The sequence below is a fragment of the Micromonospora sp. NPDC005161 genome (genome assembly GCF_053599855.1).
Map to the genome: position 1 here is coordinate 55,687 of NZ_JBSFYQ010000022.1, position 55,089 is coordinate 110,775.

The 55,089-nt window shown below is 72.5% G+C and carries 48 protein-coding genes (1 of these 48 only partly in view); 20 read left to right on the top strand and 28 right to left on the bottom strand.

The window, feature by feature from the left end; translation table 11 throughout:
• The 3 genes in view from ACWD5O_RS21250 to ACWD5O_RS21260 are tightly spaced (at most 1 nt apart) and all read left to right on the top strand, a layout consistent with a single transcriptional unit that may run on beyond the window.
• Nucleotides 1–11 carry the 3' portion of an FtsX-like permease family protein gene (locus tag ACWD5O_RS21250; RefSeq protein ID WP_449935233.1) on the top strand. It extends 2,695 nt beyond the left edge of the window, so the window shows 11 of its 2,706 coding nt (coding positions 2,696–2,706); the start codon falls outside the window, past its left edge; the stop codon is at nt 9–11.
• 1 nt (nt 12) lies between these two features.
• On the top strand, nt 13–1,008 hold the full coding sequence (locus ACWD5O_RS21255) for an ABC transporter ATP-binding protein (protein WP_354963082.1): 996 nt from the start codon (nt 13–15) through the stop codon (nt 1,006–1,008).
• Nucleotides 1,005–1,763 (top strand): ABC transporter ATP-binding protein, encoded by a 759-nt coding sequence (locus ACWD5O_RS21260; protein ID WP_354963081.1) that lies wholly within the window; start codon nt 1,005–1,007, stop codon nt 1,761–1,763. The genes ACWD5O_RS21255 and ACWD5O_RS21260 overlap by 4 nt, the downstream gene beginning before the upstream one ends.
• A 63-nt stretch (nt 1,764–1,826) precedes the next feature.
• On the opposite strand, the gene ACWD5O_RS21265 is transcribed toward ACWD5O_RS21260, so the two are convergent.
• The gene (locus tag ACWD5O_RS21265) at nt 1,827–2,279 is read right to left on the bottom strand and encodes a GNAT family N-acetyltransferase (protein ID WP_354963080.1); all 453 of its coding nucleotides are present in this window, start codon (nt 2,277–2,279) and stop codon (nt 1,827–1,829) included.
• A 73-nt stretch (nt 2,280–2,352) separates the two neighbouring features.
• On the opposite strand from ACWD5O_RS21265, the gene ACWD5O_RS21270 reads away from it, so the two are divergent.
• Nucleotides 2,353–2,865 carry a potassium channel family protein gene (locus ACWD5O_RS21270; RefSeq protein WP_354963079.1) on the top strand — a complete coding sequence of 171 codons (513 nt, stop codon included), beginning with the start codon at nt 2,353–2,355 and terminating at the stop codon, nt 2,863–2,865.
• Here ACWD5O_RS21270 and ACWD5O_RS21275 read toward each other — a convergent pair.
• Nucleotides 2,792–4,363 carry an alpha/beta hydrolase gene (locus ACWD5O_RS21275; protein ID WP_450086324.1) on the bottom strand — a complete coding sequence of 524 codons (1,572 nt, stop codon included), beginning with the start codon at nt 4,361–4,363 and terminating at the stop codon, nt 2,792–2,794. The genes ACWD5O_RS21270 and ACWD5O_RS21275 overlap by 74 nt on opposite strands.
• A gap of 58 nt (nt 4,364–4,421) precedes the next feature.
• Nucleotides 4,422–5,537 (bottom strand): ATP-dependent DNA ligase, encoded by a 1,116-nt coding sequence (locus ACWD5O_RS21280; protein WP_450086286.1) that lies wholly within the window; start codon nt 5,535–5,537, stop codon nt 4,422–4,424.
• A gap of 135 nt (nt 5,538–5,672) precedes the next feature.
• Between ACWD5O_RS21280 and ACWD5O_RS21285 the strand changes: the two genes are divergently transcribed.
• Both ACWD5O_RS21285 and ACWD5O_RS21290 read left to right on the top strand, forming a co-directional pair.
• Nucleotides 5,673–5,885, top strand: coding sequence for a hypothetical protein (locus ACWD5O_RS21285; RefSeq protein WP_151490326.1), 213 nt, complete (start codon nt 5,673–5,675; stop codon nt 5,883–5,885).
• 115 nt (nt 5,886–6,000) lie between these two features.
• Entirely contained in the window at nt 6,001–6,423 is a 423-nt protein-coding gene (locus ACWD5O_RS21290; protein ID WP_354963077.1) for an SRPBCC family protein, read from the top strand.
• On the opposite strand, the gene ACWD5O_RS21295 is transcribed toward ACWD5O_RS21290, so the two are convergent.
• Entirely contained in the window at nt 6,398–6,892 is a 495-nt protein-coding gene (locus tag ACWD5O_RS21295) for a GNAT family N-acetyltransferase (protein WP_450086287.1), read from the bottom strand. The genes ACWD5O_RS21290 and ACWD5O_RS21295 overlap by 26 nt on opposite strands.
• Nucleotides 6,893–6,989: 97 nt before the next feature.
• Here ACWD5O_RS21295 and ACWD5O_RS21300 point away from each other — a divergent pair, with 97 nt between their 5' ends.
• A complete protein-coding gene (locus ACWD5O_RS21300; RefSeq protein WP_354963075.1) occupies nt 6,990–7,493 on the top strand; it encodes a DUF1990 family protein in 504 nt (167 codons plus the stop codon).
• A gap of 10 nt (nt 7,494–7,503) precedes the next feature.
• On the opposite strand, the gene ACWD5O_RS21305 is transcribed toward ACWD5O_RS21300, so the two are convergent.
• The gene (locus tag ACWD5O_RS21305; protein WP_450086288.1) at nt 7,504–8,424 is read right to left on the bottom strand and encodes a DNA-3-methyladenine glycosylase family protein; all 921 of its coding nucleotides are present in this window, start codon (nt 8,422–8,424) and stop codon (nt 7,504–7,506) included.
• 508 nt (nt 8,425–8,932) lie between these two features.
• Here ACWD5O_RS21305 and ACWD5O_RS21310 point away from each other — a divergent pair.
• Entirely contained in the window at nt 8,933–10,846 is a 1,914-nt protein-coding gene (locus ACWD5O_RS21310) for a stealth family protein (protein ID WP_450086289.1), read from the top strand.
• 21 nt (nt 10,847–10,867) lie between these two features.
• Here the strand turns inward: ACWD5O_RS21310 and ACWD5O_RS21315 are convergent, their stop codons facing one another.
• The 13 genes from ACWD5O_RS21315 to ACWD5O_RS21375 all read right to left on the bottom strand — a co-directional run bounded on the left by ACWD5O_RS21315 (nt 10,868) and on the right by ACWD5O_RS21375 (nt 29,748).
• Nucleotides 10,868–13,705, bottom strand: a complete 2,838-nt coding sequence (locus ACWD5O_RS21315; protein WP_450086290.1) for a stealth conserved region 3 domain-containing protein — start codon at nt 13,703–13,705, stop codon at nt 10,868–10,870.
• Nucleotides 13,702–14,688 (bottom strand): hypothetical protein, encoded by a 987-nt coding sequence (locus tag ACWD5O_RS21320; RefSeq protein WP_450086291.1) that lies wholly within the window; start codon nt 14,686–14,688, stop codon nt 13,702–13,704. The genes ACWD5O_RS21315 and ACWD5O_RS21320 overlap by 4 nt, the downstream gene beginning before the upstream one ends.
• Nucleotides 14,685–16,490 (bottom strand): stealth family protein, encoded by a 1,806-nt coding sequence (locus ACWD5O_RS21325; protein WP_449935245.1) that lies wholly within the window; start codon nt 16,488–16,490, stop codon nt 14,685–14,687. Before ACWD5O_RS21325 ends, ACWD5O_RS21320 begins: the two co-directional genes overlap by 4 nt.
• A 348-nt stretch (nt 16,491–16,838) precedes the next feature.
• Nucleotides 16,839–18,902, bottom strand: a complete 2,064-nt coding sequence (locus tag ACWD5O_RS21330) for a DUF6541 family protein (protein WP_450086292.1) — start codon at nt 18,900–18,902, stop codon at nt 16,839–16,841.
• Between the two features lie 215 nt (nt 18,903–19,117).
• Complete coding sequence (locus tag ACWD5O_RS21335; RefSeq protein WP_354963068.1) at nt 19,118–19,765, bottom strand: hypothetical protein; 648 nt, start codon at nt 19,763–19,765, stop codon at nt 19,118–19,120.
• A gap of 204 nt (nt 19,766–19,969) precedes the next feature.
• Nucleotides 19,970–20,752: an anti-sigma factor family protein gene (locus ACWD5O_RS21340; protein ID WP_450086293.1), complete on the bottom strand. Its 783-nt coding sequence runs from the start codon at nt 20,750–20,752 to the stop codon at nt 19,970–19,972.
• A complete protein-coding gene (locus ACWD5O_RS21345; protein ID WP_450086294.1) occupies nt 20,749–21,441 on the bottom strand; it encodes a sigma-70 family RNA polymerase sigma factor in 693 nt (230 codons plus the stop codon). The genes ACWD5O_RS21340 and ACWD5O_RS21345 overlap by 4 nt, the downstream gene beginning before the upstream one ends.
• Nucleotides 21,442–21,566: 125 nt before the next feature.
• Nucleotides 21,567–22,424 (bottom strand): spermidine synthase, encoded by an 858-nt coding sequence (locus ACWD5O_RS21350; RefSeq protein ID WP_354963065.1) that lies wholly within the window; start codon nt 22,422–22,424, stop codon nt 21,567–21,569.
• 18 nt (nt 22,425–22,442) lie between these two features.
• Complete coding sequence (locus ACWD5O_RS21355; RefSeq protein WP_450086295.1) at nt 22,443–23,402, bottom strand: hypothetical protein; 960 nt, start codon at nt 23,400–23,402, stop codon at nt 22,443–22,445.
• A gap of 46 nt (nt 23,403–23,448) precedes the next feature.
• A complete protein-coding gene (locus tag ACWD5O_RS21360; protein ID WP_450086296.1) occupies nt 23,449–25,923 on the bottom strand; it encodes an AAA family ATPase in 2,475 nt (824 codons plus the stop codon).
• Complete coding sequence (locus ACWD5O_RS21365) at nt 25,923–27,071, bottom strand: exonuclease SbcCD subunit D (RefSeq protein WP_449935258.1); 1,149 nt, start codon at nt 27,069–27,071, stop codon at nt 25,923–25,925. Before ACWD5O_RS21365 ends, ACWD5O_RS21360 begins: the two co-directional genes overlap by 1 nt.
• A gap of 16 nt (nt 27,072–27,087) precedes the next feature.
• A complete protein-coding gene (locus ACWD5O_RS21370; RefSeq protein WP_450086297.1) occupies nt 27,088–28,839 on the bottom strand; it encodes an ATP-binding protein in 1,752 nt (583 codons plus the stop codon).
• Nucleotides 28,840–29,001: 162 nt separating this feature from the next.
• Nucleotides 29,002–29,748 (bottom strand): pyrimidine reductase family protein, encoded by a 747-nt coding sequence (locus ACWD5O_RS21375; RefSeq protein ID WP_450086298.1) that lies wholly within the window; start codon nt 29,746–29,748, stop codon nt 29,002–29,004.
• Between the two features lie 150 nt (nt 29,749–29,898).
• Between ACWD5O_RS21375 and ACWD5O_RS21380 the strand changes: the two genes are divergently transcribed.
• The 6 genes from ACWD5O_RS21380 (at nt 29,899) to ACWD5O_RS21405 (ending at nt 36,540) form a co-directional block, all read left to right on the top strand.
• On the top strand, nt 29,899–30,462 hold the full coding sequence (locus ACWD5O_RS21380; protein ID WP_450086299.1) for a plasmid pRiA4b ORF-3 family protein: 564 nt from the start codon (nt 29,899–29,901) through the stop codon (nt 30,460–30,462).
• Between the two features lie 298 nt (nt 30,463–30,760).
• Entirely contained in the window at nt 30,761–32,047 is a 1,287-nt protein-coding gene (locus ACWD5O_RS21385; RefSeq protein ID WP_450086300.1) for an ABC transporter substrate-binding protein, read from the top strand.
• A 109-nt stretch (nt 32,048–32,156) separates the two neighbouring features.
• The gene (locus ACWD5O_RS21390) at nt 32,157–33,128 is read left to right on the top strand and encodes a carbohydrate ABC transporter permease (RefSeq protein ID WP_450086301.1); all 972 of its coding nucleotides are present in this window, start codon (nt 32,157–32,159) and stop codon (nt 33,126–33,128) included.
• A gap of 10 nt (nt 33,129–33,138) precedes the next feature.
• Nucleotides 33,139–33,981: a carbohydrate ABC transporter permease gene (locus ACWD5O_RS21395; RefSeq protein ID WP_450086302.1), complete on the top strand. Its 843-nt coding sequence runs from the start codon at nt 33,139–33,141 to the stop codon at nt 33,979–33,981.
• The gene (locus ACWD5O_RS21400) at nt 33,978–35,411 is read left to right on the top strand and encodes a GH1 family beta-glucosidase (RefSeq protein WP_450086303.1); all 1,434 of its coding nucleotides are present in this window, start codon (nt 33,978–33,980) and stop codon (nt 35,409–35,411) included. The genes ACWD5O_RS21395 and ACWD5O_RS21400 overlap by 4 nt, the downstream gene beginning before the upstream one ends.
• Before the next feature lie 82 nt (nt 35,412–35,493).
• On the top strand, nt 35,494–36,540 hold the full coding sequence (locus ACWD5O_RS21405) for a LacI family DNA-binding transcriptional regulator (protein WP_354963055.1): 1,047 nt from the start codon (nt 35,494–35,496) through the stop codon (nt 36,538–36,540).
• 94 nt (nt 36,541–36,634) lie between these two features.
• Here the strand turns inward: ACWD5O_RS21405 and ACWD5O_RS21410 are convergent, their stop codons facing one another.
• Nucleotides 36,635–37,855: an acyl-CoA dehydrogenase family protein gene (locus ACWD5O_RS21410; RefSeq protein WP_450086304.1), complete on the bottom strand. Its 1,221-nt coding sequence runs from the start codon at nt 37,853–37,855 to the stop codon at nt 36,635–36,637.
• On the bottom strand, nt 37,855–38,934 hold the full coding sequence (locus ACWD5O_RS21415) for a phosphotransferase family protein (RefSeq protein ID WP_450086305.1): 1,080 nt from the start codon (nt 38,932–38,934) through the stop codon (nt 37,855–37,857). Before ACWD5O_RS21415 ends, ACWD5O_RS21410 begins: the two co-directional genes overlap by 1 nt.
• Before the next feature lie 141 nt (nt 38,935–39,075).
• Between ACWD5O_RS21415 and ACWD5O_RS21420 the strand changes: the two genes are divergently transcribed.
• Nucleotides 39,076–39,780, top strand: coding sequence for an amino acid-binding protein (locus tag ACWD5O_RS21420; RefSeq protein ID WP_450086306.1), 705 nt, complete (start codon nt 39,076–39,078; stop codon nt 39,778–39,780).
• Nucleotides 39,781–39,880: 100 nt separating this feature from the next.
• On the opposite strand, the gene ACWD5O_RS21425 is transcribed toward ACWD5O_RS21420, so the two are convergent.
• Nucleotides 39,881–41,092 carry an IS110 family transposase gene (locus ACWD5O_RS21425; protein WP_450086307.1) on the bottom strand — a complete coding sequence of 404 codons (1,212 nt, stop codon included), beginning with the start codon at nt 41,090–41,092 and terminating at the stop codon, nt 39,881–39,883.
• A gap of 224 nt (nt 41,093–41,316) precedes the next feature.
• Between ACWD5O_RS21425 and ACWD5O_RS21430 the strand changes: the two genes are divergently transcribed.
• Complete coding sequence (locus ACWD5O_RS21430; RefSeq protein WP_450086308.1) at nt 41,317–42,378, top strand: GNAT family N-acetyltransferase; 1,062 nt, start codon at nt 41,317–41,319, stop codon at nt 42,376–42,378.
• 65 nt (nt 42,379–42,443) lie between these two features.
• Here the strand turns inward: ACWD5O_RS21430 and ACWD5O_RS21435 are convergent, their stop codons facing one another.
• The 3 genes from ACWD5O_RS21435 to ACWD5O_RS21445 all read right to left on the bottom strand — a co-directional run bounded on the left by ACWD5O_RS21435 (nt 42,444) and on the right by ACWD5O_RS21445 (nt 45,629).
• Entirely contained in the window at nt 42,444–42,842 is a 399-nt protein-coding gene (locus tag ACWD5O_RS21435) for a VOC family protein (RefSeq protein ID WP_450086309.1), read from the bottom strand.
• A gap of 89 nt (nt 42,843–42,931) precedes the next feature.
• On the bottom strand, nt 42,932–44,497 hold the full coding sequence (locus ACWD5O_RS21440) for an aldehyde dehydrogenase family protein (protein ID WP_354963049.1): 1,566 nt from the start codon (nt 44,495–44,497) through the stop codon (nt 42,932–42,934).
• 337 nt (nt 44,498–44,834) lie between these two features.
• Nucleotides 44,835–45,629, bottom strand: coding sequence for an LPXTG cell wall anchor domain-containing protein (locus ACWD5O_RS21445; RefSeq protein WP_450086310.1), 795 nt, complete (start codon nt 45,627–45,629; stop codon nt 44,835–44,837).
• Nucleotides 45,630–45,919: 290 nt separating this feature from the next.
• Between ACWD5O_RS21445 and ACWD5O_RS21450 the strand changes: the two genes are divergently transcribed.
• The 3 genes from ACWD5O_RS21450 to ACWD5O_RS21460 are packed head-to-tail and all read left to right on the top strand — an operon-like array spanning nt 45,920 to nt 50,449.
• Nucleotides 45,920–48,823: a glycoside hydrolase family 9 protein gene (locus ACWD5O_RS21450; protein WP_450086311.1), complete on the top strand. Its 2,904-nt coding sequence runs from the start codon at nt 45,920–45,922 to the stop codon at nt 48,821–48,823.
• A 51-nt stretch (nt 48,824–48,874) separates the two neighbouring features.
• Entirely contained in the window at nt 48,875–49,402 is a 528-nt protein-coding gene (locus ACWD5O_RS21455) for a DUF488 domain-containing protein (protein ID WP_450086312.1), read from the top strand.
• A 60-nt stretch (nt 49,403–49,462) separates the two neighbouring features.
• On the top strand, nt 49,463–50,449 hold the full coding sequence (locus ACWD5O_RS21460) for a GlxA family transcriptional regulator (protein ID WP_450086313.1): 987 nt from the start codon (nt 49,463–49,465) through the stop codon (nt 50,447–50,449).
• Nucleotides 50,450–50,493: 44 nt separating this feature from the next.
• Here the strand turns inward: ACWD5O_RS21460 and ACWD5O_RS21465 are convergent, their stop codons facing one another.
• From ACWD5O_RS21465 to bioB, 4 genes are all read right to left on the bottom strand, one after another.
• Entirely contained in the window at nt 50,494–51,714 is a 1,221-nt protein-coding gene (locus ACWD5O_RS21465; RefSeq protein ID WP_450086314.1) for a YbfB/YjiJ family MFS transporter, read from the bottom strand.
• Nucleotides 51,715–51,849: 135 nt separating this feature from the next.
• On the bottom strand, nt 51,850–52,356 hold the full coding sequence (locus tag ACWD5O_RS21470; RefSeq protein WP_450086315.1) for a GNAT family N-acetyltransferase: 507 nt from the start codon (nt 52,354–52,356) through the stop codon (nt 51,850–51,852).
• Nucleotides 52,357–52,360: 4 nt separating this feature from the next.
• Nucleotides 52,361–52,555: a biotin synthase auxiliary protein BsaP gene (bsaP, locus tag ACWD5O_RS21475; protein ID WP_450086316.1), complete on the bottom strand. Its 195-nt coding sequence runs from the start codon at nt 52,553–52,555 to the stop codon at nt 52,361–52,363.
• Nucleotides 52,556–52,560: 5 nt separating this feature from the next.
• Nucleotides 52,561–53,556, bottom strand: coding sequence for a biotin synthase BioB (bioB, locus tag ACWD5O_RS21480; RefSeq protein ID WP_074318140.1), 996 nt, complete (start codon nt 53,554–53,556; stop codon nt 52,561–52,563).
• 243 nt (nt 53,557–53,799) lie between these two features.
• Between bioB and ACWD5O_RS21485 the strand changes: the two genes are divergently transcribed.
• Nucleotides 53,800–54,936 (top strand): 8-amino-7-oxononanoate synthase, encoded by a 1,137-nt coding sequence (locus ACWD5O_RS21485; protein ID WP_450086325.1) that lies wholly within the window; start codon nt 53,800–53,802, stop codon nt 54,934–54,936.
• The last annotated feature ends 153 nt before the right edge of the window (nt 54,937–55,089 follow it).

Genomic DNA, 55,089 nt, shown 5'->3' on the forward strand with positions numbered 1-55,089 from the left:
AGGAGAGCTGAGATGACCGCTACCGCCCAGACTCCACTGGTGCCCGACCTGGCCGCCCTGCAACAGCGGGCCGCGCAACGCGCCGCTGAGCGGGCCGGCGGCCAGGACCGGCTCCGTGGGCACATCGTCTGCGACGGCCTGGTGCGCATCTTCAAGACCGAGGGGGTGGAGGTGGTCGCCCTGCAGGGGCTCGACCTGGTCATCGACCGGGGTGAGCTGGTGGCGATCGTCGGTGCCTCCGGCTCGGGCAAGTCGACGCTGCTCAACATCCTGTCCGGCCTGGACACCCCGACCGCCGGTATCGCCCGGGTGGCCGACTACGACCTGCTCGCGCTGTCGGCCAAGCGGCGGCTCAGCTACCGGCGGGAGCTGGTCGGGTTCGTCTGGCAGCAGACCGGCCGCAACCTGCTGCCGTACCTGACCGCGCTGGAGAATGTCGAGCTGCCGATGCAGCTCGCGGGCAAGCGCTCCGGGCGGGCCCGGCGGCAACGAGCCCGGGAGCTTCTCGACATGGTCGGGGTGGGCTACTGCGCGGACCGGCGACCGGGGCAGCTCAGCGGCGGCGAGCAGCAACGGTGCGCGGTGGCGGTGGCGGTGGCCAACGACCCGGAGGTGCTCTTCGCCGACGAGCCGACCGGCGAGCTGGACGAGGCGACCGGCGCCGAGGTCTTCGGGGCGCTGCGCACCATCAACGCCGAGCTGGGCGTGACCATCGTGGTGGTCACCCACGACCACGCCGTGGCCACGCAGGTCCGCCGGACCGTCGCGATCCGCGACGGCCGGACCGCCTCAGAGGTACGCCGGACCGCGCGCGTCGGCGCGGACGGCAGCACCGAGCTGGTCAGCGAGGAGTACGCGGTGCTGGACCGGAACGGCCGGATGCAGCTGCCGGCCGCCTTCGTCGACGCGTTGGCGCTGCGGGAGCGGGTTCGGCTCGACCTGGAGCCGGACCATGTGCAGGTACGGCCCGGTGACCGGGCCACGGGTGGGCAGGAGGCACGGGCGTGAGCCGTCGGAACATGGTGGTGGCGGGAGCGGCCTGGCCCGGTGGTGCGGCCGGGGCCGACGGGCGGACCGGGTCCGCGCCCGGCGAGGTGGTCCGGGTCAGCGGCGTGAGCCGGACCTTCGGCCGGGGCGAGCACGCCGTGCACGCGGTGCGGGACGTCTCGTTCAGCGCCCACCGTGGCGAGCTGGTCGCCATCCGGGGCCGCTCCGGCGCCGGCAAGACCACGCTGCTGAACCTCATCGGCGGGCTGGACCGGCCCGACAGCGGTCAGGTGGTGGTGGCCGGGCACGAGGTGACCGCGGCGGGTGAGGCGGAGCTGTTGCAGCTGCGCCGGGGCACCGTCGGTTTCGTGTTCCAGACCTTCGGGCTGGTGCCGATCCTCTCCGCCGCCGAGAACGTGGGCGTGCCGCTGCGGCTGGCCCAGGTGCCGGCGGCCGAGCGGGAGCAGCGGGTCGCGGTGCTGCTGGAGCTGGTGGGCCTGGGCGGGCACGCGGCGCAGCGACCGTACGAACTCTCCGGCGGGCAGCAGCAGCGGGTGGCGGTGGCCCGCGCGCTGGCCAACGAGCCGGACCTGCTGATCGCCGACGAGCCGACCGGTCAGCTCGACTCGGAGACCGGTCGGTCGATCATGGACCTGCTTCGCGCGGTGGTGCACGCCCGTGGCATGACGGCCCTGGTGGCCACGCACGACCCGGCCCTGATCGACCTCGCCGACCGGGTGCTCAACCTGCGCGACGGTCAGCTGGTCCAGGCGTGATCCGGGCGGTGGTGGCCTCGTGGGGTGAGGGCTGACGTCGCGCGGGACACCACCGTCGGGACCTCAGAGCGCGAGCTTCATGCCCTCGTGGCTGGACACGAAGCCAAGGCCCAGGTAGAAGCGGTGCGCGTCCTGGCGGCTCTTGTCTGTGGTGAGCTGCACCAGGGCACAGCCGCGCTGCCGGGCCTGGTCGACGGCCCAGGTCATCAGATCGCGGCCCAGGCCCTGGCCGCGTCGGTCGGAGCGGACCCGGACCGACTCGATCAGGGAGCGCTCGGCTCCGTGCCGGCCGAGCCCCGGGATGTAGGTGATCTGAAGGCACCCGACCAGCTCGCCGCCCTGCTCGGCGACGATCAGCTGGTTACGGGGGTCGGCGCTGATGTCCGCGAACGCCCGCTCGTACGCCTCGTCGACCTCGGTGAAGTCGCGGGCCTTGCCCAGGACGTCGTCGGCGAGCAGGGTGATGACGGCGGGCAGGTCGGCCCGGATGGCCTCGCGGTAGATCACATCGGTCATGCCGGTGAGCCTGGCACAACGACATCGGCGGATGGGTCGGTGCCGCTTGCCGGTGCGGGGCAGCATGGGCGGCATGGAAGCCCTGCTGCTGCCGTTCCGCTGGATCTACCGGGCGTTGGTGTGGTTCGCGAACTCGCCGCGCACCCTGATCACGTCGTACCTGCTGATGATCGTGGTGGCCGGGGTGATCTATGGCGAGGTCGAGCAGCGCAGCCCCGCCGACGCCGTCTGGTGGGCGGTGGTGACCGCGTCCACCGTCGGGTACGGCGACATCTCGCCGACCAGTTGGGCGGGCCGCACGCTCGCCGCGCTGCTCATCTCGACCATGGTCCTGCTGGTCATCCCGCTGATCACCGCGCACTTCGCCAGCCGGCTCATCGTCGACGACGACGCCTTCGAGCACGAGGAGCAGGAGCAGCTCAAGGCCGACGTACGCCGGATGCGGGCGCTGCTGGAGGAGTTGGCCGCCCGGCAGGGCATCGAGCTGCCGCCGCTGCCGCGGACCGGGACGGTCACCGGGCCGGGCAGCGCAGCCCCTCCCTGGGAACGGTCAGGTCGATCAGGTAGGCGTCGACCGCGGCGGTGATGCAGGAGGTCTGCGGGTAGGCGGTGTGCCCCTCACCCTCCCAGGTGAGCACCCGGCCGACGCCGAGCATCGAGGCGAGCCGACCGGTCTGCTCATAGGGCGTCGCCGGGTCGCCGGTGGTGCCGACCACCACGATCGGCGGCGCGCCGGCCGCCTGGCCGGTCGGGTACGCGTCCCTCCCGCCCGGCCACTCGACGCAGCTCAGCATGCCGACCGCGAGCGCCGGCCCGAACAGCGGATACTTCGTGCGCCACTGCGACTGCAACTGGCGGATCTGCTCCCGGCTCGGCTTTTCCGTCTCGTCCGCGCAGTTGATGGCGAGGTTGGCGTCGAACAGGTTCGAGTAGTGCCCGTCGTCGCCCCGGCCGGCGTACGCGTCGGCGAGCCGGAACACGTCCTTCGGGTCGCCCTCGGCCAGCCGGTCGATCGCCCGGGCCAGCTCCTGCCAGCCGGACTCGGTGTAGAGCGAGGAGATGACCGCGTAGAAGACCCAGCCGGCGGTGGCCTCCCGCCCGTCGTCGCCGCGCACCGGCGAGACGCGGGCCTTGTCGATCGCCGTGGTGACGGCGGCGCGCGCGTCCGGGGCGATCGGGCAGCGGGCGGCGTTGGCGGAGCACCAGCGGGCGAAGTTGCCGAAGGCCCGCTCGAAGCCGCGGGCCTGGCTCTCCGACCCGGCCACCAGCCGCTGCCGCGGGTCGACCGCGCCGTCCAGGACCAGCGCCCGCACCCGCTGCGGGTAGAGCTGGGCGTAGATGGCGCCGAGCAGCGTGCCGTAGGAGTAGCCCAGGTAGGTGAGCTTCTCGTCGCCCACGGCGGCGCGGACCGCGTCCATGTCCCGGGCGGCCTGCTCGCTGCCGTAGAGCGGCAACTGGTCGCCGTACCGGTCGCCGCAGCCGCGCCCGATCCGCTGGCTGAGCCCCACGAAGCCGTCGAACGCGGACTGGCTGGTCGGATCGGGGTCGTAGCCGAAGCTGGCGTCCAGGTTGGCGTCGGAGATGCACTTGACCGGGCTGGACCGGCTCACCCCGCGCGGGTCGAAGCCGACGATGTCGAAGCGCTCGGTGATCGTGGTGGGCAACCCGCCGAACTGGGTGCCGAAGGAGAGGTAGACGGCGGTGTCGACGCCGGAGCCACCGGGGCCGCCCGGGTTGATTACCAGCGAGCCGACCCGGGCCCGCTGCTTCGTGGACCGGGCCCGCAGCAGAGCGATCTCGAAGGTCTGCCCCGCGCCCGGCCCGGCGGTCGCCCCGCCGCCGGTGCCCCAGTCGCGCGGCACCGCAATCCGGGCGCACTCGTAGCGCATGTTCGGGGCGCCCCGCCCGACCAACTCGTCGGCGACCTCCGGGCAGGCCCGCCAGGTCGGCGTCCCGCCGGCCGGCGCCGCCTCGCCCTCCACTTCGGTACGCGGCGCGAAGGCCGGCAGGGTGCAGCCGGCGGTGAGCAGCGCGGTCACGGCGAAGGCGGCGAGACGACGACGGACCCGGCGACTGGTCGCCATCCGAGGCTGGTCGGCGGTGCGGGTCACGTGGTCCTCCGGGATCGGGTCGACGGCCAGGCTACGCCGGGCCGGTGGCGGCCCGGTCCACGGTGGCCGCCGGATCGCCGCGCAGCACCTGGTCCACGTCGAAGCGGATCGGGCGGTCGAGCTGGTCGTAGCGGCAGGAGCGGGGGTCGCGGTCCGGTCGCCACCGGACGAACTGTGCGGTGTGCCGGAACCGGTCGCCCTCCATCGCGTCGTAGCCCACCTCGACCACCAGCTCCGGGCGCAGCGGCTCCCACTCCAGGTTCTTCGTGCCGGTCCACCGGCTCACCCCGCCCGGGATGCGCTGGCCGCGCTCGTGGTCGCCGTGCACCCACGGGTGCTCGCCGCCGGTGTCCCGGTAGGGCGCCAGCTCGTCGAGAAGCTCGGCCCGCCGAGCCATGCTGAACGACGCGCTCACCCCCACGTGGTGCAGCACCCCCGCGTCGTCATAGAGGCCGAGCAGCAGCGAGCCGACCACCGGACCGGACTTGTGCCAGCGGAAGCCGGCCACCACCGCGTCCGCGGTGCGGGCGTGCTTGACCTTGGCCATCAGCCGCTTGCCCGGCTCGTACGGAAGGTCGGCCGGCTTGACGATCAACCCGTCCAGCCCGGCGCCCTCGAAGACGTCGAACCAGCGGCGCGCGGTCTCCGGATCGGTGGTGACCTGGGTGACGTGCACCGGCGGACGGACCCCGGCCAGCGCCTCGACCAGCCGCTCCCGGCGGCGCGGATAGGGCTGGTCGAGCAGCGCCTCGTCGCCGATGGCCAGCAGGTCGAACGCGACGAAGTCGGCCGGGGTGGTCTCGGCCAGCAGCTTCACCCGGGACGCGGCCGGGTGGATGCGCTGGGCCAGCAGCTCGAAATCCAGCCGGGGCTGGCCGTCCGGGCCGTCCCGCCGGATCACGATCAGCTCCCCGTCGACCGCGCACCGCTCGGGCAACTGCCGGAGGGCCTGCTCGACCACCTCCGGGAAGTAGCGGGTCATCGACTTGCCGCCCCGGCTGGACAGCTCCACCTCGTCGCCGTCACGGAACACGATGCACCGGAACCCGTCCCACTTGGGCTCGTACGTCACCCCGGGCGCGGTGGGCAGCTTGGGGACGCTCTTGGCCAGCATCGGCTCGACCGGGGGGTTGATCGGCAGGTCCACGGCGACCAGTCAATCAGACGGTGCCGACAGTCGTGAGGCAGATCACCGTGGGCGGCGGGGTGGCGTGTCCGCCCCCGCGCCGCTCGTCCTGTCCGGGCGAATCAGATAACCGCAGGTCAGAGCTAGTTTCACGGGATGTCCGAGTGGGTCTGTGACTGCTGCGGGCGGTGGCGGGTGAGCGTGGAGCTGATCCGGGGCCGCTACCGGTACCGGCTGACCCGGCGCTACCCCGAGCGGTTCGGCGGCGGCCGGAACGTGCTCGGCGAGGTCGGCTCGGTGCCCGAGCTGGAGGAACTGTTGCGCCGGCGTACCCCGCTGAGCCTGGCCGACCTGCACGAAGCCGCCTGACTCCCGGCGGCGCCGCCCCCACGGGCCGGCCGGCGGTTGCCACCGTCACGATCCACGGGCAGCCTCGTCTCCATAGCGCGGCGGCGCCGGGCGGCGTCGCCGGGGAGGAGACGCGATGCGGTTTGAAGCCGGCACGGAGATCGCCGCCGACCCCCAGCGGGTCTGGGCGGTCCTGGTCGACGTGCAGCGGTGGCCCGAGTGGACGGCTTCGGTACGCCAGGCCCAGCGGGGGGAGCCGGGGCCGCTCACCGTCGGCGCGACCGTCCGGTTGGACCAGCCGAAGCTGCGGCCGGCGGTCTGGCGGGTAACCGAGCTGACCGAGGACCATGCCTTCACCTGGATCTCCGACACGCCCGGGGTGCGCACCCGCGCGGAGCACCGACTGCTGCCGCTGCCCGGCAGGCCCACCCGGGTCGAGCTGGCCATCACCCAGTCCGGGCCGCTCGCCATGCCGGTCGGCTGGCTGTACGGCGGACTGCTGCGCCGCTATCTGCGGCTGGAGGCCGACGGGCTCAGGCGTCGGTGCGAACAGGGCTGACCGCCGGCTTCTCCAGCACCGCCAGCCGGATGCCGTTCGGGTCCGGCCGGTGCGCCACGATCCGATAGCCGTGCCGCTGGTACAGCCGCAGGTTGCGGGCGCTGTCCGCGCCGGTGAACAGGGTGAACCGGGCCACCCGGCCGGCGCAGGCCGCCTCGATCGCGGTGAGCAGCCGTCCGCCGACACCCTGGCCCTGCTGGTCCGGGGCGACCGAGAGCCGCCCGACGTGCGCGGTGTCGCCGTCCAGGTGGGCCCGCACCGAGCCGACCAGCCGCTGCCCCACCCGGGCGGCGAGGACGGTGATGGGACCGGCCAGCACCGCGGCGATCTCGTCCAGTGTCTCGGTCAACGGCGGCAGGAACGGGTCGGTGTAGTGCTGCGCCTCGGTCAGGTACGCGGCGCGCTGCACGGTGAGGATCTCGCCGGCGTCCGCGACACCGGCCGGGACGATGCTCGCCTCGACGCTCATCCGGGCAGCACACCACAGCCGCCGCCGTCCTCGACCGGCGGCCCGCCCGCGCCGGCCGTACCCTGGCCCCTGTCCGAGACGAGGACGAGGGGGAGTGGTGGCCGAGCTGACGTACCCGGAGGTGGGACGCACGCGGCACGGGCCGCTGCCCGGCGGATACCACCACCTGCGCCACCGGTTCGCGCTACCGGCCGGCTGTTTCGAGGCGGCGGCCGAGGCCGTGCTGAGCTGGCGGCTGCACCGCGAAGCCGGGGTGCGGATGCGCACCGACGCCCCGCGGGCCACCGAGGGAGTCGTGGTGAGCGCCGGTCTGGGCATCGGTCCGGCCCGCATCTGGGGACCCTGCCGGGTGATCTGGAGCGAGGACTCGCCCCGGCTCGCCGGCTTCGGCTACGGCACCCTGGCGGGGCACCCGGAGCGCGGTGAGGAGGCGTTCGTGGTCGGCCGCGACGACACCGGCGCGGTCTGGTTCGAGGTACGCGCGTTCAGCCGCCCGGACCGCTGGTTCACGCTCGCCGCCGGCCCAGCCGTCCGGGCGGTGCAGCACGGGTACGCCTGGTGGCTCGGCCGCACCCTGCGCCGGCTCTGCGCCGGCCGCTGAGCGCCGCCGGTCAGAACCGGGCGAACGAGCGGATCGGCGCGCGGGGGCCGTACTTCGGTGCCCGGATGCCGGCGGCCTCCAGCAGCAGACAGACCCGGCCCCGGTGGCCCCGGAAAGGCTCCAGCAGCGCCAGCATCCGGGCGTCGTCGCCCCGTGCCTCGCCGGCGAGCGCCCAGGCCACCGTGTTCGGTATGTGGTAGTCGCCGACGCTGACCGCGTCCGGGTCGCCGTAGGCGGTGCGGATCACCTCGGCGGCGGTCCACGGGCCGATACCCGCGACGGCGGTCAGCCGGCGGGTGGCCTCGGTCGCGTCGGCGCAGCGCTCCAACCGGTCGGCGACCGCGGCGACCCGGCGCAGCGTGTCGGCCCGGCGCTGCTCCACCCCGAACGGGTGGAACACCCAGTACGGGGTGGCGGCCACCGCGGCGGCCTCGGGTGGCAGCAGCAGCGGTTGCAGTGGACCGGGCGCCGGCTCGCGGAAGTGCCGCACGGTCGCCGCGTACGCCCGGTACGCCTCCTTGCCGGTGACCTTCTGCTCGAAGACCGCGCGCAGCAGGCGGGGGAAGAGCTGCCCGGTGGCCGGCATCCGCAGGCCGCGGTGCTCCCGGGCCAACCGGGCGACCAGCGGGTGCGCCGCGGCCAGCTCGGCGAAGCCGGTGAGGTCGTCGCGGAGCCCGGCGATCGAGTCGGCCCGGGCCAGCACGTGCCCGGTGCCCGGCCCGTAGCCCTCGGCGACCAGTTCGCCGCCGGCCGGCCGCAGGGCCAGCGTTGCCGGCCCGTCCGGAGTGCGGGTTGCCCACCAGAAGGTGCCGGCGGCGATGCGCGCGCACGGGTCGTACGGGCTGAAGGTGAGCGACCGGACCGACGCGGCGAGCCGGTAGCCGGCCGGCGGGTGCAGCACCCGGGTCGCGGCGGGCTCGGTCTCGGTCACTCCGCCACTCTGCCAGGTGACGGATCGCCGCCGCGGACCGCCATACCGGCTACGTGTCCGCGCGGGGAGAAGCATGACGGCACGTTCAGTCGGCCGTCCCGGTGTCGGCGTACCCGCTGAACGGCCAGGATTAGTCGGGCGGATCGGCGCAAATCATTCTTATGCGACTATCGCTTGTATGCCATGTATCCGTCCTGTGCTTCTTTGATGGCACGCAGGTGAATATGCTGCTCGGGGCCACCTGCGCGGCCCCTCCGTCCCGATACCGGAGCGGGGTTGGCTGGCCAGCGAGGCGGGTGCGGTTGCGGGTCGTACGCTGCTGATCACAGCGTCCCCTTACCGCGTCGACTCGTCGCGCGGCGTAACGGGGGAGCTGTGGAAAGGCATGCGGTGATGGCTGCGTACGTACTGGTCCGGTCCGAATGGGTGGCGGTCGACGCCACGGTCCCGCAGCAGCGCTGACGGTGGCCGCGAACGACGTGGCCACCCCGGCGGGACGGCCCGAAGCATGATCGCCCTGCGCATCTACCGCCTGATGCCCCAGCCCGTACGCCGCGCCCTGCTGGGCATGCTGCCCGCGCACCGGCGGATGGGCCTCGTGCGCACGTTCTCCCGTCGGCGCGGTGCCGACACCGTGCATCCGCTGGGCGCCCACGTGCGGGTCTCCGACGGCGGCATCCGTACCCGCGCCGAGGTGGTCGCGAAGGCCACCCCCTTGCGGCAGTGGCACCGCAACCTCACCGCCGTCACCACCGCCCTGGAGTCGGCTGGCATCGAATACCACTGCATCCGCAACGACGACCACCTGCGCAGCACGGTCGCCGTCCTCGACGACCAGCGGGGGGCGGTGCGACGCCTGATCCGCTCCGCGCCGGCGCTGTCGGGCGCCCAGGTGCGGGTGGTGCAGGTCAAGCCCGGCCGGGACCAGCCGGACGCCGTGCCGACCGAGGTGTTCCAGGTCTGGTTCCCGGTGACCGACTTCCGCGCCGGCGTGGTCCTCGGCGTCCAGTTCGCGTGCGAGATCGAGTTTTGGAGCCGGCACGGGGACGTGGTCCGCGCGCCCCGGCGCAACGGCGTGGTCGACGAGGCGCCCGCCGAGGCGCAACGGGTCCGGGTCGCCGCGGCACTGCTGAGCCATTTCGTCCCCGAGGCCGACGACCACAGCTACGGCACCCGCCGCGACCTGGCTGTCCGGGCGCCGGACCGGGTGGGCTTCCCGATCGACGCCGTCTACACGTGGGTGGACGGGTCCGACCCGGAGTGGTTGCAGCGGAAGATGGCCGCACTCGGCACCCCCGATGGCCCGCTGCACGCGATCGCGGCAAACACGTCGCGCTACCACAACCGGGACGAGCTGCGGTACTCGATGCGCTCGCTGCACAGCTTCGCACCGTGGCTACGCCGGATTTTCCTGATCACCGACAGTCAGTTGCCCAGCTGGCTCGACCCGAGCCACCCGATGGTCACCGTCGTGTCGCACACCGACCTCTTCGCCGACCTCGGCGGTCGGTCGTCGTTCAACTCGCACGCCATCGAGTCCCGGCTGCACCGCATCGACGGTCTGGCCGAACATTTCCTCTACCTCAACGACGACGTCTTCCTCGGTCGGCCGCTGCTGCCGACGCACTTCGTCCACGCCAACGGGATCGCGAAGTTCTTCCTGTCACCGGCGCAGTTCGGGCTGGGCGAGGCGAAGCCGAGCGACCCGCCGGTGAAGGCTGCCGGCAAGAACAACCGCCGACACATCCAGCGGCAGTTCGGCGTCACGATCACGCAGAAGATGAAGCACACGCCATTCGTGCTCCGGCGCAGCATCATGCGGCAGATCGAGGTCACCCTGCAGGCGGACGTGACGGCCACCGCGCAGCACCGCTTCCGCCACCACGGCGACCTCTCGATCCCGTCGTCGTTGCACCAGTACTGGGCGTACCTCACCGCGCAGGCGGTCCCCGGCGACATCGAGTACGAGTACGCCGACCTCGGTCACCCCTCGACGCCCGCCCGCCTCACCGAGTTGCTCGCTCGTCGGCACCGCGACGTCTTCTGCCTCAACGACACCGACTCGGACCCGAACGCGTTCCAGGAGCAGGAGAGCATGCTGGCCGATTTCCTGCCGCGCTACCTGCCCTTCCCGGCCCCGTTCGAGCTGCCCGACGACGTGATCGCCGAACGCCGGAAGATCGGGGCCACCGACCTGTGGCGACAGGCTCGCGGTGCCGACCGGCGCGGCAGGCAGCTGGACGCGCCGACGACACCCGCACTCCGGGTCGGCAGGCATGCGGACGCGGCCGTGGTGCACAAACCCCGGGTCGGTCCCCGGCTGGACGCGCCCACCCTGCCCTCCGGCCGCATCGCTGCCGGCCGACCTGCCGACCACCAGGCGGAGGAGCGCCGTCGGGGACCGGACCTTCCGCCGCGTTAGGGGCGGTGTCGCGGTCCCCGCTCAGCGGGCCCGGTTGCGGATGCTGCCCCGCTCGAACTGACTGGGCACGGGGAAGTAGCTCTCGAGGAAGGTCATGACGATCCGGCCCTGCTCCTCGGCGTCGAGCTGACCGTGGTGGGTGTCGTTGAGGCAGAACGAGTCGTAGCCCCGGGTCGTCATGATCTGGGTCAGCTGCGGGTGCTCCAACGGCTCGCCGGTGTTGACGTAGCTCATCCGGATGCTGCCCGGCACGGACCGCCCGGTCAGGTAGCCGACGTAGTGATGCAGCGAGGACGCGACCGAGACGTCGGAGTGGGACCGCAGCTGGGACGCGGCGGCGAGCTTCACCTCGTCGGCGAACTGCCGATCCAGCTCGTTGCCGACGCTGCGGGTCATCGCGTACGGCGCGTGCAGCAGGCCATGGGTCAGCGTACGACCGAACGCGTTCCGGATCAGCTGGCGGTTGTTCTTGGCCGCGCTGAAGTTGAAGTCGTCCTCCGCGTCGACGTCGAGCATCGGAATCGGCGTCGGCGAGAGGAAGAACCTCGCCCGGCCGGTCGGATCGAAGAACACCGTCGGCCGGATCGGGCGGCCCAGGAAGAAGTCGTCGTTGAAGTAGATGAAGTGCTCGGCGAGGCCGTCGATGTGGTGCAGTTGCGACTCGATGGCGTGTGAGTTGAACGTCGGCAGGATGCCGCGTCCACCGAACAGCTCGCGGTGATCCACGACGCTGACCCGGGGGTGGTCGGTGTCGAGCCAGGTCGGGGTCTGCCCCGCCGTCACCACGTAGATGTTGCGCACCCACGGGGCGTACATGTCGATGGAGCGCAACGAGTATCGCAGCTCATCCCGATCCCGGAAACGGGCCGACCCGTCCGCCGCCGCGAGCGGGTCGCGCCCCAGCTCCGCGAGGACGCGGTCCTTGGCCGCGCGCCACTGCGGGTCGTCCCCGTCCACCCAGGTGTAGACGACATCGACCGGGAAGTCCAGGTCGGAGATCAGCCGGTGGTTGAAAGGCTCGATGGTGGGATGCTGCCGCCCCCGCACCGTCAGGGTGGCCGGTGTCATGGCCGCCACCGGGACGCTCGGGCCGAGCAGTGTGGTGCGGGTGGCGACCAGCGCCGAGCCGTCCTGCGACGGGGTCCAGAACTCGAGGTCACAGCCGAGCGCGGGCCCGTACCGGAGGGTCCGCGACGACGACACCACCGGCCGGAACAGCCGCAGGCCGACGGCCTCGGCGGCCCGGCTCTCGGCGGTCAGGCACGCGGCGAGGGTCACGGCCGTGACCTTGGCGTCGGTGGTGAGGGTCTCGGCGTAGAAGGGCGCGGCGGAGAACTCCTCCGCGAGGGCGGCGAGCACCGCGTCGCGATGCTCCAGGGCGACCACCACCCGGTGTCGGATGCCGTGGTCGCGCGGCACCCAGTAGGGAATGGCCTGTCTCCAGAGGAGATCGGTCACCGCGGTGAAGTTGGCGTGGGCGGCGTCAGCGGGCGTCAGGTCGTCCCGGACGACGCTGAGGCGGCCGCCGGAGCGGACCAATCCCGCGACCGTCTCCTGGATACGCCCCTCGATGGTCGCCACGTCGGGCCCGCTGGTGATCTGGCCGGGGAGGGAGGCTGCGGGAGCGAAGCCGGATCCGCCGGTGCGTCCGACCCACGCGGCGAGCCGGTCGGCGCCGGCCGATTCGTTGTCAGCGCGCGCCGCGATCAGCTCCGCGAAGAGCTCCTCCCAGCGCCGCATGATCGGCTCGATGCGGTAGTCCTCGGCGGCGCGCAGCGCGCCGGCCCCGAAGTCCTGCCGCAGCCGCTCGTCCGCGATGAGTCTCATCATCGCGTCGGCCAGACCGTCGATGTCGCCGGAGCTGACCAGGAAGCCGTTCTCGCCGTGGGTGATGATCTCCGCTGGTCCGGTCACGATGTCGTACGCCACCGCGGGGACGCCGGCCGCGAACGCCTCCAGCAGCACCAGCGGGAGCGCCTCACCGTCGCGCGAGGACAGCAGCGCGATGCTGGTCTTCGACCACTCCTCGACCATCCGGCCGGTCGGCCCGAGCACCTGCACTTTGTCACTCAGACCGAGGTCGGCGGCCAGGCTGCGCATCTCCGCGAGCAGTGGACCGCCGCCGAAGACCCGTAGCGTCCAGTCCGGATACCTGTCGGCGACCGTGCGGAAGGCGCGGATGGCGTGGTCGATGCGCTTCTCCGACACCATCCGACCCGCCACGCTCACCACCGGGTTGCGGAGGCTGGACCGGGGCCGGAACCCGTCGGGAATGCTGTTCGGGATGACCTCGATCCGTGGGCAGGACGTCGCGAAGGTGTCGACGAACCAGTCCCGGGTGCGATCGGTCAGCACCACCAGCGCGTCCAGTCGCGGCGCGAACTGGAACAGCGGCTCGCCGGTCCCGCCCCGCAACTGCGACGGCCGGTGCTCCTGGTGCACCGTGACCACGGAGGGCGGCGCGAGCGTGACGGCCATGGCCATCAGCGCCGGCGAGGAGGAGACGAGTACGTCGGTGTCGAGCGACCGCAGCGCACGGTCGATCTCCAGGTCGGCGAGGCGGCTGCCCTGCTTCTCCCAACGAGCCGGCATCAACCGGCTCCGGCTGCGGTACAGCGCCTCGTACGTCTCGTCGTCGACGCTCGACGGTCGGGTCGGTCGCGGCGTCGGGCCGGTCAGGTCGACGAGGTAGCGCATCCGTACCCGCTCGTCGGCCTGGAAGAAGCCCTCGTCGCTGGTGCGGTAGACGCTGATCACCTCGACCGTGTGCCGCCGCGAGAGGTGATCGGCCTGGGTGAGGATGGCGCGTTCCGTGCCGCCCATGGCATCGGCGGTCAGCAGGAGGAAGGTGATCTTCAACTCGGTGTCCCCGTGAAACGTGTGAAGCGGAGGCAGGCCACCGCCAGATTGCCGGCTGCGGTGTAGTACGGGCGGTAACCAACGAACTGGTCGCCGTCCAGCGGCAGGACGGCCCGGCTCACGCGGAGGACCGTACGTGGGTCGGTGAGGTCGTGCAGGAACCGGCCGAGCCGGACCACCCGGGTCGCGGAGGTGCGCACCCACGCCTCCCAGATGACCTCCTCGCCCGGCCGGTCCGGCGCCAGGTCGGCGAGGGGTACGACGAACTCGAAGCCGTCGTCGACCGGTGCGATGGGCACGACCACGTCGGCGCCACCGCCCCGCGGCGTGAAGACCACCGCCGGAGCGTCCTGCGGCCGTACGCCGACGAACCGGGCCCGGATCCGGGCCTCGGCGTGGCCGGTCGCGAGCTGGACCACTTCGGCCCGGGCGCGCGCGCCGGTGACCGTGAGCTGGGCGAGCCCGTCGCCGCTACGCCCCGGCCGATACAGCCACCCGGACACCGGGTGCGGCGGGTTGCCCACGGTCGGTCCGTCCCGGTCCGGGGTCTCGTCGACCGTCAGGGAGAAGCGACGCTCACCTGCCGCGCCGGCGTCCACCGCGAGCCCCAGCGACCAGGTGCCCTTGCTCAGCGGAATCTCGTCGGCGGAGTCACCGAGACGGGCCACCACCTCCACGGCGAGCCGATCGTCCTCCCGTCGGACCGTCGCCGGGCAGCGGAGCGTGTCGCCCTCGCGAACGAAGAAGATCTCGGCCCGGTCGGTCGGTTCGGTGCCGGCCGGGAGCACCGCGTGCACGTGCAGCGTGCGCCCGTCGAGCACGGCGAAGAAGTCGCAGTCGGCTGGTGGCAGCCCGGCGACCGGGTCGTGCCGCAGGCGGGTGACCCGCTCGACGAGCCGGTCGGTGACCAGACCGGCGCGGCGGCGGGCACCGTGTACCGCCTGCAGCAGTCGGGGCTGTGCCAACCGGTTGGGCGGATTCATCGGACCCACCCGGGTTCGTCGGTCGCCGGGTCGACACCGCCGGGCGTGGGGGCCTGCCAGCTGGGAATCGCGGCGGCCTCCGGAAGGTACGTCGCCGCCCGGGCCGTCGCCGTCATCCTCGCCCGCTCCGCCTCGACCTCGGCCGGGAGCTCGAACGGCGCCCGGAACGGAAGGTACGCCGAAAGGAAGTCGGTCAGCATGGCGACCTGCTCGGAGAGGAGGACCTCGCCCGAGTCGGTGTCGTTGAGGCAGAACACGTCGCAGTGCCGCCGTGCCAGCAGGTTGGCCAGCTTCACCGGGGTGGACGGGTGGGCCAGGTCGGCGTACGTGTACCGGATCGACCCGGGCACCGCCTGGCCGGAGAAGAACGACCAGTAGTGCTGCAACGAGGACGGGATCGAGAGATCCTGCGGGTGCCGGAACTGATGCCCGGCGGTGCCCACCACCTCGGCCGGCAGGTGTCGCTCGATGTCCTCCAGCACGCTCTTGCGCAGCGGGTACGGGACGTGCCGCATCTTCTGCGTGATGGTGCGCCCGAACCGTTCCTCGAGGTGCTGGCGGTTGTTCTTGCCGGCCGCGGTCACGGGCGCGTCGTAGACGGTCGCCGGGCCGACGTCCAACTGGGCCGGCGACGGAAAGAACTTCGCGATGCCGTTGGCGTGGAAGAACGTGGTCGGGAGCAGCGGGCGCCCGAAGAACATGTCGTCGTTGACGTAGATGAAGTGCTCGCTGAGGCCCGGGATGAGGTGCAGCCGGGACTCGATGGCGTGCGAGTTGAAGGTCGGCAGCTGACCGGTGCCACCGAAGATCTCGCGGTGGCGCACGACCCGCACCATCGGGTGCTCGACGTCCAACCACGGCGGGACCTGGTCGTCGGTCACCAGGTAGATCTGCCGGACCCACGGCGCGAACGACACCACGGAGCGCAGCGAGTACCGCAGCTCGTCGCGGCTGGCGTAGCGGGAGGCGTGCGCGCCGACCAGATTGATCTCGGCCTGCCCGTGCTCGCGCAGGGCCGCGTTCTTCCGTGCCTGCCAGTCGCTGTCGTCACCGTCCACCCAGGTGTAGACGACGTCGATCGGGAAGGTGATGTGCTCGTGGCCGAGGCCGGCGAACTCGGCCCGGGTGCGGTAGGTGGCCGGCCCGCCAGCCGGCACGAAGCGGCTGAGCTGGGACGCCGGGACGCGGATCGTCTCGCCCGTCTCCGGCACGGCCGCCGCGACCTGGTTGCCGCGCGGCGCGACGAGGTCCGCCTCGGGCTTCTCCTGCGGCGACACCGTGCGCCAGAACTCGACCTCACAGGCGAAGGCACTGCCGAGAACGGTGTGGCCGAAGGGGTCGGTGACCGCGTGGAAGACCTGTGCGATCGCATCGGGGTGGTTGGCGCCGACCTCGCGGCGACCCGCGTCGATGAAGCGCAGGGTGACCCCGTCGGTCGACGTGGCCCGGCCGAGCACCTTGAGCACCGTCGCCCTGTGTTTGCGCGACACGGCGATCGCGCTGCGCAGGTCGTCGGCGTGACGCACGTGGAAACCGTCGATCCCGGCCTCGTCGAGCGCCCGGGTCACCAGGTCGAGGTTGCGCTGCCGGAGGGCCAGCGGCGTCGCCTCCTCGACGACCCGAGCATCCACCCGGAGGCCGTCGACATCCCGGACCTGACGCACCTCACCGGGCGCGGTCCGGGATCGGCGGACGGTGACCCGGGTCAGCCGACGGACGAGCCAGAGCTGCCGTTGGGGCGGCACGAGCTGGATGAGTCGCTCCCGGTACGCCTTCGGCACCATACGGTGTGGGCGCAGCATCATCCTCGACCGCCGTTCCGACGCGTACGCGCGTCATTCGCGATCCGGCGGCGCGGGCGGGCCGGGCCACTCCGTCCCGACCACGGAAGGGCAACGATCACCCTGCGTCCCACGCCTTGCCCCCGTTTCCTGTCGCCGACCGGTGAGCGGTCGACGTCGTCCCTTCGCCTGTGCGGGCATGCCGCACGGGCGGCCGGCTCACCACGCCGGTCGCGCAGCGGAAAGGTACCAGTGCGATCTCCGCCCGAACACCCTCTCCTCACCTCGGGGTAACTGTCCGTTCGGATTACATCGGGCAAATGGTGCCTTTGCGATCCATGACGTTCCGTCGGTGCCGGTCGCGAACCGTCACTGGCCGGACGAGCAGGCCCGCCCCGCATCGGTGACCTGGTAGATCCGCACGTGGCCCTCCCGGTGGACCAGGGTCAGCCGGTCGCTGTCGTCGAGCCGCTCCTGCTCGTAGTTCGCCGGCCAACCCTTGTAGTCGCGGCCGCCCACCACCAGGTACTCGATGGCGAACCGGCGTACCGTGCAGCCCTGGTTCTTCGGCGCCTTCTTGTTGTTGACCAGCCAACTGAAGGCCCGCCACCGGTCGGTGTAGTTCTCCCGGCCCACCTTCTCGAGCGGCGGGATGCCGAACAGGGTGGGCGTGCCGTAATCGGCGTAGGACCAGCTCATGAACTGCCGGTGCCGGTCGTACGCGACCACCTTGCCCGGCGGGGTGTGCTCGGCCAGCCACTCGAAGGCCCGGGGGTACTCCTGCCCGACCGGCGCCCGCTGCACCATCGCCTTCCGCAGCGGACGCCATGTGTCGGGCACCAGGGCGAGCGACGCCAAACTCAGCACCACGACCGAGGCCGCGACGGCGGCGGGGGCGGCGGATCCGCGCAGCGTCCCGGCACGGGCGACGAGCCGCACGAGCAGCCACTGGACTCCCAACCCGATGACGATCGCGCCCGCCACGGTGAGCACCCCGTAGACCGGGAAGATCATCGCACGGGGTCGTTCGCTGTCGCCGTACCAGAGGCTGGCCAGGGCCTGCGCGGCCGACGAACCCGACGCGACGGTCCAGATCCCGACGAGCGTGAACAGCACGCCGGCCAGCAGCCACGGGCGGGCCCAGCGCACCTGCGGCAGCACCAGCGACAGGGGAGACGCGAGCAGACAGGCGATGGCGATCCAGAGGCCAACCTGAACGGCCAGCCCGTGGATTTGGACTTTGGAGCTGTCCGGCAACGGGTAGGCCCACAGCACGTAGCGTTGCGCATCGGTGACCCAGTACTCGATCGCCTTGCCCCACTGGCCGACCAGGTCGGGCGGTTCGGTGATCCGCTCACCGCCGGCGCCCAGGATGACGCCGAGCAGGGGCACGAGCGAGACGAGGCCCGCGACGGCGGCCGCCCCGACGCCCGCCGCGCTGCGGCGCCAGGTCAGCGCCCCCCTCGCCACCAGGAGTACACCGAGCGCGAGAACGCCAACGAAGAGGACGTCGTACGAGTGCGTCATCACGATGCCGGCGCCCCCGAGACCGGCCAGCAGGCCGAGCCGTACCGGGTGTGGGCCGCGCAGAGCGAGTGCGAGCAGCAGGGCGACCCCACCGGCCAGGCAGGGAGCGGTCTGCTCGTTGACCCGGCCGGTGATCAGCGAGGTCCACATCGGGCCCAGGAAGACCGGGGCGGTGGCGGCGGCGGCCGCGATCACCGGTCCCCCGCGGAGGATCCGGACGGCGGCGTAGATGCCGGCGACCAGGGCGAGCGGCCCGATGACGATCGCCCACGCGGTCATCGTCGTGCTCATCAGCCCGCCGGACAGGTGGGTCGCCTGCGCCCAGGCGACGTTCTCCGCCAGCGGATAGAACTCGCACGAGGTGACCGTGTCGGTCGAACCCGAACTGCACGCCGAGGTGATGTCGACACTGTTCGTGTCGAGAATGCGTCTCGCCATGTAGCCGTGGTTCATCGCGTCCCAGCCGGGAGTGGCGACGAGTCGCCCCACGATCGCCCAGCCGTACGCCACGCTCACCACCGACGGCACGGCGACCCCGATCAGGTCGGCGCGACGCGGCAGGACGGGCCGAATCCGGAGGCGCGACGCCAGTGAGCGGCGCTGGTCGTCGTTCGTGTGCTCGGCGCCGCGCTCGGCGGTCGGCCGCTGGTTGGCGGCGGTGCGCCGGCACAGCAGCCGGGAGAGCGCGACCGCGGCGCCGGCCACGAGCAGCTCCACGACGAGCGTCGCCAGGGCGCTGTCGGGCAGCCCGAGCGTGGGCAGCCAGGCCATCGTCAGCGCGATCAGGCCCAGAGTCAGGGCGGGGGCGGCCGCCCAGGCAACCCAGCGGTAGCGCCCCGGCGGAAGGGCGAAGCCGAGCAGCGCCCCAGGCACGACGGCCACGAGGAGGGCGATGAGTGTGGTCAAGATTTCTTACCTCCCGGTGGTTACCGCAGAGCGGCAGCGGCCGGAAGGTTACCGGAACAAGGGACGGTGGGCGGTACCCACTGCCTGCCTGCCGGGCGTCGGCGCCGCAGTCGGGACGGGTCATGCCGCTGAGCCAGGAAGCCCCTCGACACGACGGTGGCCGGCCGCGCCCTCCCCGGCCGCGACCGACCACCGCGCTCTCGTGGCGCCCGGGCTCAGTACGAGTAGCCCGAGCTGCCGGCGTCGTTCGACCCGCTGTCCGCCGGCGGGGCGACCGCCTTCGGCGTCGAGGTGGGCAGGCAGCTGAGGTTCTTCTTGCCGTCCGGCTGGACCACGAACCAGGTGCCGCCGACGGCCTGGCCCTTCCACTGGCCGGGCTTCTTGTCACCGATGTAGCGGTACACCGGCCAGCCGCCGACAGTGAGCTGGCGGGTGCCGTCCTGCCGGGTCACGCTGCCGACCTTGTCGTCGGAGACGCCGGTGAGCTGCGCGTTGCCGTCGGTCAGCGCCGGCGGCCACACCTGCGCGCACTTGTCCACGCAGTTCGACGCGGGCGGGTCGGCGGTGTCCTTGTCGAAGCGGTACAGGATCCAGCCGTCCTGATCGGTGACCACCTTGCCCATCCGGGCGACCTTCTTGCCGATCAACTGCTCGGTCAGGTCGACGTCCGCGGGCGGCGGCGCGTCGGCGGGAGCCTCTGCGGACGCCGAGGCCTCGGGTTCAGCCGCCGCGGTGGGCTCGGCCGCGGCGACGGCGACCGGCTCGGCCGCGCTCGAGTTCGCCCCGTCGTAACCCGCAGGAGCGCAGGCCGTTAGTGCGACCATCGCGCTCGCGACGATGACGGTTCGCTTCATCTGTGCCACGTGCCCTCCTCATTCTTGGCAGTTCACCCATAGGTACGGCAGGAGAGCTGTCAAGGTTGAAGGAGTAACAGTGGTCAATTTCACGTGAATTGATTGAACCGATCCGGGCGCCCGTGCGTGTGCCCGTACACGGACCGTTCCCATACAACGCCGCATCGGCGCCGGCCATTGTCATAATGGCCGACGCCGACGCGGTACGCGAACCTACATGGGCACCGTGACCAGCGGTCTGGCCACCCCGTTACCGTTCACCGACTGCACCTGGATCTGCTTGATGTCGGCGACCGGGGCCGACGTCGAAGCGCTCAACTCGAGGCCCTGCGGGCGAGTGTTGGTGCCGTAGCCGCCAGGCGGCACCGACCAGGTAGAGATGACCTCCGTGGTCGAGTTCTTCCGCTGCACCACCAGTCGGCAGATGAGCGGGCCGGGCAACCGCTGAAGGCTGAAGTTGATCCGGGTGCCGTAGTCCTTGGTGACCAGGAACATCGTCGTCTGCACGCCCGTCGTCGGGTCGGTGGCGTCGACCTGGTCACCCTCCTCCTCGTTACCGCCGACCCCCGGGCCGGAAGGCGCCCCGGTCGGCGCGCTCGTCGGCGGCTCGTTCCCCGGCGCGCTCAGCGTCGGCTCGGCGAGCACCCCCGGCGGTTCGTCGTCGGTGACGCTCACGAAACCGACCGCGGTCAGGCCACCGAAGACCACCACCGCCGCGGCGGTGGCGAGCAACTGGCGGAACCGGGTGCGTCGTCGATCGGCGCGGACCGCGACCAGCGTCCGGTCCAGCAGCGCCGGGTCGGTCGCGGCCTGCTCCAGCGCCATCATCGTCTCGCCGTCGATGCCGGAGAGGAGCCCGACGACCGGCACCATCGTCTCCAGCTCGGCCGCGCAGGCCCAGCAGGTGGCGAGATGCTCCTCGAACCGCTCGGTGTCCTGCTCGTCGAGGACGCCCAACGCGTACGCGGCGACGTCCATGTGGTCTGGCCGGCTCATTCTGTCACCCCCCGCTCCTGCAGAGCCGTGCGAAGCGCGCGCAGCGCGTAGTAGACCCGCGACTTGGCGGTGCCGAGTGGAAGCCCCAACTCCTCGGCGGCCTCCGGCACCGTCCGCCCCCGGAAGTACGTCGAGATCAGGATCTCGCGGTGCGACTGACTCAGCGTACGCAGGGCGTCCGCCACGGTCATCGTGCGCAGCACCCGGTCGGTGCTGTCCGCCTCGGCGAACGCGGTCAGGTCCCGGTCGTACGTTTCCGGCGGCCGGGCCTGCTCGCTGCGATGCTCGTCGATCGCGATACGGCGGGCCACGGTGACCAGCCAGGGCCGCAACGACCCCTGCCCCTGCGCGCCGAGGCGGTGCGCGTTGCGCCAGGCCCGCAGCAGCGTCTCCTGGACGATGTCCTCCGCGCGCTGCCGGTCCCCCCCGGTGAGCCGCATGACGAACATCAGCAACGGGCCGGCGTGCTCCGCGTAGAGCAGCCGGATCAACTGGTCGGAGTGGCTCGCCTCGGTTGACGTCGCCTGATGGCGCCCGGGCGCCGGTCGCGGCGTCACCGAACCATTCTGGCGAGCGGGCGGTCGTCCGTCGACCCCCCGGGCAGACGAGGTCGGCCGCGACGAGGGACGTGCGGACATCCAGTCCGCGCGAATCGCGTCGCCATGCCAACCGGCCGCCACCGCATGCATGCAGACCTCCGGGGTGTCTGTTGACCAACGCCGCCCACCAGGCGGGCCGCCCGGTGGTACGCAGCGCCGCCCCGAGCGGATCAACAAACCGCGAAAAAGTTCTGCGCTGCCGCTCGGCGGACAGATCAGCGGCGGACGGAGAACAGGCCCGGCGGTGGCGGGTCGGAGCCGGTGGCGTCGGCGTCCCGCACCACCGGAGCACCACCGGCGAAGCGGTCCAGCTCGTCGCCGGCCACCACCCGGCCGGGAAACCAGTCGCCGGCCGCCCGCCGCGTCAGCTCGGCCACCGGAGGCGTGGTCCGCCCGGCGACCAGGACGAGGTTGCCGTACCGACGGCCGCGCAGCACGGCCGCGTCCCCGACCAGGCAGGCCCGGGGCAGCACCGAGCGGACCGTGGCGACCTGCCCACGGGCGTGCCGCAGCGGCGGGCCGTCCGCGAGGTTCGCCAGGTACCAGCCAGCCGGCCGGAGCACCCGGGCCACCTCGGCCGCGTACTCCACCGACGTGAGGTGGGCCGGGGTGCGAGCGCCGGCGAAGACGTCGGCGACCACCACGTCGTAGCTGGCGTCCCGGGTGGCGGCCAGCACCGCGCGGGCGTCCTCGACCCGGACCCGCAGCCGGGCATCGGCCGGCCAGGGCAGCGCCCGGCGGACCAGCTCCACCAACGCGCCGTCCACCTCGGACACCCGCTGCGTGGAGCCGGGCCGGGTGGCGGAGACGTACCGGGGCAGGGTCAACGCCCCACCACCGAGGTGCAGCACCCGCAGCGGCTCGCCGGTGGGCGCGATCAGGTCGATCGCCGCGGCCAGCCGCCGGACGTACTCGAACTCCAGGTGGGTGGGGTCGTTCAGGTCGACGTGCGACTGCGGGGCGCCGTCCAGCAGCAGCGTCCACGAACCGGGCCGGTCCGGATCCGGGATCAGCTCGGCCTGCCCGGTGTCCACCTGCTCGACCACCCGGTCACCCGCCCGCTTGCGTCCCATCCCGACCAGTATCCGCGGTCAGCGGCCCGCTCGGGCCGCGGCCGTCAGCGCACGGTGCAACAACCGGGAGTCGCCGAGCAGGGCCCGCAGCCGGCGCTCCAGGCCGGCGATCGGGATCAGGTTCTGCGGGGCCCGCGGGTCCTTGTACGGGGTGGAGGCGAACCGGGGCAGGGTGACCAGCGACAGGTCGGCCAGCTCGATCGCCGCCTCGACGGGCAGGTCGGCGGAGCACTCCACCCGGACGATGCCGGCCCACGGCGCGCCGACAGCCACCGGCAGCCGCAGATACCACGACCAGCCGCCCCACGCCGTGCCGAGCCGGAACACGGGCGAACGCTCACCCGGCGCCAGGGCGGTCACCACCGCGGTCAGCCGGGCTTCCAGGTACTGGCTGTGCTGGGTCTTGATGTAACCGAGTGTGCGCGGCAACTGCCGCCGGCTGCGCAACGGGCCGTCCACCACCAGCAGATCGCCGTCGACCCGGGCGGCGTCGGAGACCGCCACCTCCAGCGCGGTCAGCGGGCCCTGCACGGCAGCCGGCAACTTGGCCAGCTCACCGGTGCCGCCCACCCGGTGCACCGCGTAGCGGATCGCCCCCGCCACCACGTCCTGCGCCGACGGGCTCGCGGTGAACAGGCCACGGCCCACCCGGGCGCCGGCCAGCTGCGCCGCACCCCGGCCCAGGTCGCAGCGGACCACCCCCGCCGCGTACGAGGCGGCCAACCCGGGGAACGACCCCCCATCGGCCTCGGCCGTCCAGATGCTCGCGTCGATCCGGCGTACCCCGTCAACCAGCAGCACCACGTCTGGCGCCCGCACTCCCGGCCGTACCCCGATCGCCCGCCAGTCCACGGCCGGCAGCTCCACGTCCGCGTCGACCTGCGCGCTGCTCGGCGTGGCCGGCCCGGCGGCGGACGCCTCGAACGACGCACCGTACGCCGGGTCCCACGAGTCGACGAAGAACGCGGCGTCGGTCACCGAGTCGCGCCTTCGTTCGCGACTGCGGGGCTCCGCTGCGCTGCACTCACCGGCCGGTCCGTTCCACGCGCGCCGAGCGGGCATCCTTGCGCACCTCGAAACGGACCGGGATCCGTTCGGCCAGCGCCGGCACGTGGGTGACCACGCCGACCATCCGGTCGCCCCTGGCGGCCAGGTTTTCCAGGGTGGCCGCCACCGTGTCCAGGGTGGCCGCGTCCAGCGTGCCGAAGCCCTCGTCCAGGACGATCGACTCCAGGGTCGCCGCCGTGGTCGACATCCCGGCCAGCTGCTCGGAGAGCGCGAGCGCCAATGCCAGCGACGCCTGGAACGTCTCGCCGCCGGAGAGCGTGCGCACGCCCCGGCGCAGCCCGGCATCGTGGTGGTCGACCACGAAGAACTCACCCTTGTCGTGCACCAGCTCGTACTGCCCGCCGGAGAGCTCCCGCAGGATGCCCGACGCACCGTCGACCAGCAGGTCCAACGCCTCGGCCAGCAGCCACCGTTCGAAGTTGTTGGCCCGCAGATGCCCGGCCAGCGCGCGGGCCACCTGAGCCTGCCGCTCGTGACCGGCGCGCTGCTCGCGCAGAGTCCCGGCCTGCTCGCGGCGTTCCCGAAGCCGACGCCGGTCGGCCTCGGCCCGTTCCACCGCCACGGTCGCGGCGTGCACCGGGTCGTCCGCGACCGGCACGTCGGCGGCGGCGAAGATGCCGGCGATGCTCCGCTGCACCGCGTCGGCCGCCCCCTCGGCCTCGGCGACCACGGCGGCCCGGCCGGCCCGGTCGGCGCGGCGCCGGTCCGCCTCGGTGGCCGCCCAGCCGGTCAGCGCCGCCCACGCGGCGGCGACGTCGTCCCGGTCGGTCGCGGGAGGGCCGAACCGGGCCAGCCCGTCCCGGATGGTGTCGAAGCCCTGCCAGGCCGCCCGCAGCCGCTCCTCGGCGGCGTCCATCCCGGCGCGGGCCTGGCGGGCGGCGTCCCGGCCGGCCCGGACGGCGGTCGCCGCCTCCTCCAGCGCGCGCCGCAGCCGGGCGTGCTCGGCCAATTCCCGGCGCAACACGGCCGGCGCGGCCGCACCGGAGAGCTGCCCGACCAGCTCGGCCAACCGGGCGTCCAGCTGCTCCTGCCGGGCCCGGGCCTGCACCAGCAGCCGTTCCAGGTCACGCGCCGCCGCGTCCCGCTGCTGCACGACCGCCTGGGCGGCCTTCGTTGCGGCCCGCGCCGCCTTGCCGGCCGCCGTGGCGGCGGCCACCGCCGAGTCGGCCGGCACCGCCGGCACCTCGGCCACCGGCTGCTCGCAGACCGGGCAGGCGGCGCCGGGATGCAGATGCACCCGCAGGCTGACCGCCAGGTCGGTGGCCTTCGCCTCCTCGTGCGCCCGGAAGGCCGCCTCCAGCTCGGCCTCGGCCCGCTCGGCGTCGGCGCGGGCGGCCGCCAGCGACGCCACCGCCGCGGCGTGTTCGTCGTTCGCCGCGGTCACCGTCGCGCGGACCGTCTCGGCCTCGCCGGTCAGCCGGTCGCGGTCGTCGTACGCCCGCAGCAGCATCCGCAGCGCGCTCTCGTCCCCGGCGCCGGCGAGCTCGCCGCGAAGCTTCTCCTCCCGCTCCTCGGCCAGCGAGACGCCGGTGGCCGCCGCCTCGGCGTCGGCCCGTGCCGTGGTTACGGCGAGGGCCACCTCGGCCACGCCGCCCGGCGCGCGCACCCCGGTCAGCACGGTGAGCTCGTCGTCGAGGGCGCTCAGCGCCGCCGCCGCCTCGCGCGCCGCGGCCCGGGCCGCCGCCAGCTCCGGCACAGCAGCGGTCACCGCGGCGGCCAGCTCGGTCATCCGGTCGACCCGGGCGTCGGCCTCGGCAAGCGCCTCGTCGTCCACGCCGGTCAGCCCGGCGAGCACCTGGTCGACCGCGTCCAGTCGGGCCTCCGCCTGCGCCGCGCGCGCGGTCGCCCGCTTCTGCACGTCCTCGTAGACGCCGAGGCCGAGCAGGTTGACCAGGATCTGCTGCCGGGTCGCCGGCTTGGCGTGCAGGAAGTCGGCGAACTGGCCCTGCGGCAGCACCACACAGCTGGTGAACTGCTCGTACGGCAGCCCGACCGCCTCCAGCACCGCCTGCTCCATCTCGGCGGGGGTGCCGGCCACCACCTCGCCGAGGTCCTCCGGGCTCAGGCCGGTGTCCAGCTTGGTCACGTCGAAGCCGGCCGGCATCAGCTGCAACCCGGCGTTCGCGGTCTTGACGTTGCCCCGGCCGTCCCGGCGCACCACCCGGGTGGCCACGTACCGGGCGCCGCCGGACTCGAAGACCAGCCGAACCCGCGCCTCGGTCGCCGACGGCGCGAGCGCGTTCGCCAGCCCACGGGTGCTGCCCCAGCGGGGCACCGTGCCGTAGAGGGCGAAACAGATGGCGTCCAGCACGGTGGACTTGCCCGAGCCGGTCGGGCCGATCAGGGCGAAGAAGTCGGCGTCGGTGAAGTCGACGGTCGTCTCGTCCCGGAAGACCGTGAAACCGGCCATGTCCAGCCGCATCGGACGCATCAGTGATCGACCTCCTCGAAGAGTTCGTCGAAGAGCTCCCGGACGCCCTCGTCGGCGTGGCCCCGGCTGTCCAGGTAGTCGGCGAACAGCTCCCGGGGCGAGCGCCCGGAGCGTTGCGCGATGCGAGCGCCGCTGCCCGACGCGGCGAGCAGCTCCGGGTCGATCCGGATCTCCAGGGCACGGGGGAGCAGCTCCTGGACCTCCTCGCGCAGGCCGGCGCGGGGCTGCTCCCGCACGTACACCCGTAGCCAGGCGTCCGGCGCCTCGATCTCGGCGAGCTGGGCCAGGGTGCCCCGCACGGTGCGCAGCGCGCTCGCCGCGGTCACCGGCACCTCGCGGACCCGGGCCGCGGTGCTCGCCGTCACCTCGACCACGGTCACGGAGGGGACGTTCTCCTGCTCGCCGAAGTCGACCGCGAGCGGACTGCCGCTGTAGCGCACCGGGCAGGGGCCGATGACCCGCTGCGCCCGGTGCAGGTGGCCCAGCGCCACGTAGTGCGCGGTGGCCGGGAAGACGGTGGCCGGCACGGCGTAGCCGAGCACGGTGTGCGCGTCCCGCTCGCCGCCGCCGGTGGTCGCGCCGGTCACCGTCAGGTGCGCGGTGACCAGGTGCACCCGGTCCGGCTCGGTGAAGCCCTCCGTGAGTCGACCCAGCACCCGTCCCAGGTGGTCGGCGTACGTCTGGTTGGCCTCGGCGGCGGTCAGCTCGTACATCTCCAGCGCGCGCACCGCGTACCGCTGGGACAGGAACGGCAGCGCGGCCAACTGCCACCGCTCGCCGCCGGCGGTGGTGCCGTCGATCACGTGCTCGTCCGGGTTTTCCCGTACCCCGCCGCGCAGCGTGATCCCGGCGGCCTCCGCCCACGGCCGCAGCGCGTCCAGCGCCGGGCCGTTGTCGTGGTTGCCGCCGATCGCGACCACGTCCGCGCCGGTGCGGCGCAGCGCGGTCAGCGCCCGGGTGACCAGCCGGGTGGCCTCGGAGGTGGGCGCGGCCGTGTCGTAGAGGTCACCGGCGACGATGACCAGATCCGGCTGCTCGGCTATCGCGATGTCGATCACCCCGGCCAGCACGGCCTTGTGTTCCTCGGCCCGGGACTGCCCCTTGAGCACCTTGCCGACGTGCCAGTCCGAGGTGTGCAGGATCTTCATGGCTGGGCTGGCCCCCCTAGAACGGGATGTCGTCGTCGGTGCCGCCGCCGGAGCCCACGACGGCGAACGGGTCGGCGGACTGGGTGATCGAGCGCAGCGTCTCCGATGGCGCGCGGCCCGCCTCGGAGACCCGCGTGGCCCAGGCCGGGAACGGGAACTCCAGGCAGAGCGGCACGGGGATGTCGGGCTGGTTGACGAACATGGTGCCCGGCTTGGCCAGCAGCGCCCGTTGCCGCTGCGCCGGCGGCAGGAAACCGTACTCCGGGCGGGAGGCCTCGGCCGGGTCGAGCCGGCCGACCACCCGGATCGCCGAGTTGGTGACGATCCGCCGTTCCACCTCGCTCGCCGTCTGCTGGGCGCCGATCAGGATCACACCGAGCGAGCGGCCCCGCTCGGCGATGTCCAGCAGCACCTCCTTGATCGGCGAGGAGCCCTCCCGGGGGGCGTACTTGTTGAGCTCGTCGAGGACGACGAAGAGCAGCGGCTTGGCGGTGCCCGACTTCTCCTTGCGCTCGAACTCGCTCTTGAGCGTCACACCGACCACGAACCGCTGGGCGCGGTCCGGAAGGTTGTGCAGGTCGACGACGGTGACCTGCGCCGACTCGCTCGTGTTGATCGAGTGCGGGCGGCGGGTGGCGAGGTCGCCGCGGATCAGCCGGGCGAGGTCCTTCTTGCTGCCGATCAACCGCCTCGCGAACGCGTTGACGGTGCCCAGACCGACCGCGCTGCCAGCCCAGTCGGAGCGGGTCTCGTCGTCGTTGAGCTGGTCGACGATGTGGTCGACCAGGTCGCCGTAGGAGCCGAGCCGGACCCCGTCGATGCTCACCCCGCCGTCGGCGGGCTGGGCGTAGCGGGCCAGGTGCGCGGTGACCGAGTGGACCACCATCGTGTACTGCTGGCGCTCGTCGTCGGCGTCGGCGAAGACGTACGGCAGCAGCCGGTCGGCGCAGAACTCGCTCAGCGTCCAGTAGAAGGCGTCGACGCCGGTGAGCCGGCTGCTCACGTCCGGAGTGCCGGCCGAGTCGCCGACCCGGGGCGGGGCGCACACCCGGACGTCGGGGAACGCGCCGGCGGTCAGCCCGAGCTTCGCGTACGCCGCGCGGGTGGGCTCGTCGAGTCGGGTGTTGGGATGGTCGAGGAAGAGCAGATCCTCGCCCTTGACGTTGAAGATCAGCGCCTTGGCGTTGACCGCGTCGCCGCCCAGAACCCCGGAACGGAAGACCGAGTAGAGCAGGAAGGTGGCGAAGCTGGTCTTGGTGGCCACGCCGGAGATGCCGGAGATGGAGACGTGCGCGCCCCGGCTGCCGTCGAGGAAGTCGGCGTTGAGGTAGACCGGCACCCCGTCGCGACCCATCCCCATCGGGATGCGCCGCTCCATCCGGTCGAAGTGCAGCGCCCGGGCGCGGGCGTCGCCCTCGGCCCGGTGCACCACCGCCCCCGGGGTCGGCGGCACGTAGAACTCCGGGTCGACGCGGGTGGTGGTCACCTCGGCCGCCTCCTGCACCTGCGCGGGCAGCGTGCCGTCGGCGATGGCGAAGACGTCGGAGTCGAACTGGGCGCCCTCGTGCCGGGCCCGGACCTGGGTGACCACCCCGGCGATCGTCACCGGCTCGCGGTCGGGCAGCTCACGCCGCGTCACCACCACGTCGTCGAGCTGGAGGTAGCTGCCGGGGGCCACGGCCGTCCAGAACTGCAACGGGGTGGCGTCGGCGGTGCCCAGCACCCGGCCGACCGGCTCGCCCGGGGTGTCGAGGCCGGCGTCGGTCATCGGGCGACTCGGGTCGGTCGGGCATCACGGTCGGCGCGCATGAGGTGCATCCTGCCCGAGGAGTACGACAGGTTGCCACGCGACGCGGCGGACGACACCATCGCCAGTCAGGCACGCGACGCTGGGTGCCGGGTCAGCGACGGGCCGTTGCCGACCCGGGGTTCACTCGCGGGCGTGGCGGAGCATGAGGACGCCGTCGTCGGCGGCGAGCACGTGCCGCAGCGGCAGCTGCCGGGGTGGCGCGGCGTCGCCGGCGATGATCCGGCCCGGGCCCGGCCCGGCGAGCAACGGCGCGACGGTGAGACACAGCTCGTCCACCAGGTCGGCGGCGGTGAGCGCGCCGAACAGCTGCGGGCCGCCCTCACAGAGCAGCTGGGTCAGCCCACGCTTGTGCAGCTCGTCGAGGCCGGCGGCCAGGTCGACCCGGTCGGTGCCGCAGCGCAGCACGTCGGCGACGTCGGTCAGCCCGGGCGGCGGTTCGGCGCCGGCGTGGGTGAGCACCACCGGGCGGACCGGGCCGTCGGCGAACGCGGCCTGCGCCGGGTCGAGGTCGAGCGAACCGGAGACGACGACCAGCGTCGGGTACTCGGCCAGCCCGTGCTCGCGGCGCCAGGCGCGGCGGCGCTCGTCGAGCCGGACCGCCCGGTAGCCCTCGTGGCGCAGTGTGCCGGCGGCCACCACCAGCGCGTCGCAGAGCATCCGCAGCAGGCCGAACACCCGCTTGTCCGGCTCGCCGGAGAGCCCGGCGGAGTAGCCGTCCACGGTGACCGCGCCGTCCAGGCTGGCCACGAAGTTGACTCGCAGGCGGGGCTGGTCGGCGCGGCCGTAGAGCGTGGTGAGCCCGGCGTCGTCCAGCGGCGGCGCCGACGGCTCGGGCCAGAGCCGCCGGATCGGGATTCCGACGGTCATTCGCTGGCCGGACCGGTGACCGGAGGGGTCGGTCGGGCGGTACGGTGCTGGCAGTCGCACCAGTTCCGGCCCGGGCAGTCGTCGTGTCGCCGGGCCCGGCACGCTCGGCAGATCATGCTGGCAGCCTAAGCCGCGGGAGGACAGGACAGCATGCCGCGTCAGATCTTCCAGCTGAAGATGTCCCTCGCCGGCGTCCGTCCGCCGGTCTGGCGCCGGGTGCTCGTTCCGGCCGGCTACACGCTGGATCGGCTGCACCGGGTGGTGCAGCACGCGATGGGTTGGCGGGACTGCCACCTGCACTCGTTCGAGATCGACGCGGTGCAGTACGGCGAGCCCGACCCGGACGGCGAGCTGGCGCTGCACGACGAGCTGGACGTGCGGCTCGACGCGGTGCTCGGCAAGGGCAGCCGGTTCTCCTACACCTACGACTTCGGCGACTGGTGGGAGCACGACCTGGTGGTCGAGGACGCGCTGACCGCCGACCCGGAGGAGCGGTACCCGGTCTGCCTGGACGGCGAGCGGGCCTGCCCGCCGGAGGGCATCGGCGGCCCGTCGGGCTACCGGGCGCTGCTGGTGGCGCTGGGCGATCAGGGCGGTCCGGCCGACGTCGCCGACCCGGCGCACGCCCTGCTGCTCGACTGGGCGGGCTCCACATTCGACCCGGCGCGCTTCGACGTCGACCGCGCCGGCACTCTGCTGCGCCGCTTCTGCTGACCCCGCGTCGCCCGCCGCAGTGGGCAACCGTGGTGAGTCGCCGGCCGAGGTGCCGGGATTTACGCGTTTTCGGATGACCTGCCACCGGGGTCGATGGCGGTAACGATCTGGGAACGCTCCCATCGCCCTATTGACACCCCCGTTACCCGCCGGCAATCTCATGGGAGCGCTCCCGGAGGTGGCGCGGGTCACCCACGCTCCTCCATCCGGCCGCCGGCACCGCCGGCGCCGACCCGGCGCGGCAAGCACCCCCCACCACAAACCACCCAGCCTCACCACCGGAAAGAGGGGTCAGCGAATGAGTGTCACCACGCGGCGTACCCGCCTGGCGGCCGCTGCCCTGGCCGCGATCACCGCAATCGGCGGTCTCGCAGCCTGCGGCAACGACGACGAGCCGGCGGCCGGCGAGAAGCCGGCCAAGCTGGTCGTCGACACCTTCGGCGAGTTCGGCTACGACGAGATCGTCAAGCAGTACGAGAAGGACACCGGAATCAAGGTCGAGCTGCGCAAGACCGCCCAGCTCGGTGAGTACCGGCCGAAGCTGGTCCGCTACCTGGCCACCGGCAAGGGCGCGGCGGACGTCACCGCCCTGGAAGAGGGCATCCTCAACGAGTTCAAGCCCAACCCGCGCAACTGGGCCGACCTCACGCCGCTGGTCGCCGACCACTCCAAGGAGTACCTGCCCTGGAAGTGGGAGCTGGGCAAGGCATCGGACGGCCGGCTGATCGGCCTGCCGACCGACGTCGGCAGCCTCGCGGTCTGCTACCGCAAGGACCTGTTCCAGGCGGCCGGCCTGCCCACCGAGCGCGACCAGGTGTCGGCGCTCTGGACGGACTGGAAGGGCTTCCACGAGGCCGGCCTGAAGTACAAGCAGGGCAGCGGCGGCAAGGCGTTCATCGACTCGATCACCGCCGTCTCCAACGGCGTGCTCTTCCAGGGCAACGGTGATCTGTTCTACGACAAGGACGACAACATCATCGCGGACACCAGCCCCGCGGTGAAGAACGCCTGGGACACCGCCACCTCGATGGCGGACATCTCCGCCAAGGCGCAGACCTGGTCGCCGGAGTGGTCGGGTGGCTTCAAGCACGGCACCTTCGCGGCCACCTTCTGCCCGTCCTGGATGCTCGGCATCGTCTCGGACAACTCCGGTGCGGCCAACAAGGGCAAGTGGGATGTCGCGGCCGTGCCGGGTGGCGGCGGTAACTGGGGCGGCTCGTGGCTCGCGGTTCCGGAGCAGAGCAAGTACCCGAAGGAGGCGGCGAAGCTCGCTGAGTACCTGACCAACGCGAAGAGCCAGGTGGACGCCTTCAAGCTCAAGGGCCCGCTGCCCACCAACCTGGAGGCGCTGAAGAACGACGCGTTCCTCAGCTACACCAACGAGTACTTCAGCAACGCGCCGACCGGCAAGATCTTCGGGGAGAGCGTCGCCAAGATCCAGCCGATCCACCTGGGTCCGAAGCACCAGGCGGTGAAGGAGAACGCGCTCGAGCCGGCCCTGCGGGCGTTCGAGAACGGGCAGGCCGACAAGGCGAAGGCCTGGGAGCAGTTCACGAAGGACGCAAAGACTCAGGGTGCCTTCTGAGTGATTCCCTGCCGGTGGCGTTCGGGAGTACCCGGACGCCACCGGCCGGTCCCCTCCGCGTAGCTCCCTGCGCGAGGGCCCCCGGGCCTCGCCGGAAAAGGAAATTCGCATGAGCCTGTCGGCCACGACGGCACCGCCGTCGCCAGCAGCACCGCCTTCTCCCGACGTCTCTTCCCGACGTAGCCGGGGAAGGTTTCTCAACCGCCTCGATGTCAAGTACTCGCCGTACCTCTACATCGCCCCCTTCTTCCTGATCTTCGGCGCGTTCGGGTTGTACCCGATGTTGCGTACCGCCTGGATGTCGCTGCACGACTGGGACATGATCGGCGACCGCTCGTTCATCGGCTTCGACAACTACACTCGGCTGGCGTCCGACGAGTACTTCTGGAACGCGCTGGTCAACACGTTCGGCATCTTTGCCCTGTCGACCATCCCGCAGCTGTTGCTCGCCCTCTTCCTGGCGAACCTGCTCAACCGGACCTTCCTGCGCGCCAAGACCTTCTTCCGGATGGCCATCTTCATGCCGAACGTGGTGTCGGTGGCTGCGGTCGCGATCGTCTTCGGGATGTTGTTCCAGCGGGAGTTCGGCCTGTTCAACTGGCTGCTCAGCTTCGTCGGTGTCGACGCGGTCGACTGGGACGGGCACCGGTGGAGTTCCTGGATGGCCATCTCCTCCATGGTCAACTGGCGGTGGACCGGGTACAACACCCTGATCCTGCTCGCCGGCATGCAGGCGATCCCGAAGGACCTCTACGAGGCCGCGGCGATCGACGGCGCCAGCCAGTGGCGGCAGTTCTGGCAGATCACCCTGCCGATGCTCAAGCCCACCTTCATCTTCGTGGTCATCCTGTCCACGATCGGCGGCATGCAGCTCTTCACCGAGCCCCTGCTCTTCGGCAACGGCAACATCATCGGCGGCAACCAGCGGGAGTTCCAGACGCTGGCCATGTACATGTACGAGATGGGGATCGTGAACCTGAACACCGCCGGCTACGGAGCCGCGGTCGCCTGGGCCATCTTCATGATCATCGTTGTGGTGTCGGTGTTCAACTTCCTACTCGTCCGCCGCTCGGCGAAGTGAGGAGAGATCGATGATCTCGGCTTCCCAGCGCCTGTGGCGCACCAGCCCGCTGACCTACATGGCGCTCGTCCTCGCGGCGCTGCTGTCGATCTACCCGTTCTACTACATGATGGTGATCGGCAGTCGCAGCCTGGACTCCATCAACGACGTGCCGCCGCCGCTGACCCCCGGCGGAGCGTTCGGTGACAACTTCGGACGGGTGCTCGACAACGACGCCGCCAACTTCCTCACCGGCATGATGAACTCGATCATCGTCTCCTCGGTGGTCACCCTGTCGGTGGTGCTCACCGGGTCGCTGGCCGGGTTCGCCTTCGCCAAACTGCGGTTCCGGGGCAGCAACGCTCTCCTGCTGGCGATCATCGTCACCATGATGATCCCGACCCAGATGGGCCTCATCCCGCTCTGGGGCATGATGCAGGACCTGGGGTGGTACGACACCCTCTACGCGGTCACCGTGCCGTTCCTGGTCAGCGCCTTCGGCGTGTTCATGATGCGGCAGTACGCCAGCCAGGCGATCTCCGACGAGCTCATCGAGGCTGGCCGCGTCGACGGGGCGAGCACGTTCCGGATCTACTGGAGCATCGTGCTGCCCGCGCTGCGCCCCGCCGCCGGCGTCCTCGGTCTGCTGACCTTCATGGAGACCTGGAACTCGTTCCTCTGGCCGTACGCCATCCTCACCCCGGAGAACCCGACCCTGCAGGTCTCGCTCTCCTTCCTCTCGTACGCCTACTACACCGACTACTCCCAGGTGTTCGCCGCCACGGCCATCGGTACCGTTCCGCTGGTCATCGTGTTCATCGTGTTCGGCCGCCAGATCATCGGCGGGATCATGGAAGGTGCCGTCAAGTCGTGAGCAACCCCGCCAGCCCGCCCGCCGTCGGCGTCCTCGACGAGCGCCCCGGGCTGACCTTTCCGCCCGGCTTCCTGTGGGGGGCCGCGACCGCGGCCTACCAGATCGAGGGGGCGGCGGCCGAGGACGGCCGTACCCCGTCGATCTGGGACACCTTCAGCCACACCGACGGCCGGGTGGTCGCCGGGCACACCGGCGACGTGGCCTGCGACCACTACCACCGGCTCGGCGGCGACGTCGCGCTGATGGCGGAGCTGGGGCTGAAGTCGTACCGTTTCTCGGTCTCCTGGCCCCGGGTGCAGCGCGGCGGCGCCGGCGCGGCCAACCCGCAGGGCCTGGACTTCTACCGCCGGCTCGTCGACGAGCTGCTGGCGCACGGGATCGAGCCGTGGCTCACCCTCTACCACTGGGACCTGCCGCAGCCGCTGGAGGACGCCGGGGGCTGGCCGGCCCGGGACACCGCCGCCCGCTTCGCCGACTACACCACGCTGGTCGCCGACGCGCTCGGCGACCGGGTGCGCTACTGGACCACGCTGAACGAGCCGTGGTGCTCGGCGTTCCTCGGCTACGGCTCCGGGGTGCACGCCCCCGGCCGGTCCAACGGAGCGGACGCGGTCCGCGCCGGGCACCACCTGATGCTCGGGCACGGCCTGGCCGTGCAGGCGCTGCGGGCCGCCCGGCCCGGCTCCGAGGTGGGGGTGACCGTCAACCTCTACCCCGTCGACCCGGCCAGCGACGCGCCCGGCGACGTCGACGCCGCCCGGCGGATCGACGGGCTGGCCAACCGGTTCTTCCTCGACCCGCTGCTGCGCGGGTCGTACCCGGAGGACCTCGTGGCCGACCTGAGCGCGGTGACCGACTTCGATCACGTACGCGATGGTGACCTTGCCACCATCTCCGCGCCGCTGGACCTGGTCGGAATCAACTACTACAGCCGGCACGTGGTCGCCGCCCCGGTCGAGGGAGCCGAGCCGGAGCCGTACTGGCGGGCGCCCTCCTGCTGGCCGGGCAGCGAGGACGTCCGGTTCGTCACCCGGGGCGTCCCGGTCACCGACATGAACTGGGAAATCGACGCCCCCGGCCTGGTCGAGACGCTGCGCCGGGTGCACGACGAGTACACCGACCTGCCGCTCTACGTCACCGAGAACGGCTCGGCGTTCGTCGACACGGTGGTCGACGGGGAGGTCGACGACGTCGACCGGCTCGCCTACTTCGACGCCCACCTGCGCGCCGCGCACGAGGCGATCAACGCCGGGGTGCCCCTGCGGGGATACTTCGCCTGGTCGCTGATGGATAATTTCGAATGGGCCTGGGGTTACACCAAGCGGTTCGGCATGATCCACGTCGACTACGAAACCCAGGTCCGCATCCCCAAGTCCAGTGCCAGGTGGTACGCCTCGGTGATCCGACGCAACGGTCTGGCCGCACAATAGGCTCGGGCCAGCCATCAGGGCGGTCCCGGTGTCCACGTCCCACAGGTGGCACCGGGCCCGCCCGCCGTCGGAGGAGCAGACGATGACAACGCAGCGCACCCGGTCGCTCGGGCGCCCGACCCTCGACGCGGTCGCGGCGCGCGCCGGCGTCGGTCGGGGCACGGTCTCCCGCGTGGTCAACGGCTCGCCCCAGGTCAGCCCGGAGGCCCGGGCCGCGGTCCAGCAGGCCATCGCCGAGCTGGGGTACGTGCCGAACCGAGCCGCCCGCGCGCTCGTCACCCAGCGGACCGACTCCGTCGCGCTGGTGGTGTCCGAATCCGGCGAACGGGTCTTCACCGAGCCGTTCTTCGCCGGCATCGTGCGGGGGATCAGCTCCGCCCTGCTGGAGACCCCGATGCAGCTCTGGCTGGCCATGGCCCAGTCGGCGGTGGAGCGGGAGCGGGTCGAGCACCACCTGACCAACCAGCACGTCGACGGCGTCCTGCTGCTGTCGTTGCACGACTCCGACCCGCTGCCGACCCTGCTGGAGGAGCGCGGGCTGCCCGCCGTGCTCGGCGGTCGGCCGGCCCGGATGCTGCAACCCGGCGCCCAGCCGGCCTGGTTCGTCGACGTGGACAACGTGGGCGGCGCCCGGCAGGCGGTGGAGTACCTGGCCGGCCGGGGGCGGCGACGCATCGCCACCATCGCCGGCCCGCAAGACATGGGCGCCGGCCTGGCCCGGCTGGCCGGCTACACCGAGGCGGTCAAGGCCAGCGGGACCGGCGTCAACCCCGACCTGATCGCGTACGGCGACTTCAGCGAGGGCAGCGGCGCGGCCGGCATGCGCCGGCTGTTGGACGCCTGCCCGGACCTGGACGCGGTCTTCGTCGCGTCCGACCTGATGGCGTTCGGCGCGCTACGGACGCTGCGCGAGGCCGGCCGGCGGGTGCCCGAGGACGTCGCGGTGGTCGGGTTCGACGACGCGCCGATCGCCCGGCAGGCGGACCCGCCACTGACCACCGTCTTCCAGCCGGTGGAGGAGATGGGCCGGCAGATGGCCCGGCTGCTGGTCGCCCGGATCCGCGGCGACGACCTCCCCGCCCCCCACATCCTCCTGGACACCCAACTGATCCACCGCACCTCCGCCTAGCCCTGGGCCCCGTCCCCGCCGGGCCCAGTCCGGTCCCGGCCCACGGCCACCGCCACGATCTCGCGGTGCGCGGTGCGCGGTGCGCGGTGCGCCGTCAGGCGGGGGTGGGGGTCCAGCGGCGGAGTTCGCGCTTGGCGAGGGAGGAGCGGTGGACCTCGTCGGGGCCGTCGGCGAGGCGCAGGGTGCGGGTCTGCGCCCACAAGGCGGCCAGCGGGGTGTCCTGGCTGACGCCAGCGCCGCCGTACCCCTGGATGGCCTTGTCGATCACCCACTCCGCCATCGCCGGGGTGCCGATCTTGATCGCCTGGATCTCGGTGTGCGCGCCCTTGTTGCCGACGGTGTCCATCAGCCAGGCCGTCTTGAGCACCAGCAGTCGGGACTGCTCGATGCGCACCCGCGACTCGGCGATCCACTCCCGGACGACGCCCTGCTCGGCCAGCGGCCGGCCGAACGCGACGCGCTCGTTCGCCCGCCGGCAGAGCAGCTCCAACGCCCGCTCGGCCATCCCGATGAGCCGCATGCAGTGGTGGATCCGGCCCGGACCCAGCCGGGCCTGGGCGATGGCGAAGCCGGTGCCCTCGGCGCCGATCAGGTTCTCCGCCGGCACCCGGACGTCGGTGAAGTCGATCTCGGCGTGCCCGCCGTGTGAACCGTCGGTGTAGCCGAAGACGGTCATGCCCCGGCGCACGGTCACGCCCGGGGCGTCCCGGGGGACCAGCACCATGCTCTGCTGGCGGTGCCGGTCGGCGCCGGGGTCGGTCTTGCCCATCACGATGAAGATCTCGCAGCGCGGGTCCATCGCACCGGACGACCACCACTTGCGGCCGTTGATGACGTACTCGTCGCCGTCGCGGACGATCCGGGTGGCGATGTTGGTGGCGTCGGAGGACGCGACGTCCGGCTCGGTCATGCAGAACGCGGACCGGATCTCGCCTTCCAGCAACGGCATCAGCCAGCGTTCCCGCTGCGCCTGCGAACCGAACTCGGCCAGCAGCTCCATGTTGCCGGTGTCCGGCGCCGCGCAGTTGACCGCCTCCGGCGCCAGGTGCGGGCTGCGCCCGGTCAGCTCGGCGAGCGGAGCGTACTGGAGATTGGTCAGGCCGGCGCCGTAGCGCGGGTCGGGCAGGAAGAGGTTCCACAGGCCGCGTTTGCGGGCCTCCGCCTTCAGCTCGGCCAGCACCGGGGTACGCGACCACGGGTTGCCGGCGGCCACCTGCTCGGCGTGCACCGCCTCGGCCGGATAGACGTGCTCGGTCAGGAACCGGGTCAGCTCGTCGCGCAGCTCCTCGGTCCGGGTGTCGTACGAGAAGTCCATCACCGCTCCCTGGCGGCGGTCAGCCCGTGCGCGACCAGCGGTGCCACCATCTCGCCGATCCGGTCGAAGCCCTCGCCGAGCGTCTGCCCGAGCGAGTGGCGGTAGTGGATGCCCTCGCAGATGACCGCGAGCTTGAAACAGCCGAGCGCCACGTGCCAGTGCAGCGGCCCGACGTCGACGTCGCTGCGCCCCGCGTACCGGTCGATCAGCTCGGCGCCGGTGGGGAAGCCGGCACGCGGGCCGAGCCCGTCGGCCACCGGGTTGCCGGCGGCCGTCTCGCTGTCGCCCAGCACGTCCCAGTACGTCAACAGCAGCCCCAGGTCGGCCAGCGGGTCACCGAGGGTGGCCATCTCCCAGTCCAGCACCGCGTGCACGGCGACCGGGTCGGCCGAGGCGAGGAGATTGTCCAGGCGGTAGTCGCCGTGCACGATGCGGCCGGCGTTCGCGCCCTCCGGCGCGGTGGTGGCGAGCAGGTCCCGCAACTCGTCGATGCCCGGCAGCGGGCGGCTGCGTGAGCGGTCGAGCTGCCCGGCCCACCGGCGGACCTGCCGGGCCAGGTAGCCCTCCGGGCGGCCGAAGTCGCCCAACCCGACCGCCGCCGGTTCGACGGTGTGCAGCGCCGCGAGAGTGTCCATCATTGCCATGGCCAGCGCGCGGCGTCGCTCGTCGCCCAGCGGATCGGTCTGCCGGCGGGTGCGGAACACCTCGCCGGGCATCCGCTCCATCAGGTAGAACGGCGCGCCGATCACCTCCGGCTCGGTGCAGAGCAGCAGTGCACCCGGCACCGGCACCTCGGTCGGCGCCAGCGCCGAGATGACCCGGAACTCGCGGCCCATGTCGTGCGCGGTCGCCAGCACGTGCCCCAGCGGTGGCCGGCGCAGCACGACCTCGCGGTCGCCGAGGCTCAGCAGGTAGGTGAGGTTGGACTTGCCGCCCGCGATCAGCTGTGCCCGCAGCGGCCCGACGGCCAGCTCGGGGTGGTGCTCCGCCAGATAGCCGGCGAGCCGGTCCAGGTCCAGACCGGCGGGGGACGCCGGAAGGGCCCCCGGCCGGAGCGCATCGACGGCCGGATCGGTCATCCGACTAGTTGATGGCAGCCCGCTCACGTTGTCAAGGTCAGATTTTCCCCTCGGGACATGCCTCTGCAACAGGGACGAAATGGTCAACGCCCAGGCTGTGACCAGCCGGCCGCCGCCGGCCTGCCGAGCGGAGGGACAGACATGTTGCTGCGAGTTCGGGTCACCCTGCCGGACCGTCCGGGCACCCTCGGCCAGGTCGCCCGCACGTTGGGCGTGTCCGGCGCGGACATCGTCCAGGTGGTCGTCCTGGAGCGGCTCGGCGGGCGCGCGGTGGACGACTTCACGGTCGTCTGGCCGGGCGCGGCCCGGGTGGAGCGGCTGCTGGCCGGGCTCGCGGCGATCCCGGGCGTACGGGTCGACGGCGTGTGGCGGGCGATCGGCGCGCCCACCACCACCGGTCAGGACGCCGAGCTGCTGGCCCAGGTCGCCGCGAACCCGGCCGACGGGCTGGCCACGCTGGTCGACGCGGTACCCGGGCTGCTGGCGGCCGACTGGGCCGTCGCCGCCGTGGTGCCGGTGGACTGGGCCTCGCGGGCCGGAGGCACCGGTGGGGCGACCATCGGGCACGCCAGCTGGCGGGCCCCCGTACCGCCGCGACTGCCGGAGGTGACCCCGCTGCGCGGCCGGTCGATGACCACCCCCGACGGAACCCACCACGCGATCGCGCCGTTCGGGCGGGCCGGCCTGGTCCTGGTGGTGGCCCGCGAGCAGAGCGAGACCCTCTCCGCCGCCGCGTTCCACAGCACCGAGGTAGACCGGCTCACCCAGCTCGTCCGGGCCAGCGCGGTGATCCTCGGCGACCGGCTGGACCTGGTCGGCGCGCCCCCGTTGATCGCCGGCCCCTGAGCGGTGGCCCGAGGAGTTCCCGAGCCGTCACCGGCGAGCAACCGGGTGGCAACAGCCCGGGACGAGGCTCGTACCGGGGAAGGGAGTTTCAATGACCGAGTCAAGCCGTAGACGCAGTCAGCGGTGGTGAGGGATGAAACTCCCGGCCGTCGCGCAGCAGTGCCCAGACGACGTCGATCAGGCGGCGGGCCAGGGCGATCAGGGCTTGGGTGTGAAGCTTGCCCTCCGCGCGTTTACGCCGGTAGAAGACTTGCGACGGGCCTTCGGGTTTGATCGCCGACAAGGCGGCGAGGTAGAACACGCGGCGCAGGCCGCGGTGGTAACGCTTGGGTCGGTGCAGGTTGCCGCGCACGCGTCCGGAGTCACGGGGCACCGGGGCAAGGCCGGCGTAGGCGGCCAGCCGCGACGAGCTGCCGAACGTGGCTTGCGGGTCGCCGCCGGTGTCGGCGAGCAGTTGGGCCCCGAGGATCGGCCCGAACCCGTTCACGCTGGTGATCCTGGCCGCGTGTGGGTGCTGTTCGAACGTGGCGGTGATGTGCTTGTCCAGGTCCTTGATCTCGCGGTCCAGGTCGAGCAGCTGCGTGGCGAGACGAGCGATCAGCGGCGCCACCGCCTGCTCGGTGGGCAACGCGATCGTCTGCGCGGCCGCTGCGGCCAGAGCCTTGTCGACCATGGCCGGGATGCCTTTGGCCCAGGCGCCGCCCGCCCGCAGATGCTCGGCCACCGCGTCGGCGCCGGCCTCGCGGATACCGGCGGTGGTCTGGAAACCGGTCAGCAAGACCAACGGCGAGCGGGCCGAATAGTCAAACGCTGCTTCCAACGCGGGGAAGATCGACGCGAGCAGGTCCCGCAGACGGTTGACCCCACGGACCCAGTCACCCATCAGGTCCTCCCGCCGGGCGGTCAGGACCTGCAGTTCGGCGATGGTCCGGTCCGGGCTGGTGACCACGGTCAGGTCGTGGCGCAGCCGGGCTGTCTCGGCGATGGTGAACGCGTCCTTGGCGTCGCTCTTGCCTTCCCCGGCGAACGCGCCGGCCATCCGGTTGACCAGCCGGCCGGGCACATACACCACCATCGCGCCGGCCTGGCGCAGCACCGCGAGCAGCAGACCCGCGGTCCCCGAGGTCATATCCAAGGCCCACCGCACCTGCCCGGCAGCCTTGCACGCCCGGGCGATCAACGCCTCAATCTCGGCCTGGCCGTTGGCCAGCCGCTTACTGAACACCACCTTCCCGGTCCCGTCGACCGCACACGCATGGTGATGCGCCTTGCCGACGTCGATACCGACCCAGATCTGCTCACGGACCTTCACCGGCCCGAACCTCCCCAATCGAGCGTGACCCCGTCGACGGCACTGCCGGCAGCTCCATAAACAGCGACCACAACGCAGATTTCAATCAGCAGCCAGGCCATCGCAGAACGGCAGGGCGGCTACTCCCTCGGAACCACCACGGGCAAGCAACCATCAGCCACACCCCACCGCTCCGGGCATCCGAGACATCGATCCCGAACATCAACAATCTTATGGAGCCAACCATGACGTTGTGGCGGATCCGAGCGACCGTGGACGACCGGCCGGGTTACTTGTCGGTCCTCACGGCGAGCCTCGCGCTGCGCGGAGTCAACATCCTCACCGTGCAGGTGCAACCCACCGAGCACGGCGCGGTGGACGACTTCCTCGTCGACGCGCCGGACGCGCTCGACGAGGCCGAGTTGCTCGCCGCCGTCGAGCGGGGGCGGGGCCGGGACTGCTGGGTGGCGCGCAGCGAGGCGCGCGGCCTGGCCGACCAGCCCACCCGGGTTCTCGGGCTTGCCAACCGGCTGGTGCGCGACCCGGACGCGACGGGCGAGGCGCTGTCCACCCTGCTCGGCGCCGACTCGGTCAGCTGGCGACCCGCGTCGACCGGCGTCGACCGGGGGATCATCGGCACCAGGATGCTGCTGGCGGACCCGGCGGGCGGCTCGTTCGCGCTGCGCCGGGCCGCGCCGGCCTTCACTCCGGCGGAGTACGCCCGGGCGCAGGCCCTGGTCGAGCTGGCCGCCACCGTGGCGCGCCGGGCCGCCGAACAGGTCACCGTGGTGCTGCCCGACGGCGCCGAGTTGGCCGTCCGACCGGCCTGCGCGCACGACCTGCCCGGCGTGCTGGAGCTGCACGAGGGGTGCTCGCCACGCACCCGGCAACGGCGCTACCTGAGCGGGGCGGCGCTGCCGCAGCAGGCCCGGTTGCGCAGGCTGCTGGAGCCGAGCCGAGGGCTGACCCTGCTCGCCACGGCCACCCACGACGACGACGCGGAGTCGGTGGTCGCGATGGCGAACCTGCTCGGTGAGGGCGACGAGGCCGAGGTGGCGCTGCTGGTGCGTGACGACTGGCAGTGGCGCGGGCTCGGCTCGGTGTTGCTGCGCCGGCTGGCCCGGCACGCCGACCAGGCCGGGTACGCGGCGCTGGTGCTGCACGTACAGGCCGAGAACACCCCGATGCTGCGCACCCTGCGCCGGCTGAACCGGCCCAGCTCCACCGAGCGCGACGGCACCCTGCTCAGCCTCACCGTCCCGCTCACCTCGGAAAGGAAGGGCACCTTCTTAACGCCTGGTGCATAGGAAGGGCCCCTTGTTAACGACGAGGCAGCTCGCGGAGGTTCACCCGGGGACGGAGCGCGGACGTGTCAACGCGCGGGCGGTTCGTGCTGGCCGCACACGCAGAACCGGTTGCCCTCGGGGTCGGCGAGCACCACGTACGGCGGCTCGGTCGGGTGCGGGTCGGTGGGGTAGTGCCGCCAGTCCACCACCTGGGCGCCGAGGGCGAGCAGCCGGTCGAGTTCCTCGTCGAGGCTGCGCTCGTCGGCGTCGAGGTCCATGTGGAACCGAGGGAACTCCTGCACCGGGCTCTCGCTGAGGTCCATCGCGATGGCCAAGCCCGGCGCCCCGGGCGGCGGCTCCAGCACGATCCAGTCATCGCCCTCGAATCGGGGCGCCCGGCGACGGTAGCCGAGGGCCGCGGCCCAGAACGTTCCCGCCCGGTCGGCGTCGGACACGCCCAGGGAAAGCTGCGCGATGATCGCCATCTCTTTACGGTACGCCGCCAGGCCCGGTGTTAAGAGGGGCCCCTTGCTATGCATCAGGCGTTAACAAGGGGCCCTTCCTTACATCTCGGTCAGGTGGTGGGGTAGCTGCTGTAGTCGGGGAAATTGCCGTAGAGCCGGCTGTCGCCGCCGACGGTGACGGCCTGCACGAGGAGGTCACCGCCGACGAACGCGCCCTTCCAGGAGGCGCCCCGCCCGCCGAACGGCTCGTCGCGATCGCCCCGCGAGCGCGGCTTGTTGATGCCCACCTTGAACGCCTGGAGGTCCACCGCGAGCTTGCCGGCCTCGTCGGTGTCGTCGCAGGCCAGCGACGCGACGAGTGCGCCGTTGGAGGCGTTCATGGCGGCCAGCAACTCGTCGGTGGTGTCCACCACGACGATCGTGTCGACCGGCCCGAACGGTTCGGCGTGCATCAGCCGGGACCGTCCGGGCGGGGCGAGCAGCACCGACGGCGCCACGTACGCCGAGGTGTCCTGCCCGGGCAGGAACGGCGCGCCGGTCAGCTTGCCCCGGTGCAGCGGCACCGCGCCGCCGCGGACCGCCTCGTCGACCTTCCGGCGCAGTTCCTCGGCCTTGGCGGCGCTGATCAGCGGCCCGAAGTCCAGCTCGGGTAGCGGGTCGCCGGGCCGCCAGGTCTCCTCGACCGCGAGGGGATGCCCGAATCGGATCGAGGAGACCACCGGCAGGTACATGTCGAGGAACTCGTCGACCAGGTCACGCTGTACGACGAACCGGGGGTACGCGGTGCAGCGCTGCTTGCCGTACTCGAAGCCCTTCCTGAGGTGCGCGGCGAGCATGTCCCACTGGGAGAAGTTCCAGATGCCCCAGGCGTTCAGGCCCTCCTGCTCGATGAAGTGCCGTTTGTCGCTGTCGAGCAGCGCGGCGGCCACCTTGCCCCCGTTGGAGCGCCCGCCGACGAACGCCACCGCGCCGATCTCGGGTGCCCGGACCAGCACTTCGGACAGTTCCTCGCCGCCGCCGGAGACCAGCGTGGCGGGCAGTCCGGCCCGGCGCATCAGCGCGTGCGCGACGGTCAGGCAGACCGCGCCGCCCTGGGACGGGGTCTTGGCGATGACCGCGTTGCCGGCGAGTAGTTGGACCAGTTCGGCGTGCACGAGGACGCTCATCGGGTAGTTCCACGAGGCGATGTTGCTGACCGGGCCGGGTAGCGGCTCGCGGCCGTCGGCCAGCATCCGGTCGATTTCGCCCGCGTACCAGCGGACGCCGTCCAATGCCCGGTCCACATCGGCGCAGGCCAGCCGCCACGGCTTGCCGATTTCCCAGACCAGCAGCAGCGCGAGCAGGTCGCGGTGGGCGGTGAGCGCGTCCAGCGCGTCGATGACCCGCGCCTTGCGGTCGGCGAGCGGGGTCTGGGCCCAGGCCCGGTGCGCGGCGGCGGCGTGCGCGACGGCGGCGCGGGCGGTGTCGGCGTCGAGCCGGGGGAGGTTGATCACCACGGTGTTGTCCACCGGGGTGCGGACCGGGGCGGGGCGGCCGACGGCCCGCCACTCGCCCTCGACCAGGTTGTGCAGGGTGGTGACACCGTCCACCTCGGCGCCGAACGCCTCGGGGGTGGCGGCCACCGCGCGGGCGAGTACGTCGGACCATGCGGTGCCCTCGGCGAGTCGTAGTGCCATCGCGTTCTCCTCAGGGTTGACCGGGGGAGCGGCGGCGTCGATGGCACCGCTGGTGATCGGTACTGTCCCGCGCCGGGTAGCGGGTCAGCAACAGTACGTTTGTCTGGCTGGATGCCCCGAGGCGCGCTCGTCGGACGTTGCGCGCGGCGTTGACCGGCCTGAACTGCGGGTAAGTCTGCCAGCTATTTATTGCCGTCGATGATGTGAGCTATCTCCAGGCGCCGTCGACCGGGTTACCCGTCGGTACGGATCGGCATCCGCAACGGATCAACCGCCACCGACGACGGCGGCCGGCCACCGGACAGGGTCCGGCGGCCGGCCGCGGGGCCGAGCGGGATCAGCTGGTGAAGGTGATCCGGTCGCGACGGCGCCGCATCATCAGCAGGGCGCCACCGCCGATCAGGGCGACGCCGCCCAGCGCGAGGCTGGTCACGGCCACACCGGTCAGCGGCAGACCGCCGCCATTGTCGGTGCCACCCGCGCCGCCTCCCGTGCTGGCCGAGGCCGAGACGGAGCCCTCGGGTGCGGTCGAGTCGGACGGGGAGACCGAGTCCGACGGCGAGACCGAGTCCGACGGCGAGACCGAGTCCGACGGGGAGACCGAGGTCGACGGCGAGGCCGAGGTCGACGGCGAGACGGAGCTCGACGGCGTGGGGCTCGGGGACTGGGTGCCCCCGGTGCCGGCGCACGTGTGGGTCAGGTTGAAGAAGTTCTGCGGAACCTGCCCGTGGATGGTCGACTCGCCGCTCTCCAGCTTCCAGCCGGACGGCGTGGCGAACCAGACCTTCTTGGCGCCGTTGTCGGTGGTGAAGTGGCCGTCCGCAAGGGTCTTGTAGGTGTCGGCGGTGCCGTTGTTGTCGGTATCCCAGCCGATCCGCACCGCGTCGACGCTCTCGACGCCCTTGCCGGGCCAGATGAAGACCCAGACGTCCTGGTCGGCCTGCTGGCCTGCCGCGCACTTGCCAAAGCCCTGGTTGAAGCCGTTGTCCGCCGCCAGGATGTGCTCGCCGTCCTGGTGCAGGACGGGATTGGTGACGGTGGTCGATGCCCAAGCCGGGGTGGCGAGAGCGAGACCGGCCGTGGCGGCGGCCGTGCAGACGGCCGCGCGCACCAGGCGCCGACGCTGTGGCATGAGTATTCCTCCGAGATTGGCCGAGGGGACGGCACATGATCCCATGTACGGGATCTTTTGGCGACATCGGTCGATCGGCCTGAGCTGGGACGACGTGCCGGACAGGAACAGGATTCGGGCCAACTTCTGCGGCTTTCCTGCGCGTGTCGCCGTAACACGTACCGCCGCCGCGACGCTCCGCGCGCTCCGGCGGGCTTCCCAACCCGCAGTGCTCACATTGCATTGTCGACTATCCATGGGAGCGCTTCCGTGGATCCCCGTGGTGACTCCGCCACCGACAGGAGCCCGCCATGCCCCATCCCACCCGGCCGTCGCCCGGCCGCCCGGACCGGTCCCTATCACCGGTCGCCGACCAACCCTGGCCACGGCGACTGCTCGCCGCCGGCGTCGCCCTGCTCACCGGGCTCGCCCTGGCGGTGGCCGCACCGCCGTCCGGGCCCGCGTCCGCCGCACCGGCCTTCGACTACGCGGAGGCGTTGCAGAAGTCGCTGCTCTTCTACGAGGCGCAGCAGTCCGGCCGGCTGCCCGACTGGAACCGGGTCTCCTGGCGCGGCGACAGCGCGCTCACCGACGGGGCCGACGTCGGGCTGGACCTCACCGGCGGCTGGTACGACGCCGGTGACCACGTGAAGTTCGGCTTCCCGATGGCGTTCAGCGCCACCATGCTGGCGTGGGGCGCGGTGGAATACCGCAGCGGCTACACCGCCTCCGGGCAACTGCCGCACCTGCTGAACAACCTGCGCTTCGTCAACGACTACTTCATCAAGGCGCACCCGTCGGCCAACGTCCTCTACGGACAGGTCGGCAAGGGCGACGACGACCACAAGTGGTGGGGCCCGGCCGAGGTGCTGCCGATGGCGCGGCCCGCGTACAAGATCGATGCGAGCTGTGGCGGCGCGGACCTGGCGGGGGAGACGGCGGCTGCGATGGCCGCCTCCTCGATGGTGTTCCGGCCCACCGACGCGGCCTACGCCGACCGTCTGGTCGGGCACGCCCGGCAGCTCTACACCTTCGCCGACACGGTGCGGAAGTCCTACCACGAGTGCATCACCGACGCGACGAGCTTCTACCGCTCGTGGAGCGGTTGGCAGGACGAGCTGGTCTGGGCCGCGATCTGGCTGCACCGGGCCACCGGCGAGGCCAGCTACCTGGCCAAGGCCGAGAGCGAGTACGACAAGCTCGGCACCGAGAACCAGTCCACCACCCGCTCCTACAAGTGGACCATCGCCTGGGACAACAAGCAGTTCGGGGCGTACGTGCTGCTGGCCAACCTGACCGGCAAGCAGAAGTACGTCGACGACGCCAACCGTTGGCTGGACTACTGGACCGTCGGCGTGGACGGGCAGCGGGTGCCGTACTCGCCGGGCGGCATGGCCGTGCTCGACTCCTGGGGCGCGCTGCGCTACGCCGCCAACACCTCGTTCGCCGCGCTGGTCTACAGCGACAAGACCACCGACACCACCCGCAAGGCGCGCTACCACGACTTCGCCGTCCGGCAGATCAACTACGCGCTCGGCGACAACCCGCGCAACTCCAGCTACGTCATCGGGTTCGGCGCCAACTCGCCGCGCAACCCGCACCACCGCACCGCGCACGGCTCCTGGTGGGACAGCCAGACCGTGCCCGTCGAAACCCGGCACACCCTCTACGGCGCGCTGGTCGGCGGGCCGTCGGCGGCCAACGACGCGTACACCGACAGCCGGTCGGACTACGTGATGAACGAGGTGGCCACCGACTACAACGCCGGCTTCACCTCCGCGCTGGTCCGGCTGGTCTCCGAGTACGGCGGCACCCCGCTCGCCGGCTTCCCGGTCGCCGAGACGCCGGACCTCGACGAGGTGACCGTGGAGACCACGGTGATGCAGGCCGAGCCCCGGGCGACCGGTCTCAAAACGATGATCTACAACAGGTCCGCGTACCCGGCCCGGGCGCTGACCGACGCCCGGTTCCGCTACTACTTCCGCCCGGACGGCGTCGGGCCGGTGCAGGTCACCCCGGGCTACACCCAGGGCTGCCCGTCCCCGACTAGCGCGCGGCAGCTCAGCGGCGACATCTGGTACGTCGAGGTGGACTGCACCGGGCACACCATCGCCCCGGCCGGGCAGTCACAGCACCGGATGGAGGTCCAGTTCAAGATCGGGGTGCCGGAGGGCGGTACCTGGGATCCGACCAACGACCCGTCGTACCAGGCCACCGCCGGGCCGAACCGGAAGGTGCCGCTCTACTCCGGCGGCACCCGGATCTGGGGCGACGAGCCGGGGCCGGCCGTGCCGGACACCACCGCTCCGACCGTGCCGGGTAAGCCGGTGGCGTCCCAGCTGACCCCGAGGTCGGTCACCCTGAACTGGGCGGCGTCCACCGACAGCGGCGGTAGCGGGCTGGCCGGCTACGAGGTTCGCGAGTTCCTGGTCGGCAACGACGTGGTGGTGATCCGGCCCGTCACCGGCACCGCACTGACCGTCTCGACGCTGCTGCCGGAGCGGACGTACCAGTTCACGGTCGTGGCCCGGGACGGCGCGGGCAACTCGTCGGCAGCCTCGCCGATGCTCAGCGTGACCACGCCGCCGGCAGACACCGCCGACACCACCGCGCCCAGCCCGCCCGGCGCCCCGGTCGCCTCGGCGGTCACCGCCACGGGGCTCACCCTGAGCTGGGCGGCGTCGACCGACAACGTCGGCGTCACGGGGTACCGGGTCCACCGGGAGGCCGGCGCGACCGACCCGCTCGTCGGCTCGTCGACCGGCACCACGCTGGCGGTGACCGGGCTGACCGCCTCGACGGCGTACCAGTTCCACGTGGTGGCAGTGGACGCGGCCGGCAACACCTCCGCGGCGTCCGCGCCGGTCGCGGTGACCACCGCGCCCCCGCCGGTCGCCGGCGCCTGCTCGGTGGGGTACGTCACCAGCGACTGGAACACCGGCTTCACCGCCACCGTGACGATCACGAACACCGGTACCACCGCGATCAACGGGTGGACGATGCGGTTCAGCTTCCCCGCCGGGCAGACCGTCAACCAGGGCTGGTCGGCGACGGTCAGCCAGACCGGCGCGGCGGTGACCGCGACCAGCCTCTCCTACAACGGCACGGTGGCCCCGGGGGCGTCGGTGAGCTTCGGCTTCAACGGCACGCACAGCGGCAGCAACCCTCGACCGACGGCCTTCACCGTCAACGGGATCGCCTGCGCCCTCGCCTGACGCCCACCGCTACGAGGGATAACCCGGCGGGATTCGGGGCAAGCCAGCGTTGTGCGGGAATTGCTGACCGTCGGGCACGGGACAGCCGACCGGGTGCGGCTGGGGGAACTGCTGACCGGGGCCGGGGTGGCCCTGGTCGTGGACGTGCGGCGGTACCCGGCCAGCCGCACCAACCCGGACGTCCGGCGGGAGGAACTCGAGCGGTGGCTGCCCGAGTGCGGCATCGACTACCGCTGGGAGCCGCGCCTGGGCGGACGCCGGCACGTTCCGGCCGGGGAGCCGGAGCCGGACACATGGTGGACGGTCGCGGCGTTCCGGGCGTACGCCGCGTACACCCGCACGTCGGAGTTCGACGCGGCGTTGGACGAGGTGCTGGCCGACGCGGCCGCGCGGACCACCGCGGTGATGTGCAGCGAGAGCCTCTGGTGGCGCTGCCACCGCCGGCTCATCGCCGACGTCGCGGCGCTCGGTCGCGGGACGCCCGTCGCGCACCTGATGCCGGACGGGCGGCTCAGCCCGCACCGGACGGCCGAAGGCGCCCGCCGGCTGCCCGAAGGGCACCTGTGCTGGGACGGTTGAGGGCCCGGCCGTCGCACCCGATGGCGTACCGGGGTGCCGGCGGCTGGCTAGGCTCGACCCGTGCGGGCACCGAAGCGCGATGACACGGTGCTGTTCGTCGTCTACGACGGGGTGCGGCTGCTCGACGTCACCGGTCCACTGGAGGTCCTCACCGTCGCCAACGAGCACGGCGGGGCGTACCGGTCGGTGCTCGCCTCGCCCGACGGCCGGGACGTGGTCAGCAGCGCCGGCGCCCGGCTCGGCGCCGACGTTGCGCTGCCCGACGTCCTCGCGCCGGTGGGCACCCTCGTCGTGCCGGGCGCGCCCGACTGGCAGGCGGCGGCCGTGGACCGGGCGCTGCTGGACCAGATCTGCCGGCTCGCCGCCGGGGCCCGACGGACCGCGTCGGTCTGCGCCGGGGCGTTCGCCCTCGCCGCGGCCGGCCTGCTCGACGGGCGGCGGGTGACCACCCACTGGGACCTGGCCGACCAGCTCGCCGCGCACTTCCCGGCGGTCACCGTCGACCCGGATCCGATCTTCATCACCGACGGCCGGATCATCACCTCGGCCGGGATCACCGCCGGCATCGACCTCACGCTGGCGCTGGTCGAGGCGGACCTCGGCCCGGAGATCGCCCGCGCGGTCGCCCGGCACCTGGTGGTCTTCATGCAACGCCCGGGCGGGCAGTCCCAGTTCAGCGTCCGGACCAGCGTGGAGAGCACCCGCAACGCCGTGCTCCGCCGGGTGCTGGACGCGGTGGTCGGCGACCCGGCCCGGTCGTACGACCTGGCCGGCATGGCGGCGCTCGGCGGCGTGAGCCCCCGGCACCTGGCCCGGCTGTTCCGGGCCGAGCTGGGCACCACCCCGGACGGGTACCTGGACCGGATCCGGGTGGAGGCGGCGCGCGGCCTGCTGGAGCGCGGCGACGACACCCTGGACGTGGTGGCCCGGCGAGTCGGTTTCGGTTCGCCGGAGACGATGCGGCGGATCTTCGTGCGGTACGTCGGTGTCAACCCCGGCGCCTACCGGTCCCGCTTCCGCACCACCGGCATCTCCGGCCACCACTGACCGGCGTGGTCTCCGGCCGGCGCCCCGACCGGAGACCACCGGGATCACCGGACGGAGGCGAGTTCGGGTTCGGGGACGACCGCCGGCGCGGGATCAGACTGCCGCAGGGCGACCAGCGCGGCGACGGCGAGCAGCGCCACCGACAGCCAGAGGCCGACCGCGATCCCGCCGGAGTCCGACAGCACGCCGGAGACCAGCGGACCGACCGCCTGGCCGAGCGAGAACGCCACCGTCAGCAGGGCGATGCCGGCGGTCCAGCCGCCGACCGGCAGGGCCCGGCGGGCCAGCACCGTGGCCGCCGTCGGACCGGCCATGAACGCGCTGCCGAACACCACCGCCGAGAGCAGTGCCGCGGGCAGCCCGGCGGGCAGCAGCAGCACCGGCAGCACGCCGAGCAGCACCACCAGGGACACCAACGCCGGTGCCCGGCCACCGGGCAGCCGGCTGACCAGCCGCCCCCACACGGTGAGCGTGGCCAGCGCGGACGCGAGGCCGAGCGTCACGAAGAACGCGGCGACCCCCGGCGTGCGCAGCCCATCGTCGCGCAGCAGCGCGATCACGAAGGTCAGGTAGCTCACGTAGCCGGCGCCGAAGAGCACGTACCAGACGAAGGTCGGGGCGAGCCGCGCCAGGTCCGCCCGGGGCAGGCCGGCGCGGGTGACCCCGGTCACGGGCGCGACCCGGCGAACGGCGAGCAGAGCCGGGACGACCGCGAGCACGGCGGCCCCGCCGAGCAGCAGCCAGCCGACCCGCCACCCGGCGTCCCCGGCCACCGCGAGCGCCGCCGGCACCAGCAGACCGGAGAGCACCACCCCGATGCCGACCCCGGCCATGTAGAGGGCCACCATCGTCGCGGCCCGCCGCTGCCCACCCCCGGCGGACACCCGGGCGGCGAGCGCCGAGCCGAGCACGAAGGTGATCGCCGTGGTCACCCCGCCCACGAAACGCAGCAGGCCCAGCACGGGGTAGTCCGCGGTGGCGGCGGTGAGCAGCAGGATGAGCGCGCTCACCGCGAGGGTGCCCAGGAACGCGGCCCGGTCGCCGAACCGGCGGGCCCAGAACACGGCCGTGCCGGCGCCCAGCACGTAGCCGGCGGCGTTCGCGGTGTTCAGGCCGCCGGCCTGGGCGTACGTCCAGTGCAGGTCGCCGCGCATGGCGGGCAGCAGCAGGGCGTACGCGAAGCGGGTGAAGCCGAGCGCCACGACCGGCCCGGCGGCCAGGCCGAGCGCGATCAGCGGTTCCCGCCAGGACGGGAATCGGGACATGGTTCCTCCTCGGTCGGCGGGCTCGTCGGCCCGCTGATCAGGTGGAACCCGGCACTGCCGGTGGTCGGTGGCCGGCCGGATGGACCGGTGACCCTCGGATCGGGACATCGGCGGTGGACGCGGTGGTGCCGCCGCTCACTCCACCAGGTCGTCGGCGAGCAGGTCCATCAGCAGGCCGTCGTGCCAGCGCCCGTCCTCGCCGCGCTCGTAGCGGCGCAGCACACCCACCGGCCGGAAACCGACCTTGGCGTACGCGCGGATGGCGGCGCTGTTCGCCGCCGCCGGGTCGATGGTGAACCGGTGGTGGCCGTACTCCTCGATGAGGTGTCGGGCCAGGGTGCGGATGGCGTCCACGCCGAGCCCGGCGCCGCGTACCGCAGGGTCGAGGAAGATGTCCAGGCTGGCGTGCCGGTAGTCCGGGTCCGGCTCGGCGTACCACTGGATCGCGCCGATCACCCGGCCGTCGTGCTCGATGGCGTACAGGGTCAGCTCGTCGTCCGCCAGGTCGGCGCGAACGGCTTCGGCCAGGTCGTCGCCGCCCCGCCACCACCGGCGCACCTCAGGATCGGCGCGGATCGCCGCGAGGGCCGGCACGTCCGCGACCGTCGCCGGTCGCAGAGTCACCGCCCGCCCCCGCAGCATCGGCTCAGTCCCGGATCTCGCCGTGCTCGACGCAGACCGCGGACCAGCCGACCGGCAGCACCTGCACCTTCATCCGGCGGCGGCAGCGGTGGCAGTACCGGGGCGGCTCCAGCTGGCGGGCCGACGCGCAGCCCGGGTGGGCGCCGCCGGCCGCCACCGGCTCACCGCACCGGTCGCACCACAGCTCCGTCGTCGTCATGACCGTCACAGCGTGGCGGAGAGGGCCTTGACCGGCATCTTCAGCTCGTCCAGCAGGTCCAGGTCGGCGGTCGCCGGCCGGCCCAGCGTGGTCAGGTAGTTGCCGACGATCACCGCGTTGATCCCGCCGAGCAGACCATCGCGGGTGCCGAGGTCACCGAGGGTGATCTCCCGGCCGCCCGCGTACCGCAGGATGGTGCGCGGCATGGCCAGCCGGAACGCGGCGATGGCCCGCAGGGCGTCCTTGCCCTCCACCACTGGGCGGTCACCCAGCGGGGTGCCGGGCCGGGGGTTGAGGAAGTTCAGCGGCACCTCGTGCGGGTTCAGTTCGGCGAGCTGCGCGGCGAACTCCGCCCGCTGCTCGACGGTCTCGCCGAGGCCGAGGATGCCACCGCAGCAGACCTCCATGCCGGAGTCGCGGACCATCCGCAGCGTCTCCCAGCGCTCCTCCCAGGAGTGCGTGGTGACCACGTTGGGGAAGTACGACCGGCAGGTCTCCAGGTTGTGGTTGTAGCGGTGCACGCCCATGTCGACCAGGTCGTCGACCTGCTCCTGGGAGAGCATGCCCAGCGACGCGGCGACCTGGATGTCGACCTCGGCCTTGATGGCGGCGACGCCCTCGCGCATCTGCTTCATCAGCCGGGCGTCCGGGCCGCGGACGGCGGCCACGATGCAGAACTCCGTCGCCCCGGTCTTCGCGGTCTGCTTCGCCGCCTCGACGAGGGACGGGATGTCCAGCCAGACCGAGCGCACCGGGGAGGTGAACAGGCCGGACTGGGAGCAGAAGTGGCAGTCCTCCGGGCAGCCGCCCGTCTTCAGCGAGACGATTCCCTCGACCTCGACCTCCGGACCACACCACCGCATCCGCACGTCGTGCGCGAGCTGGAGGGCGGCGGGCAGGTGCTCGTCGGGCAGGTTCAGCACGGCGAGGACGCCGGCCTCGTCGAGGCCGACGCCGTCACCCAGGACCTGGGTACGGGCCTGGTCGAGGATCTCTGGCATGGCTCGTACCCTACAAGGCCCCCCGGTCAGCCGGAACGGCCCGCCGGCCGGGCGAGCGGGACGGCCGGCGTGGTCGGGATCTGGCGGTACGCGGCAGCCGTCGCATCGGCCCAGCCGCGAGGCTCACGTTCGGTGCGGTCGACCTCGCATACCGAGTGGATCCGTCGGGCCGGTGGTGGCGGGTGGTAATTTCGCCCGGCGGGTGTCGGCGTGACCGGCGCGGACGGTGGCGAAGGGGTGACGGTGGCGGACTGGCTGGCGGCGCTCGACCGCCGTGCGGATCTGCGGGCGAAGGCCGGGCTGACCCGGCGGCTGCACCCGCGTCCCGCCGCCGACGGCATGATCGACCTGGCCGGCAACGACTACCTCGGCCTGGCCACCCACCCGGAGGTCACCGGTGCCGCCGCGGCGGCGCTGTCGGCGTACGGGCTGGGGGCCACCGGGTCGCGCCTCGTGCGAGGCTCCACCGACGCGCACCAGGCGCTGGAGGACGAGCTGGCGCAGTGGCTGGGCACCGACCGGTCCCTCGTCTTCTCCTCCGGCTACCTGGCCAACCTGGGTGCGTTGCGTGCGCTCGTCCAACCCCGCACGCTGCTCGTCTCCGACGCGCACAACCACGCGTCCCTGATCGACGGCTGCCGGATCTCCGGCGCGGAGACCGTGGTCACCGCCCACGCCGACGTGACGGCGGTGGCCGCCGCGCTCGCGGTGGCCCCGGGCCGCCCGGCGGTGGTGGTCACCGAGTCGGTCTTCTCGGTCGACGGTGATCTCGCCCCGCTGGCCCGGCTGCACGCGGTGGCCCGCCGCTACGGCGCGCTGCTGCTGGTCGATGACGCGCACGCGCTCGGCGTGAGCGGTCCGGCCGGCGCCGGGGCGGTTGCCGCCGCCGGGCTCGCCGGCGAACCGGACGTGGTGGTCACCGCAACCCTGTCCAAGGCGCTCGGTGGCGCGGGCGGGGTGGTCGCCGGCCCGGCCGAGTTCGTCCGGCACCTGGTCGAGACCGGCCGCACGTTCATCTTCGACACCGCGCTGCCGCCGGCGGTCGCCGCCGGGGTGCACGCCGCGCTGCGGCTGGCGCGGGCCGGTGACGACCTGCGTACCGAGCTGGCCGAGCGGGTGGCCCTCGCGGTCGACCGGCTGCGTACGGCCGGGTTGACCGTCTCCGCGCCGGACGCGGCCGTGATCTCGGTGACCGCCCCCGGGCCGGAGGCGGCGACGACCTGGGCCGCCGACTGCCGGGACCGGGGTGTCGCGGTGGGCTGCTTCCGGCCGCCGTCGACCCCGGACAACCGCTCCCGGCTGCGCCTCACCGTCAGCGCCGGGGTGTCCCGGCCGGCCTTCGAGCGGGCACTGGACGTCATCGTCGAGTGCGCGCCATGAGCGCGAGGAGTGAGCCGGTGTTGCGAGCCCCGCAGTCGCGAACCGAGATGGCCCCGTGAGCGCGAGGAGTGAGCCGGTGTTGCGAGCCCCGCAGTCGCGAACCGAGTTGGCACTGTGAGCGCGAGGAGTGAGCCGGTGTTGCGAGCCCCGCAG

Bases quoted from the DNA above. Each gene is read 5' to 3' on its own strand.
- ACWD5O_RS21255 (WP_354963082.1), top strand. From the start codon at position 13: ATGACCGCTACCGCCCAGACTCCACTGGTGCCCGACCTGGCCGCCCTG.
- ACWD5O_RS21265 (WP_354963080.1), bottom strand. From the start codon at position 2,279: ATGACCGATGTGATCTACCGCGAGGCCATCCGGGCCGACCTGCCCGCC.
- ACWD5O_RS21270 (WP_354963079.1), top strand. From the start codon at position 2,353: ATGGAAGCCCTGCTGCTGCCGTTCCGCTGGATCTACCGGGCGTTGGTG.
- ACWD5O_RS21275 (WP_450086324.1), bottom strand. From the start codon at position 4,363: ATGGCGACCAGTCGCCGGGTCCGTCGTCGTCTCGCCGCCTTCGCCGTG.
- ACWD5O_RS21285 (WP_151490326.1), top strand. From the start codon at position 5,673: ATGTCCGAGTGGGTCTGTGACTGCTGCGGGCGGTGGCGGGTGAGCGTG.
- ACWD5O_RS21290 (WP_354963077.1), top strand. From the start codon at position 6,001: ATGCGGTTTGAAGCCGGCACGGAGATCGCCGCCGACCCCCAGCGGGTC.
- ACWD5O_RS21295 (WP_450086287.1), bottom strand. From the start codon at position 6,892: ATGAGCGTCGAGGCGAGCATCGTCCCGGCCGGTGTCGCGGACGCCGGC.
- ACWD5O_RS21310 (WP_450086289.1), top strand. From the start codon at position 8,933: ATGATCGCCCTGCGCATCTACCGCCTGATGCCCCAGCCCGTACGCCGC.
- ACWD5O_RS21320 (WP_450086291.1), bottom strand. From the start codon at position 14,688: ATGAATCCGCCCAACCGGTTGGCACAGCCCCGACTGCTGCAGGCGGTA.
- ACWD5O_RS21325 (WP_449935245.1), bottom strand. From the start codon at position 16,490: ATGCTGCGCCCACACCGTATGGTGCCGAAGGCGTACCGGGAGCGACTC.
- ACWD5O_RS21340 (WP_450086293.1), bottom strand. From the start codon at position 20,752: ATGAGCCGGCCAGACCACATGGACGTCGCCGCGTACGCGTTGGGCGTC.
- ACWD5O_RS21345 (WP_450086294.1), bottom strand. From the start codon at position 21,441: ATGCATGCGGTGGCGGCCGGTTGGCATGGCGACGCGATTCGCGCGGAC.
- ACWD5O_RS21350 (WP_354963065.1), bottom strand. From the start codon at position 22,424: ATGGGACGCAAGCGGGCGGGTGACCGGGTGGTCGAGCAGGTGGACACC.
- ACWD5O_RS21360 (WP_450086296.1), bottom strand. From the start codon at position 25,923: ATGCGTCCGATGCGGCTGGACATGGCCGGTTTCACGGTCTTCCGGGAC.
- ACWD5O_RS21365 (WP_449935258.1), bottom strand. From the start codon at position 27,071: ATGAAGATCCTGCACACCTCGGACTGGCACGTCGGCAAGGTGCTCAAG.
- ACWD5O_RS21370 (WP_450086297.1), bottom strand. From the start codon at position 28,839: ATGACCGACGCCGGCCTCGACACCCCGGGCGAGCCGGTCGGCCGGGTG.
- ACWD5O_RS21375 (WP_450086298.1), bottom strand. From the start codon at position 29,748: ATGACCGTCGGAATCCCGATCCGGCGGCTCTGGCCCGAGCCGTCGGCG.
- ACWD5O_RS21380 (WP_450086299.1), top strand. From the start codon at position 29,899: ATGCCGCGTCAGATCTTCCAGCTGAAGATGTCCCTCGCCGGCGTCCGT.
- ACWD5O_RS21385 (WP_450086300.1), top strand. From the start codon at position 30,761: ATGAGTGTCACCACGCGGCGTACCCGCCTGGCGGCCGCTGCCCTGGCC.
- ACWD5O_RS21390 (WP_450086301.1), top strand. From the start codon at position 32,157: ATGAGCCTGTCGGCCACGACGGCACCGCCGTCGCCAGCAGCACCGCCT.
- ACWD5O_RS21395 (WP_450086302.1), top strand. From the start codon at position 33,139: ATGATCTCGGCTTCCCAGCGCCTGTGGCGCACCAGCCCGCTGACCTAC.
- ACWD5O_RS21405 (WP_354963055.1), top strand. From the start codon at position 35,494: ATGACAACGCAGCGCACCCGGTCGCTCGGGCGCCCGACCCTCGACGCG.
- ACWD5O_RS21410 (WP_450086304.1), bottom strand. From the start codon at position 37,855: ATGGACTTCTCGTACGACACCCGGACCGAGGAGCTGCGCGACGAGCTG.
- ACWD5O_RS21415 (WP_450086305.1), bottom strand. From the start codon at position 38,934: ATGACCGATCCGGCCGTCGATGCGCTCCGGCCGGGGGCCCTTCCGGCG.
- ACWD5O_RS21420 (WP_450086306.1), top strand. From the start codon at position 39,076: ATGTTGCTGCGAGTTCGGGTCACCCTGCCGGACCGTCCGGGCACCCTC.
- ACWD5O_RS21430 (WP_450086308.1), top strand. From the start codon at position 41,317: ATGACGTTGTGGCGGATCCGAGCGACCGTGGACGACCGGCCGGGTTAC.
- ACWD5O_RS21435 (WP_450086309.1), bottom strand. From the start codon at position 42,842: ATGGCGATCATCGCGCAGCTTTCCCTGGGCGTGTCCGACGCCGACCGG.
- ACWD5O_RS21440 (WP_354963049.1), bottom strand. From the start codon at position 44,497: ATGGCACTACGACTCGCCGAGGGCACCGCATGGTCCGACGTACTCGCC.
- ACWD5O_RS21445 (WP_450086310.1), bottom strand. From the start codon at position 45,629: ATGCCACAGCGTCGGCGCCTGGTGCGCGCGGCCGTCTGCACGGCCGCC.
- ACWD5O_RS21450 (WP_450086311.1), top strand. From the start codon at position 45,920: ATGCCCCATCCCACCCGGCCGTCGCCCGGCCGCCCGGACCGGTCCCTA.
- ACWD5O_RS21465 (WP_450086314.1), bottom strand. From the start codon at position 51,714: ATGTCCCGATTCCCGTCCTGGCGGGAACCGCTGATCGCGCTCGGCCTG.
- ACWD5O_RS21470 (WP_450086315.1), bottom strand. From the start codon at position 52,356: ATGCTGCGGGGGCGGGCGGTGACTCTGCGACCGGCGACGGTCGCGGAC.
- bsaP (WP_450086316.1), bottom strand. From the start codon at position 52,555: ATGACGACGACGGAGCTGTGGTGCGACCGGTGCGGTGAGCCGGTGGCG.
- bioB (WP_074318140.1), bottom strand. From the start codon at position 53,556: ATGCCAGAGATCCTCGACCAGGCCCGTACCCAGGTCCTGGGTGACGGC.